This is a genomic window from Kitasatospora sp. NPDC127035 (assembly GCF_042726075.1).
Lineage (GTDB): Bacteria > Actinomycetota > Actinomycetes > Streptomycetales > Streptomycetaceae > Kitasatospora.
In genome coordinates, this window is record NZ_JBHXDN010000016.1 from 67,990 (window position 1) to 124,066 (window position 56,077).

The window sequence follows — 56,077 nt, forward strand, 5'->3', positions numbered from 1 at the left end:
CCCGACGAGGTCTGAGGTCCGCCGGCTCCCGGGGCGGCGTCCGTCCGGGGTCCGGCCCGGCCGGCCCGGTGCGGTGCGGCCCGGTGCGGTGCGGCCCGACCGGAGGAGGGCCCGCGACGGACCTCCCCCGGCGGGGGGAGACGGTCCGCCCGCCGCGACGACGCCTCCGGCCACCCCTCGCTGGAATCGTCGGAACCGGCCGGGCCGACCAGCGCCCGCCGAACCGGAGGGGTACCGATGAGCGCGCACGCCATGCTGGAGAAGCTGCACGGCCGGACGGCGCCCGGAGTACCGCGCTGGGCCGTGCGGACCGCGTACGTCACCAGCCTGACCGCGCTGCCCGCGGGTCTCTGGCGGATCGCCGCCTTCACCTTCGGCGCACCGCTGCTGGAGCCGTCCGCCGGGGCGGACCCGGACTCCGGGACCCTGTGGTGGTACGTGATCGTGCTCAGCGCGGTCAGCGAGGCGCTGGCGTTCCTCGCCCTCGGGCTGGTCAGCGAGTGGGGCGAGCGGTGGCCGCGCCGGATGCCGTTCCTCGGCGGGCGCCCCGTCCCGACCCTCGCCGCGGTGATCCCGGCCGCTCTCGGCGCCGCCGCGCTGATGGCCCTCCCGTACTCCCTGGTGATGGGCGCCTTCGGGCGGGGACTCACCGGCGAGCCCACCGGCCTCGTCACCCACGGCTACCAGACCGTCCTCTTCTGGGCCTCCTACCTCCCGCTCGGCCTCTGGGGACCGCTGCTCGCCGTACTGACCGTGCACTACTACCGGCGCCGCGCCGCCGGCCCCGCCCGGCGGCCGTCCACCGCCCTCGCCGCCTGAACCGCCTGCACCGCCCGGTCCGCCGGGACCGCCCGGGCCGCCGGAGCCACCCGGTCAGTCACCCGCTGCCGCGGCGTCCGCCGCCGCCCGGACGAACTCCCGCACCCGCGCCGTGGTGTTGCCCTCCGACCAGACCGGCCCGCGTTCGATCGGCGGCGCGTCGTGGATCGGCACGTAGGCGAGATCCGGGCGCGGGTAGTACCGTCGGGAGTGCTCGCCGACCGGCAGCACGCCCCGGCCGAGGGCGACCAGGGTGAGCATCTCGGAGAAGGTCCCGCCGGCCGGCCCCTTCGGCACCGGCCGCCCCGACGGCGTACGGTCCGGCGTGCGGTCCCGCTTGAACGCCACCGAGGTCACCGCCGGGTACTGCACCACCGGGTGGTCCGCGAGGACCTCCAGCGACACCGACTCCCGCTCCGCCAGCGGGTGGCCGGCCGCCACGGCCAGCACCCGGCGCTCGGTCATCAGCACCGGCCCGCAGGCCATCCCGTCGAACGGGTAGGACGCGATCAGGACGTCCACGGAGCCGTCCAGCAGGCTGGACCGGGTGTTCGCCAGCTGGGCCTCGCGGACGTCCACCCGGCAGTCCGGGTGCCGCTCGGCGAACAGCGCCACCGCCTTCAGCAGCACCGGCGCCGTCCCCTCCCCGAGGAAGGCGACCCGCAGCTCGCCGGTGACGCCCCGGTTCGCGTCCACCGCCCGCCGGACCGCCTCGTCCATCCCCGCCACCAGCGGCGCCAGGTCGTCCGCGAGCCGCCGCCCCACCGGCGTGATCCGCACCGTCCGGCTGGTCCGCTCGAACAGCGGCCCGCCGAGCCGCCGTTCGAGCTGCCGCACCACCTGGCTGACCCGCCCCGTGGTGAGCAGCAGCCGCTCCGCCGTCCGCCCGAAGTGCAGTTCCTCGGCGAGCGCCAGGAAGATCTCGACCTCCAACCGTTCCAGCACCGGCCCCGTCCCTCCCCGGCGTTTAGCCCGGCTCAACGATCCTTGGCCGATCCCGCCTTGATGGCGACGGCCGCCCGGCGGATCGTAGAGGACACGAACCGCCACCGCCTCTCCCCGACTGGAGCCACCGTGACCGCCCTCCGCGTCAAGGCCTTCGACCACCTCGTGCTCAACGTCCGCGACATCGAGCGCTCGCTGGAGTTCTACGGCGGGCTGCTCGGCCTGGCGCCCGTCCGCGTCGACGAGTGGCGGGCCGGCGAGGCCCCCTTCCCGTCGATCCGGATCACCCCCGAGACCATCATCGACCTGATCAGCCGCCCCCGGGGCGAGTCCAACGTCGACCACATCTGCCTGACCGTCGAACCGCTGGACTGGCAGGAGGTCATCGACGCCGGCACCTTCACCGTCCTCGAAGGCCCCGTCCCCCGCTACGGCGCACGCGGCACCGCCACGTCCGTGTACGTGCAGGACCCGGACGGCAACACCGTCGAACTCCGCTGGTACCCCGAGGACGCCGCCTGACCCCGACCTGACCCCGCCCACCGGCAGGGGCGCCCGGAACGGGCCGAGGGCGCGGCGGCGCGGGGGTCCGGCGCGCTCGACCCAGCCCCGGGGGAGCCGCACACCGGCGCCGCCCGTCCGCGGCGGGGGTCGCGCTCCGCCGCGCGGCCTCCGTCAGCCGGTGCGGCGGGGTCCGCACCGGCAGTCGACACGGAGCCCACCGACCCGGTGCGATCTCCGCATTGACAGCTCCTCTTCGATGGCTGACCGTAAAAGTCGACAACTGACTTCCCGTCAGCCCATCGGCGACGCAAGGGCCCGACCAACCCAGAACACCAGCCGCTGCGCGAGGAGTTCGACGATGACGGTACCGCCCGCCCTCCCCACCTTCACGCCCGGCAGCCGACGCGCCCCGGGGGCTCTGCCGCTCCTCGGACACGCGTGGCAACTCCAGCGCCGCCCGCTCGCGTTCCTGCGATCGCTCCCACGACACGGCGACCTCGTCGAGATCGGACTCGGGCCGCGCAGAGCCTATGCGGTGTGCCACCCGGACCTGGTGCGGCAGGTGCTCACCGACGCGAGGACCTTCGACAAGGGCGGGCCGATCTACGACAAGCTCCGGCAGCTGCTGGGGAACGGCCTGGGCACCAGCGCCCGCGAACCACACCGCAGGCAGCGCCGCATGATCCAGCCGGTCTTCCACGCGGAACGGATCCGGGAGTACGTCCCGGCCATCCGCGACGAGGTCGTCGCCGCCACCGCCGGATGGTCGGACGGCCAGGTCATCGACGTCGCCGAGCACACCTACAAGATCATCACGAGAGTCCTCACGCGCACGATGTTCGCCGCCGAAGCCCGCGCCGAGGCCGCGACCGTGATCGCCGAGGCGCTGCCGGTGTTCCACGAGGGCGTCGGCCGGCGCATGAACTCGCCCTTCGCCTTCCTGGAGAAGGTGCCGACCTCCGGCAACCGTCGCTACGAAGCGGCGAAGGCCCGACTGCACTCGTTGGTGGACCGACTGATCGCCGACCACCGCCGGGACGGCGCCGATCACGACAACCTGCTGTCCGTGCTCATGGCCGCCGGAGACGGCCGGGCGGACGGCGGGGCCTCGGCGATGACCGACGAGGAGATCCACGAGCATGTGATCACCTTCCTGGTGGCCGGGATCCCCACCTCTGCGGCGGTGCTGGCCTGGTCGCTGCACTTCCTGGGCCAGGACCCCGGGTTGGAGGCCCGCCTGCACAGCGAGGTCGACCTGGTCCTGGACGACGGGCCGCCCACCTGGGCGCACCTGGGCCGGCTCGACCTCACCACCCGCACGCTCACCGAGGTCATGCGGTACTACCCGCCCGGCTGGCTGCTGACCCGGGTCGCGATGCACGACACCGTCCTGGCCGGACGGCGCATCCCCGAGGGCACCGTGATCCTCTTCAGCCCGTACCTCCTCCACCACCGCCCGGACCTGCACCCCGCCCCCGGCCTCTTCGACCCGGACCGCTGGCTCCCGGAGCGCCGGCACGCGATGGCCCGGGACACGTTCATCCCGTACGGCATCGGCAGCCGCAAGTGCATCGGCGAGGTCTACGGCATCGTCGAACTCACCCTCGCGCTCTCCGTGATAGCGCGCCGCTGGCGGCTGACACCGGTGCCGGGCACAGGCGCACACCTCACCGACCCGAAGCCTTCCGCCGTCATCCACCCGGCGCCCCTGACGATGCGCCTCGGCGAACGCGGGGCCACCCGCCCCCGGGCCTGAGCGGTCAGGGTCCCCGGTCACAGGGGCAGATCAACCTTCGTCGAGACCGGTGTCCCGGTCCGCGAGGTCAGGCGAGGGCGGCGGCCAGCAGGGTGAAGGCGGCGACGATGACGGCGACGCGGGCGTAGTGGAAGCGGTCCCAGCGGTCGCTCTGCTCCCTCCAGTCCGCGGGCCGGTTCTCGGGGGTCCACGTCTTGCTCCGGTTGTTGATCGGGACGAGCAGCAGGACCGACATGAGCACGCTGATGACCAGCAGTGCGGCGGCGGTCACGACGAGGCCGACGCCGGGGCGGTGCCATCCGGCGACGGCCCACACGGCGCTCAGGGCGAGGGAGGTGAAGTACCAGACCGGCATCAGGGCGCCGAGCATCCGGCCACCGTGGGCGCGGCCGAGCTGGTAGCTGTCCTCGGGCAGTGCGCCGAGGATCCGGTTGACGACGAAGGCGACGGAGAACTCCACCCCCACCATCACTCCGACAACCACGATGGTGACGACCTTGAGTGCGTCGAGCATGATGACCCCTCCTGAGATCTAGCGCCGCTAGGTGATGAGAGCAACGCTAGTACTACTGCCGCTCCCTTGTCTAGCGGTGCTAGAATCAGGTCATGTCGGTTCAGGAACGCAAGGAACGCGAACGGGCGGCCCGCGAGCACCTCATCGTGGCGACGGCCCGCGAAATCGCCGAGCAACAGGGCTGGGACGCGGTCACCACCCGCCGGCTCGCCGAGCGCATCGAGTACAGCCAGCCCGTCCTCTACAGCCACTTCCGCGGCAAGCGCGAGATCATCGGGGCCGTCGCCCTGGAGGGTGCCGCCGAGATGGCCGCGGCGCTGCGGGCCGCGACCTCGGCCGCCGACGGCCCCCGCACCCGGGTCACCGCTCTCGCCCGCACCTACCTCGACTTCGCCGAACGCCACCCGGCGGTCTACGACGCCATGTTCCAGCTCGACGGCGGTCTGGCCTTCGCGGCCGAGGACACCCCGGCGCCGCTCAAGGACGCCTTCGCCGCCCTGCTGGAGAGCCTCGGCGAGGTCGCCGGGGAGGGCGTCCACCCGGGGCTGTTCACCGAGGTGTTCTGGGCGGCCCTGCACGGGCTGGCCACCCTGACCCGGGCGGGACGGCTGCCGCCGGCCGAAGCCGAGCAGAGGGTGGAGCTGCTGGTGGACCGGCTCGCCGTGATCTGACACGCCGTTCGGACGGGCGGGCAGCCGGAGACCTTCCCGGCTGCCGGCCTACGAGTCCCCGCCCCGACACGACCCCGAACCCGAACCCGAACCCGCCCGCGGTCAACGTCCGCCGCGACCCGTCAAACCCCGGCGAAGCGGGTCAGCGGCACGCGAACCACACGGCTGCCGTCCGGGCCGACGCCCCGTTGCACGGCAGTGACGGCCGTCTCTTGGTAAGCAAACGATTCTCCTGAGAAGATCCTCCCGTCGCAGCCGCCGGACCCGCAGGAGAGCGGCGGACCGACCTTCAGCGCACACCCGTATTCGGTTCTTCCCGGGGGGAATCCGCTCATGTCCGCACGCCCGCTCACCCGCCGTTCCCGCCTGCTCGCCACCGCCACGCTGGTGGTCGCCGCCGGCACCTCCGCGCTCGCACCGGCGACCGCATTCGCCGACACCCCGGCGCCCTCCGCCTCCGCCACCGCCGCCGCCTCGGACACCCCCGCCCCGAGCACCGCCCAGCCCCTGACGGCCACCCTGGAGCCGGCCGCGGGACAGGCGCCGCTGACCCGCGGCGGTGTCGGCGCGACCCTGACGATGACCGTCACCAACAACTCCGACCAGGAGCGCCCGTTCCACCCGGCGGTGACCGTCACGCCGGTGGGCGCCGCCCCGACCGGATGGAACTGGATCGACTTCAGCGCCAAGGCGATCTCCGCGCCGGCCACCTACGGCCTGACCAGCTTCAACGGGAGCAACTTCTCCGGCCACGTCGTGCCCGAGAACCGGATGTCCCACGTGCCCTTCACGGTGCCGGCCCGCACGACCTACAGCTGGGCGGTCTCCTTCACCCTGAGGGCCGCCCTCCCGGCGGACGACACCGCCGTGAAGGTCGCGCTGGTGAACGACCTCGGCAACAGCACCGCCGTCGAGCCGGTGACCCTGCCGGTCGCCTCCCCCACCGGCGCCCTCGTCCAGAAGTTCACGAACAACCTGGGCACCGTCTCGTACAAGAAGCCCTTCGAGACCGACCTCGACCTGACCAACAACGGCGCGGCCATCGGCGCCGCGATCAACCCGACGCTCCGCTTCAGTGACGGTTCCCGCCCGATCTCCGCCGTCCTCAAGCTGGAGGTGTCCCAGGGCGGTGCGTGGGTCACCGTCCCGGGCTCGGACAACGTCTGGAAGCTGCCGCCGGTGACCGGCGGCCTCGGCAAGGGCGCGAGCCACCGCTACAAGGTACGGCTGTCGCTCACCGGCTACACCGGACAGTGGTCCGGCGTCTCCGGCTCGCTCAGCCTCGACCCCGACACCGACCAGGGCCCGGTCGACACCATCCTGAAGGCGTCGGTGACGCTGGACGGCAACGGTGCCCCGTCCATCTCGCCCTCGGCCTCGCCCTCCACCGCGACGGCCAAGCCCAGCCCGACCGCGACGACCGCCGCCCCGACGACCTCCACCACCCGGCCCAGCCCGACCGCGACGACCAGGACGCCCGACGCCCAGGTCGTCCCGGCGGCCGCGAACACCCCCTCGGCCCCGGCCGCCGCCAACACCACCGCCCCGGCCGGCACCAACCTCGCCGCCACCGGGGCCGGCAACTCCGGCGCCCTGTTCGGCGCGGGCGCGGCCTTGGTGCTGCTCGGCGCCGGCGCGGTCCTCTACGCGAAGCGCCGCCGCACCGCGTCCCAGGGCTGACCCGGCCCCGGTGCCCCGGCGCCCGCCGCCGGGGCACCGGCCCGCCGGCTCGGACGCAGTGCTGGGAAGCCCCCTCCACCTCCCAGCACCGCTGCCGGTCTGCGCGCGAGCGCGACCCCACTCCCGGCCGATGCCGACGGCGGAGCCCGTCAGTCGGCCAGCGGGAGGTAGACGCGGTTGCCCTGGGCCGCGAACTCGGCGGACTTCTCGGCCATGCCGGCGACCGCGTCGGCGTCGTAGCCGGCGTTGACGGCCGTGGAGCCGTCGCCGTGCTGGTCGCGGATCTGCTGGGAGATCTTCATCGAGCAGAACTTCGGTCCGCACATGGAGCAGAAGTGGGCCGTCTTGGCGGGCTCGGCGGGGAGGGTCTCGTCGTGGAACTCGCGGGCCGTCTCCGGGTCGAGGGCCAGGTTGAACTGGTCCTCCCAGCGGAACTCGAAGCGGGCGTCGGAGAGGGCGTCGTCCCAGTCCTGGGCGCCCGGGTGGCCCTTGGCGAGGTCGGCGGCGTGGGCGGCGATCTTGTAGGTGATGACGCCGGTCTTCACGTCGTCCCGGTTCGGCAGGCCCAGGTGTTCCTTGGGCGTGACGTAGCAGAGCATCGCGGTGCCCCACCAGGCGATCATCGCCGCCCCGATGCCGGAGGTGATGTGGTCGTAGCCGGGCGCGACGTCCGTGGTGAGCGGGCCGAGGGTGTAGAACGGGGCCTCGTCGCAGATCTCCTTCTGGAGATCCATGTTCTCCTTGATCTTGTTCATCGGGACGTGGCCCGGACCCTCGATCATCACCTGGACGTCCCGCGCGCGGGCGATCCGTCCCAGCTCGCCCAGCGTCTCCAGCTCGGCGAACTGCGCCTCGTCGTTGGCGTCGGCGATCGAACCGGGGCGCAGGCCGTCACCGAGCGAGAAGGTGACGTCGTAGCGCGCGAGGATGTCGCAGAGCTCCGCGAAGTTGGTGTAGAGGAAGTTCTCCTGATGGTGCGCCAGGCACCAGGCAGCCATGATCGATCCGCCGCGCGAGACGATGCCGGTCTTGCGGCGGGCCGTCAGCGGAACGTACCGCAGCAGCACGCCCGCGTGGACGGTCATGTAGTCGACGCCCTGCTCGCACTGCTCGATGACGGTGTCGCGGTAGACGTCCCAGCTGAGCTCCTCCGCCCGGCCGTCGACCTTCTCCAGCGCCTGGTAGAGCGGCACGGTCCCGATCGGCACGGGGGAGTTGCGCAGGATCCACTCGCGGGTGGTGTGGATGTTGCGGCCGGTGGAGAGGTCCATGACGGTGTCGGCGCCCCAGCGGGTGGCCCAGGTCATCTTCTCCACCTCCTCCTCGATCGAGGAGGTGACGGCGGAGTTGCCGATGTTCGCGTTGATCTTCACCAGGAAGTTGGTGCCGATGACGGCCGGCTCCACCTCGGGGTGGTTCACGTTGACCGGGATGACGGCGCGCCCGCGGGCGACCTCGTCGCGCACGAACTCGGCCGCCAGGCCCTCGCGCAGGGCGACGAACTCCATCTCGGGCGTCACGACGCCGCGCTTGGCGTAGGCCAGCTGGGTGACGGCCTCACCGCTGCGTCCGCGCAGCGGGCGGCGCGGACGGCCGGGGAAGACCGCGTCGAGGTTGCGCAGGTTTCCGCCGCGCGGCGAGGTGTGCTTGATGCCGTCGTCCTCGGGGCGCGCCTCGCGCCCGTCGTACTCCTCGACGTCGCCGCGCTGACGGATCCAGGAGTCGCGCAGGGCCGGCAGGCCGCGCCGCACGTCGGGTTCGTAGGCCGGATCGGTGTACGGCCCGGAGGTGTCGTACAGCGGGACGGTCTTCCCGTTGGTGAGCACGACCTCGCGGTACGGAACGCGCAGGTCGGGGCGGGACCCGTCGCGGTAGGCCTTGCGCCAGGCCGGGGTCGGGTAGCCGGTACCCGCGCTGGAGACGGCGGAGTTCCGGGCAGACTGCGGCTGTGCGTCGAACGTGGTCATCAGACCTTCTACTCCCTACGCCGGCATTACCCGGTCAGGTTCCTGCGGTCGACGCAGCGGTCGGCACGTCGGACGACGTTCCGGTCAGCGCCCTCTCAGCCCGGTGCTCCGAGCTCCCGTGTCCGCAGGCCGTGTTGCCTGCGCATGACGTCCAACACCGTAGCGAGCGGAACGCCGGAGGTCCAGAGGGGGTCGGAACGGCCGGCCGACGGGTGTCGAATCCGGCAAATCGGACGGTCGCGGCCGAGCGGACCGGCAATCGGGCCCCGGCCGGGCAGACTGGCAGTCGCGGGGTCGACGGCGGGGACGACGAGAGGGAGGCCGGCGTGGTCGGAAGCACGGGGCGGGTCACCGGGACGGTCGGCACGGGGCTGGTCGGCGAGGTGATGGTGCACGTCCCGGAGCGGCAGGGCGCCGAGGCGTTCCTCGCCTACCTCGCCGTACCGGGGGACCGACTGCCGGTCGGCACACCGGTGTTGGTGATCGAGTACCAGCCGCCGCGCACCGTGTACGTAGCGCCCATAGGCCCGTGACGACCTTGCGACAGAGCGTCATGTCACTTCCCTTTCCATCGGTTTGGCTCCGGCGGAGAATCCGAGACGGCGCATCTCCTGCGCCGGAAGGGGGAGTTGAACCATGGTGTACCTCATCCCCGGAGCGGTGGTCGCGACACTGCTCCTCGGAATCACACTCTTCAAACTCATGTGGCGGGTGGCCGAGCCGAACGAGGCTCTGATCATCTCCGGCTCCCGGCACCGGACCGAGGGGGTCGGCGACGGGCTGGGATTCCGGATCGTCACCGGCCGGGGGACCCTCGTCACCCCCGGCCTGCAGGGCGTCCGGCGGCTCTCGCTGGACCTCAACGAGGCCGAACTGAACGTCGAGTGCGTCACCACGCAGGGAATCCCGGTCCGGGTGAAGGGCGTGGTGATCTTCAAGGTCGGCGACGACGACGTCTCGATCGCCAACGCCGCCCGCCGTTTCCTCGACCAGCAGAAGCTGATCAGCCAGCGCGTCCACAACGTCTTCGCCGGACACCTGCGGTCGATCGTCGGCGGGCTCACCGTCGAGGACATGATCCGCGACCGCGAGCGGCTCACCGGGGAGACCAGGGCCGCCTCGGGGCTGGAGATGGAGAAGCTCGGGCTGATCATCGACACCCTGCAGATCCAGGAGATCATCGACCCGACCGGCTACATCAAGAACCTCGCCATCCCGCACGCCGCAGCCGTCCAGCGGGACGCCCGGATCGCGCAGGCGCACGCCGACCGGCTGGCCACCGAGGCCGAGCAGGAGGCGGCCGCCCGCAAGGCCGAGGCGACCCGCAACAGCGAGATCCAGCAGGCCTCCTACCAGGCCGAACGGGACACCGCCAACGCCAGGGCCCGACAGGCCGGCCCGCTCGCCGACGCCGGCGCCCGGCAGCAGGTGGTGGTCCAGGAGACCCGGGTCGCCGAGCTGGAGGCCCAGCGGAAGGAGCAGCAGCTCCAGATCGACGTCCGCAAACCGGCCGACGCCCGGGCGTACGACACCCGGACCACGGCGGACGCCGACCGTGACGCCCGGATCTCCGCCGCCCAGGCCCAGGCCCAGGAGACCGAGCTGAAGGCGGCGGCCGAGGCCGGCCGGGTCCGCATCGCGGCCCAGGCCGAGGCGGAGGCCACCAAGCTGCGCGGCCTGGCCGCCGCCGAGGCGACCAGGGCCACCGGAGAGGCGGAGGCGGCGTCCGCCGAGGCACGCGGTCTGGCGGACGCGCAGGCCGTCCGGGCTCTCGGTCTCGCCAAGGCCGAGGGCCTCAAGGCCCGTGCCGACGCGCTGGCCGAGAACCAGGAGGCTCTGGTCGCACAGGAGTTGGCGGAGAAGTGGCCGGACATCGTGCTGGCCGCCGCCGAGTCGTTCGGCCACGTCGAGCACATGGTGCTGCTCAACGGCGCCGACGGAATGGGCGAGCTGTTCGCCAAGGCGCTCACCATGGGCGGCACCGGGCTCGGCCTGGCCCGCCAGCTGCTGACCACCATCGGGCCGGAGGCCGCACCGGCCGCGGCACCCACCGCGGCACCGGCTGCGGCCGTCCAGCAGATTCCGGTCGACCGCACGCCGGCGGACCGGGTGCCCGCGGACCGGACCACGGAGGAGTGACGTGACTGGGTAGCCGCCCGCGCCCACCTGAGTACGGGTACTCAGGTGGGCGCGGGTGCGTCCGCCGGACGATGGGGACATGCACCCTGCAGCCACCGCGCGGATCGGCATCACCGCCGTCGGAGCCCACCTGCCCGCCCGCCGTCTGACCTCCCAGCAGCTCCAGGACGAGGTCACCGCCGGCGGCCGACTCCGCCTGCCGGAGCGGACGTTCGAGAAGGCCACCGGCATCGTCACCCGGCACTTCGCGGCCGAGGGCGAGTACGCCTCCACGCTGGCCGTGGGCGCCGCCCGGCGCGCCCTCGCCGCCCGCGGACTGGACCCGCTCGACCTCGACCTGCTGCTGTACGCCTCGGCCACCCGGGACGTCTGCGAGCCCGCCACGGCCCACCTCGTCCAGGCCGAACTCGGCTCCCGCGCACACGCGCTGGACGTCAGCAACGCCTGCAACAGCTTCCTCAACGGCATCGACCTGGCCCGCGCGATGATCCTCGCCGGCCGGGCCCGGCGCGCCCTGGTGGTCACCGGCGAGACGCCGAGCCGGGCCATGCGGCGCGACCCGGACGGCCTCGCCGACTTCCGCGACGGGTTCGCCGGCTACACCTTCGGCGACGCCGGCGCCGCCGTCGTGGTCGAGGCGGTGGAACGCGGCGGCATCCTCGACATCGAGACCGAGACCGCCTCCGAACACTGGGAGGTCGGCGGGATCCCGGGCGGCGGCTCGCGGCACCCGCGCGGCGACGAGTACAGCTACTTCCGGGGCGGCGGCAAGGAGTTGCGCGGCGTCTTCGAGAAGATCGGCGGGGACATCCTGACCCGGGTGGCCGCCCGCACCGGCCTCGGCTGGGACGACTACGCCCGGGTGCTGGTGCACCAGGTGACCGTCCCCTACCTGGAGCGGTTCGTCGAGCTCACCGGGGTGCCGGCGGAGAAGCTGGTGGTCACCGTGCCCGAGCTGGGCAACGTCGCCAGCGCTACGCTCGGCATCCAACTCGACCGAATAAGACACGAGTTGAATCCCGGAGACAAGGTGCTCCTGCTCGGCCTGGGCGGCGGCGTCAGCCTGATGACGATGGTCTGGGAGGCGTCGTGAGCACCCCGGCGACCCCCCGGACGGACGGCCACCGGCTCTGGGTCGTCGTCCCCGCCTACCAGGAGGAGGCCCGGATCACCGGCGCCCTGGACGCCCTCGCCGCCCAACGGGACAGGGAGTTCACCCTGCTGGTCGCCGACAACGGCTCGACCGACGGCACGGTGGCCGCCGTCCGCGCCTTCGCCGCCCGGGCGCCCTTCCCCGTCGAGGTGCTGGTCGAGCCGGAGAAGGGCGTCGGCTCGGCGGTCGACACCGCCTTCCGGCACGCCATCGCGCACGGCGCGACGCTGCTCGCCCGCACCGACGCCGACTGCCTGCCCGAGCCCGGCTGGAGCGCCGCCGCCCGGGCCGGGATGTGCGCCGGGGGCGGCCTGGTCTGCGGCCGGGTCACCGCCCGCCGCGACGAGCACGGGCCGACCGGGCGGGCCGTCTTCCTGCTCCTGGTCGCGCTGGGCGCCTTCTTCGGCCGGATCCGGCCCGCGCACCGGCGCCGGCACGGCTACCTCACCCCGTACCGGATGCACGCCGGCAACAACATGGCGATCACCGCCGAGCTGTACCAGGCCGTCGGCGGCATGCCGCGCCGGCCCTCGCCCACCGACCGCACGTTCATCAACCGGGTCCGCCGGCACAGCACGGCGATCGTGCACCGCCGGGACATGGTGGTGCAGAACTCCACCCGGCGGATCCGCGCCTACGGGGTGGTCGGCACGGCGCGCTGGTACCTGGAGCGCGGCGCCGGACCACGCTCCGTCGACGTCCGCTGAGCACGGCGGACCCCGGCAACCGTCCCGGTCCCGGCGCCGTCCCACTCCTCGCCGCCCCACCCTCCGCGCCGACCCGGGTCCCTGCCCCGAGCCCCTGCCCTGACCCTGACCCTGACCCAGCACCCGCCAGACTCCCTCGCCGAGGACACCCGATGCTCGACCGGCTCGCCCACGCGCTGCGCACCGTCCACCCCGACCGCCCGGCCGTCCTGCGGCACACCCGGCTCGGCACCACCCGGGTCCGGATCCGTCGCGGCGAACTCGCCGACCTCGCCGACACCTACGCCACCGCCCTGCACGCCCGTGGCCTCACCGAAGGCACCACCCTCGGCGTCGCCGTCCGCCCCGGCCCCCGGGCCCTCGCCGTCATGCTCGCCGCGCACCGGCTCGGCCTGCGGATCGCCGTCCTGGACCCGGCCGCCGGCCCCGACGTGCTGGCCGCCCGGCTCGCCCTCGCCCAACCCGACCTGGTGCTCGCCGACGCCGCCGCCCAGGCGGTGGCCGGCTGGGCCGAGCCGCTGGCCCGGCGCGCCGGCCTCGCCCTGCCCCCGCTGGACGTGATCGGCCCGGTCGCCACCCTCGGCCGACGACTGCCCGGCTGCGCACCGGGGTTGCGGCTCGGCCGGTTCGGCGCCTCCGTGCCCCGCGTCCCCGGCCGCGACACCCACGAGCGGGACGCCGACGCCGTCATCGTCTTCACCTCCGGCACCACCGCCCGCCCGCGCGCCGTGGTGCACACCCGGAACGGCCTGGCCGCCGGGCTGCGCACGGTCACCGACCTGGTCGACCCGCGGCCCGGAACGACCGTCGTGGGCGGCACCTTCTTCGTCCTGGTCCCCGCCCTCACCGCCGGTGCCGCCGTCGCCCTGCCGGCCCGCACACCGACCGCGCTCGCCCGCCAACTCGCCCGGCTCGCGCCGGCCCACACCTATCTCACCCCGCCGCAGCTGCGTGCGGCCCTGGCCGTCGGAGCCCGGTTCACCGGGCGGGTCTGGACCGGCTCGGCGCCCGCCGACGCCGCCCTGCTCCGCCGGGTCAAGCAGGCCGGCGCCGACCAGGCCTGGGGCGTGTACGCGCTCACCGAGCTGTTCCCGGCGGCGGCCGTCGAGGAGGTCGAGAAGAGCGCCTTCACCGGCCCGGGCGACCTGGTCGGCGCCCCGCTGCCGGGTGTCCGCACCGACCTCGGTCCGGACGGCGAACTGCTGCTCACCGGCCCCGGCGCCCGTCACCGCTACCTGGGCGAGGAACCCGACCCGTGGGTGCGCACCGGCGACCGTGGCGCGCTCGACGGGAACGGCCGGATCGTGCTCGGCGGCCGGCTCAAGGACATGGTCCTGCGCCGCGCCGAGAACATCTATCCCGGCCTCTACGAACCGGCGCTGCACCTGCCGGGTGTCGCCCTCGCGGTGCTGGTCGGAGTCCCGTCCGGGGACGGCGACGAACGGCTGGTCGCCCTCGTCCAGCCCGTGCCCGGTACCGATCCCGACCGGCTTCGGGCCGCGCTGAACGCCCCGCTGGACCGGATGGGCACGGCCCGCCCGGACGCCGTCCTGTTCGGCGAGGTACCTCTGACCGGCCGTTCCCGCAAACCCGACCGGGCAGCCGCATCCGTCTACTGCGCAGGGGAGTTGTCCACGTGAACACCGTCGTCCCGGACGCGCCCGCCGGCCGCCGGACCGCACCCGCACCCTCGCCGGCCCCGACCGGCGCAGCAACGCCCGGCCGCACCGACCCCGAACGCACCGACCCCGACCGGACGGACCCCGACCGCAGCGCCCCCGACCGCGCCGCCCTCGACCGCGCCGCCCGCCGGCGGGACCGCCGGGTCTACCTGCACAGCCACCCGGTGCTCTTCGCCCTGCTCGCCGCCACCCGCCGACGCCCGGTGGTCCGGCTCGGCCGTACCGTCCTGGTCCACGACACCGAGGCCTACCGCGAGGCGCTCACCCGGATCCCGCTCGACCGCACCGCGCCCGGCACCACCGGCGGAGCCGCCGCCCGACTGACCGACGGCGGGCTCCTGTTCGACCAGGACGGCGCCGAACACCGTTCCGCCCGAAGGGTGTTGGCAGGAGGACTCGACTCTGCGGCGGTGCGGCGGCTGCGCCCGCACTGGCTGGCCGTGCTGGCCGGACGGGTGCCGGCGATCGCCGACGGGCCGATCGACCTGGTCCGCCTGGCCCAGGAGCTGTCCGGGGTGACGGCCGCCGCGCTGACCGGCTCCCCGGCCGCCCCGCACGCCCTGGCCGGGGCCGCCGCCCGGGCCGCCGAAGCCGCCGCCCGCGACCACCTGCCCGGACCGCGGCCCCGTCGCCGCACCGCCCGGGCGTCCGCCGCGCGCGCCGCCGACCTGGCCGCGCTGCTGCCCGACCCGCTGGACACGATGGTCGCGGTCGCCACCGTCAACACCACCGTCGCCGCCCTCCCCCGGGCCGCCGCCTGGTGCGCGGACGCCGGCCTCTGGCCGTCGGTCGACGCCGCCACCGCTCCCGCACTCGCCGCCGAGCTCCTCCGTCTCACCGCGCCCTCGCCCCTGCTCCCCCGGGTGGCCGCCGAGGACGCCGTCCTGGCCGGCCGCCGGGTCCGGGCCGGCGACCGGCTGATCCTGGTCGCCCGGCACGCCGCCCGGGCCCACCGGCCGGAGGCCGCCCCCGGTCCGGGCGCCACCCAGGCCGTCTTCGGCGCCGGACCGCACGCCTGCCCCGGCGCGGGCCTGGCCCGGGTGCTGCTCGCCGACCTCCTGCTCGCCCTCGCCCCGTACCGCCCGGTGGTCACCCGTGCCCGGGCCGACCGCCGCGCCGCGCTCCCCGGCTGGGCGGAACTCACCGTGCGCCGCACCCGCACCCCCACCGCCCGAGCCGACACCGCCCGGGCCGACGCGGTCGCGCCGACCGCCACCGTCACCCCCGCCACGACCGGGCCCGCCGTCACGGTTCCCCCCGGTCCCGCGCCCCCGGCGCCCGCACCCACCTGTCCCCACGCCGCAGCCGCCGCCCTCCACCGAGGAGACCCCCGATGCGGATAGCCGTCACCGGGGCGAGCGGTTTCTGCGGCTCCCACGTCGTCCGCGCCGCCGTCGCCCACGGTCTGGACGTGGTCGGCTACGGCCGCCGCCCCGGTCCGGCCGGCCGCCACGTCCACTGGGACGCCGCCGTCGCCGACCCGGACCTCACCGGCGTCGACGCCGTGGTGCACTGCGCCGCCGCCGTCGCCGACCTGCCCCCGGGCTCCGCCGCCGAGGCCGGGCAGTTCGCCGTCAACGTCACCGGCACCGAGCGCCTGCTGCGCGCCGCCGCCGGGCGCCCGGTCGTCTGGGTCTCCAGCGCCAGCGTCTACGACCCCCGGATCGCCCGCGAGTCCGTCCGGGAGCACCACCCCACCGAGGGCGGTCACCTCAACGCGTACGGTCGCACCAAGGCCGCCGGTGAGCGGCTCGCGCTCGCGGCGGGGGCGGTCGTCCTGCGTCCGCGCGCCGTCTACGGGCCGGGCGATCCCCACCTCGTGCCCCGGCTGCTGGAACGGGTCCGGCACGGGCGACTGCTGCTGCCCGGAGGGGACGTCCGGCTCAGCCTCACCGCCGTGCAGAACCTCGCCGACGCCTGTCTGGCCGCCGCCGGGACCGGCCGCCCCGGCAACCGCCCGTGGGCACCGGGCGCCTACAACATCGCCGACGCCCGCCACTACCGGCGCGACGAGGCGGTCCGCGCGGTGCTCGCCGCCCACGGCGTGCACGCCGGGCTCCACCACGTCCCGGCGCCGCTGGCCCGGCTGGCCGCCCGCACCGGCCGGGTCCCGGGTCTGACCCCGTACGCGGTCGACCAGCTGTCCCGCAGCGTCACCCTTGACCTGGCCCGCGCGCGCACCCAGGGCTGGCACCCGCTCTGGGATCTCGACACCGTCCTGATGCTCGACCGCGCGGCGCCTGCGGCCGCACCCCCCGGAACCGCCGGCCCGGCCTGACCGCCGACCCGGCCCCCGACGACGGACGCCCGCACCCCGGTGAGGGGTGCGGGCGTCCGCGCAAGGCCGGTGGAGACCGGTGGAGACCGGTTCCGGCCGGGTCAGTTCCTGGCGGCCTTCTTCACCAGGATCACCACCGCGGCGGCGATGCCCACCACCACCAGCAGCTTGATCGCCAGGCTCAGCAGGGCACCGACGACGCTGAACACCAGGCCGAGGATGTTCCAGGCGAGTACCAGCACCAGCACCGGCACGACGATGTTCCGCACCCACGAGGGCAGCGACTTCCAGAGCTCAGCCATGTCCGTTCCTTCTCTCCCCTTGGGGTCGGCTGCCGTCCGGTGCCGCATCCCGCTCGTTCTCGGTACTTCGATCGTACGGTGACGCAAGTGGCCGAACGAGAGCCAACGGCCCGGAGAGAACCCGGAGATCACCCCTACCCCGAACCCCGGGTGAACCCCCGGGGCCGGCCCCGGGGCCGGCCGTCCGGCCGCGCCCCGGCCAAGCACCGGACGGGCCCCGGACGACACCGGCGACCTGCGGGGACGGCCCGCACGGGGGTCAGACCGGCCAGGTCTCCCGCCGCCACGCGGCGTCCCAGAACATCCACTCGTACCGCGAGGTGGTGACGAAGTGCTCCACCACGCGTCGCCGTTCGGCCGCGGACATCTCCTCACCGAGCCGGTCGGTCAGCGCCAGCACCCGCCGCACCACCGACTGGAACGCCTCGTCGCCGTAGGTGGCGATCCACTTCGCGTAGAGCGGGTCCGGGGAGCCCTGGGCCAGCAGCCGGTCCCCGACCCGGGCGTAGATCCAGTAGCACGGCAGCACCGCACCGACCGCCTCGGCGAAGGAGCCGCCGTAGACGGTGGCGAGCAGGTAGCTGGTGTACGCGCGGGTGGTGGGGAGCACCGGCTCGGCGGCGGCCTCCTCGGCGCTGTCGCCGAAGGCCTCCAGGAAGTCGGCGTGCATCCCCTGCTCGGCCGCCAGCGCGCCGATCGCGTCGTCGGCGAAGGCCCGCACCTCCTCCTCGCCGGGGGCCTTGGCGGCGCAGACGGCGAGCGCGCGGGCGTAGTCGCGCAGGTAGTGCGAGTCCTGCACGACGAAGTGGCGGAACGCCTCGCGCGGCAGGGTGCCGTCGGTGAGGCCGGCGATGAAGGGGTGGTCGAGTATCTCGGCGTAGACCGGCTCGATCGCCGCCCAGAGTTCTTCCGTCAGGCTCAGGCTCATGCTCCGACCCTAACCGGCGGGTCCGGGCTTCCGGAGGGCCGGTCGGGGCCCGGTCCGCGGCGGCCGGACGTCCGGCCCCGTTCCTCCGGCCCCACGTTCCGGCGTCAGTCCTCCGGCGGGGAGAACACCACCAGGACCCGCAGCTCCTCGGTGATGTGGTGGAACCGGTGCGGCACCCCGGCCGGCACGTACACCACGGTGCCCCGCCCCACCGCGGTGGTCTCGTCCCCGACGGTCAGCTCGGCCCGGCCGCTGATCACCTGGTAGATCTCGTCCTGGGTGTGCGCGGTCTGCGTGTCGGTGTCGCCGGGGGAGAGCGCGTAGAGGCCGGCGGACATCCGCGGCTCGCGCAGGAACCTCAGGTACGCACCGTCGTTGGCGGCACGCTCGGCGTCCAGTCGGTCCAGCCGGAACACCTTCATCGGGGCACCCCTCCTCGTCCGGGCGTCGGTCCAGGAGGCATTCAACACCACCACGACGCCCGGGGCTCTCGCCCGTCCCTTGACCGACCTGGGACGCTGGCCCCATGAAGGGTTTCCTCATCAAGACACTGATCAACGCGGCGGCCATCTGGGTCGCCGCCTGGATCGTCTCCGGCATCACGCTGGCCGGGGACGACTGGCAGCACAAGACGCTCACGGTGGTCGCCGTGGCACTGCTCTTCGGGGTGGTGAACTGGCTGATCAAGCCGGTGGTGAAGTTCTTTTCCTTCCCCCTGTTCATCCTCACCCTGGGTCTGTTCACCTTCATCGTGAACGCGTTGATGCTCTGGCTGACCTCGTGGGCGTCGGACAAGCTCGACCTCAGCTTCCACGTCGACGGCTTCTGGGCCGCACTGTTCGGCGCGCTGATCATCAGCCTGGTCTCCTGGGGCCTCAGCCTCGCCCTCGACGACGACTGAGCGAGTCACCGTGCCGGCCCGTGCGAAGGGGCCCCGACCCGGTCGTTCACCGGGAAGGGGCCCCTTCCGTGTTCCCGCCTCCCCGGTCACCCGGCGTTCTCACGCCCTCGGAGGATGAGCGCGAGCTGGGCGTCGAGTTCGCCGGCGGTGACCTCCTGGCCCATCGGCACCAGCCGGTCGGTGCGGGTCAGGAAGGCGACCAGCGGCGGTGCCGGCGACCGCAGCACGGCGGCCCCCTCGGGGGAGTGCAGCACGATGCAGACCTCGGCGAGCTCCCCGCCGGCCGGATGGATGTGCACGTCGCCCTCGCCCGCCGGGCGGCCGATCCCGTCGAGCAGCAGCTCGCGCGCGAAAACCCAGGTCACCGGCTCGTCGCCGGGCAGGTGGAACGTGAAACGGACCGCGTACGGGTCGACGGGGTCGTAGGCGAGGTCGACCACGATGCGGAAGGAGAGCTCGTGCGAGACCACCAGGTTCATCATCAGGTGGCCCTGGACTGTGCTGTGCTGCATGGCGCCAGTACCTCTCGTTCTGCCCGGCCGTGCGGGTGTGGGTCCCGCGGGTGGCCGGACAAGGCAGTTCGCTGACAGGGGGAGGGAGTGCGTGCGGTACGTCCGTCCTCATCGTCCACGTTTGGGGACGTAGTGGACAAGACGTGCTTTTTCAAATGGTGAACGAGGGGCGCCCCCGGGGCCGGTCCGGTCGGGTCACGGCCCGTCAGAGGACGAACGACGGCGTCATCGCGCCGACGCTGCGGCGCAGGTGACCGGCGGCGGCGGTGAGCCGGTCGGCCTGCGCGACCGGCAGCGAGAGCGCCATCGTGGCGACCACCGAGCCGACCGTGATGGGAACGGCCGCACAGACGGTCCCGAGCGCGTACTCCTGGCGTTCGATCACCGGCATGGTGGGCCGGAGCCCGGCGAGCCGGCGCAGGACGGTCGACTCCTCGGCGAGGGTGGAGGGCGTGAGACCGACCGGGGGGTGGCGGGCGAGGTGGTCGCGCCGGGCCTCCTCCGGCAGCTGGCCCAGCAGGCACTGGCCGATGGCGTGGGCGTGGGCGGTGGCCCGGAAGTCGGCCCACGGTTCGACGGCGGGCTGGTGCGGGCCGGCCGCGACGTCGACGACGGAGACCTCGCCGTCGCGGTAGAGCGCGAAGTAGACGGCGGCGCCCAGGTCGTCCCGTAACCGTTCCATCCGGGCGCGCAGGTCGAACCGTTCGGACTGGCGGTCGTCGGCCCGGCCTATCCCGTCGACCGCCTCGCCGTAGTAGAAGCGGCCGTCGGCCCGCCGCAGATAGCCCTCGTGGGTCAGGGTGCGCAGCAGGTGGTAGGTGGTGCCGAGCGGGAGTCCGGCGGCGCGGGCGAGCTGTTTGGCGGTGGCCCCCTGGAGGAATCCTCCGACCGCCTCCAGCAGGCGCAGCGCCCGCTGGACCGAGGAGATCAGGGTGGGCTGCCGCTCCTTGCGCGAAGGACTGGTGGGGCCGGAAGGGCTCGACGGACCCGTGGGACCCGCGGGGCCCGTCAGACTCGTGGCCCCCGGAGGCCGCGCCGGCGGTGACGTGCGCTCTGTGATCCGATCCATGGCCACACCCAGCCCCCAGCCCGAGTCCTTGCACAGGAGGGCATGCGGAGTGAATCGCTCCGATTTGCCCGATAGTCGCTCATTGCAGCACAGCCACGACATCCCTGCAATCACTCTCGCACCGTTCGCTCGGTAAAATCCTTCGAATCAATGGCTAAATATGGATTGAATCTTTGATTCAAAGATCAGTTTAAGCTTCATCTTCGCTATCCAAGATCCATCCAGGGTCCGAACCCTCCCCGAACGGACGCACCCCGGGCGGGCCGCGTTTCGGCCCGCCCGAGCCGCGGGAGACTCCCGCACAACGCTCCAGCCCCGGAGGCCGCCATGCGCACCCCGCCTCGCCCCGTCGTCAAACGCACCGCCCGGGCGATCCTGCTGGAGGTGGACCCCGCCGACCCGTACGGTCCGGCCTCGATCGTGCTGATCAAGCGCACCCGGCCGGACTCGCCGCACCCGTACTGGATCACCCCCGGCGGCGGCGTCGAGCGCGACGACCGCACCGTGGTGGAGGCCCTGCACCGCGAGGTCGACGAGGAACTCGGCGGCAAGGTGGTCGACGTCGTGCCCGCCTTCGTCGACACCGTCAGCCACACCCTCCCCCACCTTCCGGACCCGGGGACCGCCGCCGACGACGGCACCCTCCCGCACCCGCACGGGGTCAAGGTGCAGCACTTCTTCGTCTGCCGGCTCGCCTCGATGGACCTCAGCCGCCGCCACGGGCCCGAGGTGGACGAGCCGAACGGCAAGTACGAGGTGGTCCGGGTGCCGTTCACCCGCGAGGGCGTCACCTCGGTCAACGTGGTGCCGCCGAGCCTTCGGGCGTACCTGGCCGCCAACATCGAGGGCGTCCGCGCCCTGCTCGCGCCCGACCTGGCCTGACCCCTCCGGCCGCCCTGCCCGCGCTACCGGTCCTGCCCGCGCCACCCGCGCTACCGGGCGGGCCTAACCGGCGGCCCGGTCACCGACCAGGTCGTGCCGGATCCGCTCGGTCGGCACGCCCGCGCGCAGCAGCACGCCGACCGCGCGCCGGACCATCGCCGGCGGGCCGCTGAGGTACGCCTCGCGTCCGCTCCACGGACCGAACCGGCCCACCACCTCGGGGAGTTCCCCCGTGAGCAGCCCCGCATCAGACAGGTGCCCGCCGGACCCGCCGGACCCGCCGGACCCACCGACGGGCGTCCGCGGCCCGGGGCCGGACAGCACCGGGCGGACCGAGAGCCAGCCGTGCCGCCCGGCCAGCTCGCGCAGCGCCGCCAGCTCGTACAGCTCGGCGGCCTGCCGCGCACCGTAGAAGACCTCCACCGAACGGCCCGCCGCGCCGTGTTCGGCCACCTCCTCGACCAGCGCCCGGACCGGGGCGATGCCGGTGCCGCCCCCCAGCAGCAGCAGGTCCGCGCCGGCGCCGTGGTCGAGGGTCATCCCGCCGGCCGCGGGACCGAGCCGCAGGACGTCCCCGGGCGCCGCCCGGTGCACCAGCGCGTTGCTCACCCAACCGGCCTGCACCGCCTTGACGTGGAAGGTCAGCAGGCCGTCCGGCCGGGGCGCGGAGGCGAACGAGAAGTGCCGCCAGACCCGCGGCCACCAGGGCGTCTCCAGACTGGTGTACTGCCCGGCCCGGTACGGGTACGCCTGGTCCGGGCGGACGGTGAGGACCGCCACGTCCGGGGTGCGGCGCTCGTGCGCGACCACCTCGCCCTGCCACCAGGCCGGCGAGGTACGGGCGTCCGACTCGGCGGCCTCGATCATGATCGACGAGACCAGCCGGTAGACCCGGCGCCAGGCCAGCTCGGTCTCGGCCGTCCACCGGGTGCCCGTGTACCGGGCCAGCGCCGCGACCAGACACTCGCCGACCGGGCCGTAGTGACCGGTCAGGGTGCCGTACCGGCGGTGCCCCCGGCCGAGCGCGCCCAGGTGCGTCCGCAGGCCGTCCGGGTCGTCGGCGCTGCGGGCCGCCATCAGCAGGGCACGGAAGAGCCGGTCCCGCTGGACGTCCATCGCGGCCGGGAAGAGCGCGCGGACCTCGGGGTGGTGCAGGAAGATCAGCGCGTAGAAGTGCGCGGTGGCCCGGTCGGCGACCGGCTCGACCACCGCCAGGCTGGCCCTGATCAGCTCGACGTCCCGTGCGGTGGGCGGCTGTTCGGCCGCTTCGCGCGGTCCGGGCGCCTGGTGCGGTCCGGGCACGGTCCGCGGGTCGGCCGCGGTCCGCAGGTCGGGCACGGGCGGGGGCGGGGCGCCGACGGGGCCGAACGCGGTCGCGGGCGGCCCGGCCGCGGGGGCGGTACCGGCGTCGCCCAGGGTCTGCAGCGCCCAGGCGCGGGACCACTGGTCGCCCGGGCCGGCCCAGTTGAGGCCGGGCGCGCGAGTGAACAGCGGTTCGATGACCGGCCCGAGCGCCGGTCCCGTCACCGGACCGGTCGGATCGGGCCGGGACGGCGCGGGGGCGACCGGCGGCGCCGCAGGGGGCGGCGGGACGGTGGGCGGAGCGGACGGCGGGTCCGGGATCACGGGGCGGACGGCCTGTGCCGGTTCGCCGGCCTCCGCCGCCGCGGCCGGCGCGGCGGCGGGACCGGGGAGGGGCGGGCCTGTCGGCGGTGGAGCCGACGGGAGGGCGGGCGGGAGGGCGGGCGGAGGGACCGCCGGGAGGGCCGGCGGAAGGTCCGGCGGGTCCAGCGGCGCCGGGGGCAACGCCGGCGCCGCGTCCGGCAGACCCGGGACGGCCGCGACAGCCGCCGACCCGTGTCCGGTGCGGACCAGGAGTGTTCTGCGGGACTTCACCGCAACGTTTCGAGTACCCAAGAGAATCGTTTCGCCTCCGGCCGGCCTGCGCCACCACCTGGCTTGTCTCTGCTGACGCCTAGGCAGCGTGGCACGCCCGAACTGCTCATCCGACAAGTCGCGCGAATCCCGGACACCCGCCCCCCGGACGCGCTACTCTCGCTCGATCTACGGGCACCCTGGGTGGCGCGACCACCACCCAGGGCAACCCTTCCCTGCTCAGAGCTGCCGCAGCAACACCCCCGGCTGCTCGACGCAGTCGGCGACGAACCGCAGGAATCCACCCGCCGTACCGCCGTCGCAGACCCGGTGGTCGAAGGTGAACGACAGCTGGGTCACCTCGCGCACCGCCAACTCCCCCTGGTGGACCCAGGGTTTGGCGACGATCCGGCCGACGCCGAGCATCGCCGCCTCCGGGTGGTTGAGGATCGGGGTGGAGCCGTCCACCCCGAAGACCCCGTAGTTGTTCAACGTGAACGTGCCGCCGGACAGTTCGGCCGGGGCCGCCGTCCCGGCCCGCGCCGAATCCGTCAACCTGCCCAACTCGGAGCTGAGTTGCTCGGTCGTGAGCCGCTGGGCATCCCGCACCACGGGCACGACCAGCCCGCGGTCGCCCTGCGCGGCGAAGCCCAGGTGCACGGCCTGGTGCCGGATGATGCCCGAACCGTCCTCGGTCACACTGGAGTTGAGCTCGGGGAAGCGCTCCAGCGCGACCGTGCAGATCCGGGCGAGCAGCGCCAGCACGCTCACCTTCGGCCCCGGCGTGGCGTTCAACTGCCGTCGCAGTGCCATCAGTTCGGTCGCGTCGGCATCCACCCAGCAGGTCGCCGCGGGAATCTCCCGGTGGCTGCGGCTGAGCTTCTCGGCCACCGCCTTCCGCAGACCGCGCAGCGGGACGACCCCCTCACCGGACGCCGGCGACACCACCGGAGCCGCCGCCCGGCCGGCCGCCGGGAGCACCGCCGGAGCCGCCACCTTCGCCGCGACCGCCCGTTCGACGTCCGCACGCATGATCAGACCGTCCGGCCCACTGCCGCCGACCGTCGACAGGTCGACGCCCTGCTCCCGGGCCAGCCGCCGCACCAGCGGCGAGACGACCGGCGGCACTCCGGGACCCGCCGTCACGACCGCCACCGGCGCGAGCACCGGCACCACCGCCGACGCCGCCACGGGCACCGGCCCGGCCTGAGCAACCGGGCCGGCCACGGGCCCGACCGGCAGGCCGCCCCCGCCGACCCGGCGCCGCCGGCCGGCCCGCGCCGGCTCCGCGACCCCGTACCCGACCAGCGGCCGCTCCACCTCGGCGGCGAGCTCCGCCCCGGCCGCCGCCGGTACCGCCGCGAGCGGCCGTACGCCCTCGCCCGGCGACACCGCGACCGTGACCAGCGGCGCGCCGACCGCCACCTCCTCGCCCGGCTCGCCGAACAGCGAGGTGACCACCCCGCCGTACGGGCAGGGCACCTCGACCACCGCCTTCGCGGTCTCCACCTCCACCACCGGCTGGTCGACCGCGATCACCTCTCCGACCTCGACCAGCCAGCGCACCACCTCCGCCCCGGTGAGTCCCTCACCGAGGTCGGGCAGGGTGAACTCCCGTACGACGGGCATCATCCTCAGTCCTCCCACTGCAGCCGGGCGACCGCGTCCAGGATCCGGTCCACCCCGGGCAGGTGGTGGTGCTCCAGCATCGGCGGCGGGTACGGGACGTCGAAGCCGGTGACCCGCAGCACCGGTGCGGCCAGGTGGTGGAAGCAGCGCTCGGTGACCCGGGCGGCGATCTCCGCGCCCGTCCCGCCGAAGCCGCCGGCCTCGTGCACCACCACGGCCCGGCCGATCGAGCGCACCACCCGGCAGACCGTCTCGTCGTCGAACGGCACCAGGGTGCGCAGGTCGAGCACCGCGAGGTCCCGGCCCTCGGACCTCGCCACCTCGGCCGCCTCCAGGCAGACCGGCAGCGAGGGCCCGTAGGTGATCAGCACGGCGGAGGTCCCGGTGCGCCGCAGGACGGCCCGCCCGAGCGGCTCGACCGGAGCGGCCGGGTCGAACCCGTCCTTCCCCCAGTACATCCGCTTGGGTTCCAGGAAGACCACCGGGTCGTCCGACGCGATCGACGCCCGCAGCAGCCCGTACGCGTCGGCCACGGTCGCCGGGGTGACCACGTGCAGCCCCGGGGTCGCGGCGTAGTACGCCTCGGAGGCGTCGCTGTGGTGCTCGACGCCCCCGATGCCGCCGCCGAACGGGATCCGGACGGTGATCGGCAGCGGCAGCCGGCCGGCGGTGCGGTTGCGCATCTTGGCGACGTGCGAGAACAGCTGCTCCAGCGCCGGGTAGGCGAAGGCGTCGAACTGCATCTCGACCACCGGGCGCAGCCCGTACATGGCCATGCCGACGGCGGTGCCGAGGATGCCCGCCTCGGCCAGCGGGGTGTCCAGGCACCGGTCCCGGCCGAACTCGGCGGCCAGCCCGTCGGTGATCCGGAAGACGCCGCCGAGCGCGCCGACGTCCTCGCCGAGCACGTGGACGGCCGGGTCCTCGCGCATGGCGTCGCGCAGCGCGGAGTTGAGCGCCTGCGCCATGCTCGCGGTGCGGACGCCGGTGGTGCGGTCGGGGACACCGGCGGGTCGCCGCGCCGCGGCGCCGCCCAGGGTGGGGGTGGACGACAGGTGGGAGGTCATCAGTGCTGCACCTCGGCCTCGGCGGCCAGCTCCTCGGCCAGCTGCGCCGCCTGCTCGCGCAGTTGCGGGGTCGGCTCGGCGTAGACGTGGGTGAACAGGGACATCGGGTCCAGCTCCGGGTCGGTGTGGAACTCGGCGCGCATCCGGGCCGCCAGCGTCTCCGCCTCCTCGGCCGCCTGCTGCACCAGGGCGTCGTCCAGCACCCCGAGCTCCCGCAGGGAGCGCTCCATCAGCAGGATCGGGTCGTGCTCCCGCCAGGCGGCGACCTCGGCCTCGTTCCGGTACCGGGTGGCGTCGTCGGCGTTGGTGTGCGCCTCGACCCGGTAGGTGAGCGCCTCGACCAGGGTCGGTCCGCCGCCGGTGCGGGCCCGCTCGACCGCCTCGGAGAGCACGCCGTACACGGCCGGTGCGTCGTTGCCGTCGACCAGCCGGCCGGGCATCCCGTAGCCGACGGCCTTGTGGGCCAGGCTCGGGGCGGCGGACTGGGCGCTGAGCGGCACGGAGATCGCGTAGCCGTTGTTCTGGACCAGGAAGACCACCGGGGCCTGCAGCACGGCGGCGAAGTTGAGCGCCTCGTGGAAGTCGCCCTCGCTGGTGCCGCCGTCGCCGAGCAGCGCCAGCGCGACCACCGGGTCGCCGCTCAGCCGTGCGGCGTGCGCCAGCCCGACGGCGTGCGGGGCCTGGGTGGCGAGCGGCGTGCAGAGCGGCGCGGTGCGGCCGGCCCGCGGGTCGTAGCCGGTGTGGGCGTTGCCGCGCAGCAGGGTGAGCGCCTCCAGCGGATCGATGCCGCGGGAGACCACCGCGAGGGTGTCCCGGTAGCTGGGGAACAGCCAGTCCTGCTCGCCGAGCGCCAGCGCGGCGGCGACCTGGCAGGCCTCCTGGCCGGTGGAGGCCGGGTAGACGGCCAGCCGGCCCTGTTTGGTGAGGGTGGTGGCCTGCTGGTTGTAGCGGCGGCCGACCACCAGGCGGCGGTACAGCTCGCGGAGCAGCGCGGGGTCGTGCTTCTCCAGCGCGGGCGTTCCGAGCACGCGGACGGGAGAGGGGTCCGGGAGGAGCGGGGCCGGGTCGGTGCGGGGGGCGGTGGCCCCGGGCAGCCAGCCGGGCAACGCCGTGTGGTGTCTGTGGTCGAGAACGGTCATCTCGGGGCACCTCCAGGGGTGGCGGGGGCTCCCTACCGATTGTTCGGTCGTCTGTTCATCTTGACCAGAAGCGTGACAAGGTGGTGGACAATCGGCCCGGGTGGCGGTCGACTGGTGGCAGTGCGTCCAATCATTGAGGGTGGGGGGTCATGTCGGCTGAACAGACGTCCAGACTCGACCGGGTCGACCGGGCGATCCTGCGGCTGCTGCAGCAGGACGGTCGCGCCTCGATCCGCTCGGTGGCCGAGCGGGTGCACGTGTCCCGGGCCAATGCCTACGCCCGGATCTCCAGGATGGTCGAGGACGGCGTCATTCGCGGCTTCACGGCCCGCGTCGACCACGAACGCGCAGGTCAGGGCGCGTCCGCGTACATCACCCTGAAAATCGTGCAGAACTCCTGGCGCACGGTCCGCGAGCAGTTGCTGGCGCTTCCGGGGGTCGCGCACATCGCCCTGGTCGGCGGCGACTTCGACGTGCTGCTGCTGGTCCACACCGACGACAACCACGCCCTGCGGGAGCTGGTGCTCAACCGCATCCAGTCCATCCCGCAGGTGCTCGGCACCCGCACCATGCTGGTCTTCGAGGAGACCGACCAGGTACCGCCGCTCTGACCGGCGCCCCCCGGCCACGGGCGGGGAGGTGCCCCCGGCCCCCGGACCGGAGGTGCCGTACGGCTCAGCCGCGGGCGCGCAGGCCGTCGAAGGCCAGGTGGACGACGACGTCCGCGACCCCGTCGGCCCCCTTGAGGCCGGGCCGGTACCACTCCACGATCGAGTTGATCATGCCGAACAGCAGCCGGGTGGCCAGCCGCGGCTCGACGTCCGCCCGCAGCGCGCCGTCCGCGACGGCGGCCCTCAGCAGCTCGGCCACCTGGTGGTCGAACTCCCGGCGCCGCTCCAGCGCCCACTGCTCGGTGGCCGTGTTGCCGCGCACCCGGAGCAGCAGGGTGACGTACGGCAGCTCCTCCAGCAGCACCTCGGCGGTCCGCCGCACCACGTGCTCCAGGCGCTCGACCGCCGGCCCCTCCACCGCGGCCGGCTCCGCCAGGATCGCGGACAGCCCGTCCAGCGCCCGCCCGACCGCCAGCCGGAGCAGCTCCTCCTTGCCCCGCACGTGGTGGTAGATCGACGACTTGGAGATGCCGGCCGCACGCGACAGGTCCTCCATCGACGTGCCGTCGTAGCCGCGCTCGTTGAAGACGTCGACGGTCACCGCGAGCAGGGACTCCACGGTGTAGGCGGTGCGCGTGGTGTGATCGGCCATCCCCCGAGTATCCCCGCCCGGCCCGTCCCGGGTGCGCCCGGGTGGCCTGGTCCACACCAAAGGACAGGACCACGCCCTAGACTCGGCGGACGATCCGTCCACGGCCGAGCAGGGTGGGGTCCAGTCTGATGAGCGCAATACCGGCGGTCGCCTCCGACGTGCCTGAGCAGCGCAGCGACGAGTCGGTGACCGAGCCCGGCACCGACTGGCGCGAGCGCGCCCGCGAGCTGGTCCTCCGCTTCGGCCCGGCCGTCTGGTGCTACGCCGTCCTGAAGCTGGTCGGCTTCACCGTCTTCATGAAGCTGCTCTCCTTCTCCGGGGACTACCTGGAGAAGCACGCCCGGTTCGGCGGGGGCGCCAACCCCTGGGACGTGCTGGCCAGCTGGGACGGCTGGTGGTACCAGCAGGTCGCCCAGTTCGGCTACCACCCGGCGCTGGTGGCCGTCCCGAACGGCACGCCGGGGTTCACCGTCGAGCAGAACTCGGCCGCGTTCTTCCCGCTCTACCCGGGGCTGATGCGGCTGATCTCGGACGGCACCGGCCTCGGCCTGTACGGCGCCGGGATGCTGGTCTCGGTGGTGGCGTCACTGTTCGCGGCGGCCGGCATCTACGCGGTGGTCGACAAGCTCGCCGGGCCGCGGGCCGGTGTGATCGCGGCCGGGCTCTGGGCGATCGCCCCGGGCTCGGGCGCCGAGTGGGCGCTTTACTCGGACTCCCTGTTCATCGCGCTGGCCGCCTGGTCCTGCTACTGCGTGATGACCAAGCAGTGGATCGCCGCCGGCGTGCTCACCCTGATCGCCGGCCTCAACCGGCCGACCTCGGCGGCACTGATCGGCGCGGTCGGCCTGGCCGCGCTGGTCGAGCTGTACCGGCGGGACAGCGGCGTGCTGCGCCCGCTGGCCGCGATGCTGCTGGCCCCGATCGGGCTGCTCGGCTACGTCGGCTGGGTCGGCTGGCGGATGGGCGACTGGGGCGGCTACTTCACGCTCCAGCGGGACGCCTGGCTGCACTACTTCGACTGGGGCCAGGGCACCTGGAACGCCGTCCGCGGGGTGCTGCTGGGCCGCAACGACTACCCGTTCGCCTACCACACGGCCGACATGCTGGCGACGCTGATCGTGCTCTCGCTGCCCGCGCTGATCGTGCTGCTGGTGCGGCTCCGCCCGCCGCTGGTGCTGACCGCGTACACCCTGGCCACCATCGTCTCGGTGCTCGGCAGCCTGGGCATCTTCGGCAACACCTCGCGCTACCTGCTGCCGGCCTTCCCGCTGCTCATCGCGTTCGCCGTGGCGATGCGGAAGCTGAGCTGGCCGGTGCTGGCCGGGCTGCTCGGTACCGGCGCGATCGCCTCCGGCTGGTACGGCGGGTACGTGATCTTCGAGCTGGGCATCCCGTAGGCCGGCCCGCAGCACCCGGGCGGTCCCCGACCGTCCGTCCTCCGGCCGAGAGGGCGCGTCCGCTCCGGACGCGCCCTCTCGCGTTTCCGCACCCGGTTCCGCCCACCCCCTTGAGCCGACCGATCGTTCGGTTACTCTGTGACGTGTCCCGTCCTCCCCTCTGAGGAGCGCACACGATGTCCGCAGCGGTCACCCACCCCGTCGTCACCGAGCTCGTCGAACGCCACCAGGCCACCCTGGACGCCGCACTCGCCGCCGCCGCGAAGCGCGACTACTGGTCGCCCTACCCCGAGTTCCCGAAGGCCTACGGCGAGAGCGCCGCCGCGGACGGCAAGGCCGCCTTCGAGGCGCTGCTCAACCGGCCGTTCGAGCTGCCCGGCCACCCCGCCGACGGCGACCTGGTCGGCGGCGAGGCCTCCCCGTACGGCGTCGAGCTGGGCATCGGCTACCCGCACGCCGAGCCCGACGCGCTGATCGCCGCACTGAGCGCGGCCCGCCCGGCCTGGGCCGCCGCCGGCCCGCGCGCCCGGGCCGCCGTCTGCCTGGAGATCCTGGCCCGGATCAACGCCCGCTCGCACGAGTTCGCCAACGCCGTGATGCACACCACCGGCCAGGCGTACGCCATGGCCTTCCAGGCCGGCGGCCCGCACGCCCAGGACCGCGGTCTGGAGGCGGTCGCCTACGCGTACGCCGAGCAGACCCGGCTGCCGGAGAGCGCCGGCTGGACCAAGCCGCAGGGCAAGCGCGACCCGCTGGTGATGACCAAGGAGTTCACCGTCGTCCCGCGCGGTCTGGCGCTGCTGATCGGCTGCAACACCTTCCCCACCTGGAACGGCTACCCCGGCCTCTTCGCCTCCCTCGCCACCGGCAACCCGGTGCTGGTCAAGCCGCACCCGCGCGCCGTCCTCCCGCTGGCCCTGACCGTCAGGACCGCCCGCGAGGTCCTCACCGAGGCCGGCTTCGACGCCGGTCTGGTCTGCCTGGCCGTCGAGCACGAGGGCGGCACGATCGCCCAGACGCTCGCCGTCCGCCCCGAGATCAAGCTGATCGACTACACCGGCTCCACGGCCTTCGGCGACTGGCTGGAGGAGCACGCCCGGCAGGCCGAGGTCTACACGGAGAAGGCCGGCGTGAACACCGTGGTCGTCGACTCCACCGACGACTACAAGGGGATGCTGGGCAACCTGGCGTTCTCCCTCTCGCTCTACAGCGGCCAGATGTGCACCACCCCGCAGAACCTGCTGATCCCCCGGACCGGCATCGGGACCGACCAGGGGGCCAAGTCCTACGACGAGGTGGTCGCCGACCTCGCCTCCGCCATCGAGGGCCTGCTCTCCGACGACGCCCGCGCCGCCGCCGTCCTCGGCGCCGTGGTCAACCCCGCCGTGCTCCGGCGCACGGTGGCCGCGGCCGGCGGCGAGTACGGCGAGCTCGCACTCGCCCCGCGCGTGGTCGAGTCGCCGGAGTTCCCCGGCGCCACCGTCCGCACCCCTGCGCTGGTCAAGCTCGACGCCGACAAGCCGGACGACCGGACGGTCTTCCGCACCGAGTGCTTCGGCCCGGTCTCGTTCGCCGTCGCCGTCGAGGACACCGCCGCCGCCGTCGAGTTGCTCCGCGACACGGTCCGCACCCAGGGCGCGATGACCGCGGCCGGCTACACCACCTCGCCCGAGGTCGAGGCCGCCCTGGTCGAGGCCGCGCTCGACTCCGGCGTCTCGCTCTCGCTCAACCTCACCGGCGGTGTGTACGCCAACCAGACCGCCGCCTTCTCCGACCTGCACGGCACCGGCGCCAACCCGGCCGCCAACTCCGCCTACTGCGACGGCGCGTTCGTCGCCAAGCGGTTCCGCACCGTGGAGATCCGCCGCCACGGCTGACCGCGACCTCGCCCGCCACCGGCCCGCTCCGGTCCCGACGTTCGGGGCGGAGCGGGCCGGTACCGACGTGGGCCGGGCCCGGGCACGGTGGGCGCCGCCCCCGGGCCCCTGACGTCTCCGGGGCCCGGAGAATTCACAGCTCCGCCCCGGGACCGCGATGATGGAGGTCGGAAGCGCGCCGAACGCGGCGTCCAACCTCTGTCCGATCACCGGGAGCTGACACATGACCGAGAAGCAGACCGTCACCGACGTCCTGATCGTCGGCGCCGGACCGACCGGCCTGCTGTTGGCCGGGGACCTCGCCACCGCCGGGATCAAGGTCACCGTGCTGGAGAGGCGCAGCACCGAGTCCAACCTCACCCGGGCGTTCGCCGTGCACGCCCGGACCCTCGAACTCCTCGACGCCCGCGGCCTCGCCGACGACCTCATCGCCACGGGCCGTCCGCTCACCTCGCTGAAGATCTTCAACAAGTTCCGGGTCGACCTCGGCGAACTCCCCAGCCGCTTCCCGTTCGTCCTGATCACCCCGCAGTACCGGACCGAACAGCTGCTGCACGACCGGGCGGTCAAGGCCGGCGCGACCGTCCTGCGCGGGGCCGAGGTGGTCGGCCTGCGCCAGGACGCCGAGGGCGTGACCGTCGAGACGCTGGAGAACGGCGCCGTCACCACCCACCGGGCCCGCTACGCGGTCGGCGCCGACGGCGTCCACTCCACCGTCCGCGACCTGCTCGGCATCCCCTTCCCCGGCGAGTCCGTGGTCAACTCCGTCCTGCTGGCGGACGTCCGGCTGGAACGCGAACCCGACGAGGCGGTCACCGTCGGCGCGAACGAGCACGGCTTCGCCTTCCTGGTGCCGTTCGGCGACGGCTGGTACCGGATCATCGCCTGGGACCGCACCGAGGAGCACCCCGACGGCACCCCGCCGTCACTCGACCGGATCGCCGCCGTCGCCCTCGGCGCGTTCGGCGAGGACTACGGCCTGCACGACGCCCGCTGGAGCTCCACCTTCCACAGCGACGAACGGCAGGTCCCCAACTACCGCTCCGGGCGGGTCTTCCTCGCCGGTGACGCGGCCCACTGCCACTCGCCGGCCGGCGGCCAGGGCATGAACACCGGGATCCAGGACGCCGCCAACCTCTCCTGGAAGCTCGCCGCCGCCGTCCGGGGCCAGGCCACCGACGCGCTGCTCGACACCTACCAGACCGAGCGGCACCCGGTCGGCAAGGCGGTGCTGCGCACGTCCGGTGCGCTGATCAGGCTCGCCCTCGCCCAGTCCGCGGCCACCCGGGCCCTGCGCGGCGCGCTGGCCTCGCTCGCCGACCACCTCGACGTGGTCGCGGAGCGCGGCGCCCGCACCGTCTCCGGCATCGGCATCGCCTACCCGGCGCCCAAGGACGCCCACCCGCTGGTCGGCAAGCGCGTCCCGGACCTGCGGCTGACCGGTCTCGAACCGCCGCGCGAGGGTGGTCCGGCCGCCCCGGACCGGCTCTACGAGGCGCTCCGGGCGGGGAAGTTCGTGCTGGTCAGCAACGACGAGCTGTCCGTCGCCGAGCCGTGGGCGGACCGGGTCATCACCGCCGCCCCGGCCGACCCGCACGGCAAGCTGCGCGACACCGTCCTGCTGATCCGCCCGGACGGCTACGCCGCCTGGGCCTCCGTCGACCCGGGCCTCGGCGAGCTCCGCGCCGCCCTCACCGACTGGCTCGGCACCCCGGCCGGCTGACCCGGCCCCGGAGGCGGGCGCCGGGTCGGCCGGCACCCGCCTCCGCCGTCCGGCCCCGCCCCGCCCTTGTTCCGCCCCTGTCCCGCACGGCCGCGGACGGGCACTGCCGCGGACGGACGGCACCTTCGCCTACTGGTGCACCTTCTCGTAGTGCCGCGCCGCCTTCGCCCGGTTCCCGCACACCGCCATCCGGCACCAGCGCCGCCGGCCGTTCTGCGAGGTGTCGAAGAAGTGCAGGATGCACGCCTCGTGGGCGCACTTCTTGACCCGCTGCGGCCCCTGGCCGAGCAGCACCAGGAAGTCGTCGACCGCGAGCCAGGCCGCCAGCCACTCCGGCGCGTCCACCTCGACCCGGTCCCGCGCCCCCGTCGCCGAGGCCTCCCGCCGGACCCGGCCGTGCCGCAGCACCGCGTCCAGTCCGGCCAGGGCCACCGGCCCCACGGCGCCGCCCCCGTTCAGGTCCCGGACCGCCGCCGCCAGCGCCTCCCGCGCCTCCCGGACGGCCGCCAGCCCGGCCCCGTCGGCCGCACAACGCCCGGCCAGCCCGGCCGAGGAGAGCCAGATCGCGTAGCCGTCCGGTTCGCCGAGCAGGTCGTTGACCGGGGTCCCGGCCCACCGGGTGTTCAGCAGGTCGAGCGCCAGCGGCTCACCGAGCAGCGGTCGCGGGTCCCGCGGGTCTGCTGTCCGCTCCGTCATCGGCACTCCCTCGCTCTCGCCCGGTCCACGAGTCTACGTCGGGGCGCTCCGTCGGGGCGCTCCGTCGGGGCGGTCCGTCGGGGCCCGCCCTCGCCGCTCCGCCGGGACCCGTTCCCGTGCCCCGGACCGGCCCCGACCGACCGGACCGGAAGGTCTGTTTCCGCTCCGTTCCGCGATCGTCAACCCTCCGCTCGCCCGCTCGTGACCACTGTCATACGCAGGACTGATGACGTAGCCTCTCGACCGTGCATAGGGTTCCCCACAGCTCGGCGAGGCCGTTGACGGCGCACTCCCGCGCCGATCCGGCTCTGCCGCACCCGCTCGGTGGGGAGAGTAACCGCATGGCCTCACAGAACCCCCAGGACGCACGGCTGAGACAGGTCGGGCCACGCCCCGACGTGCCCGCCGCCGTGCCCCCTCAGCCTGCCCTCCAACCGCCCGCCACCGCGTCCGCCGGACGCCCGAGCCCGACCGGCGGTTTCGCCGACACCCTGCACCTCGCGATCGAGGCCAGCGGCCTCAGCCTGGACCGGATCCGGGCGGCCCTCGCCCAACGCGGCGTCAGGGTCAGCGTCACGACGCTCAGTTACTGGCGGCGCGGTCGCAGCCAGCCCGAGCGGGCCAGTTCGCTGCGCGCGGTGCACCTGCTGGAGGAACTGCTCGGCCTCCCGCACTCCACGCTCTCCTCGCTGCTCGGCCCGCCCCGCCCGCGCGGGCGCTGGGCCGCCAACGCCAACGCCAGCCACCTGCGGCTGGAGGACGTCTGGCCGGGGGAGCAGGAGATCGCCGACGTCTTCGCCGAACTGGACGCGCCGCCGGCCGGCGAGCTGGAGCGGCTGTCGATCCACGACTCGTACTACGTGGACGCCGACCGGCGCGGCAACCTGCTGAGGATGCGGCAGGTGGTCCGGGCGACGGTGGCCGGCGTGACCCGCTGCCTGGTCGTGCACAAGGCCGACGAGGAGGCCACCGGCTGTCCGGAGATCACCGGGGTCCGGCACGGCCGGCTCGGCCGGGTCCGGCGACGCCCCGACGCCGGCCTGATCGTCGGCGAGCTGATGCTGGACCGGCCGCTGGGGCTCGGCGACAGCACCGTCTTCGAGTACGAGGTGGAGATCCCGTCCGGCGGCGCCGAGACGCTGGAGTACAGCCGCCGCTTCGCCACCCCGGTGCGCGAGTACGTGCTCCAGGTGCACTTCGACCCGACGCGGGTCCCGGCCCACTGCGAGCGGTACGACCGCGACCCCGGGGCGGACGTCGACCGCCGCCGCGAGCAGCTCTGGATCGGCGCGTCGGCCAGCGCCCACGTGCTCGCCCCCGACCAGCAGCCGGGCCACATCGGCATCCGCTGGGAGTGGGAGTAGCCCCTCCGCCGCCCGGCGCCGGCTCTCCGCTCCACCCCTCCCCACCTCTGTCATGAACGAGCCATGCCCCTCCCACCTAACCCCTTCATAGGGCAGTAGCGGTTGACGGTCCCCTACCTAACCACTAACGTCGTCAGTAACGGTTAGCCAGTCGCGCCCTCCGGGGCGCTCTGACCACGGGAGTGACCAGGCATGTCCGGCACCATCAGCAGCACCCTGCAGACCGGCCACGTGGGTCTGAACGTCACCGACCTCGACCGCTCGACCGCCTTCTACCGGCGCGTGCTCGGCCTGGAGCTGCTCAAGGAGGGCACCGGCCCCGAGCAGCGCTTCGCCTTCCTCGGCCGCGACGGCCGCCCGGTGCTCACCCTCTGGCAGCAGAGCGCGGGCACCTTCGCCCCCGCCGCCCCCGGCCTGCACCACCTCTCCTTCCAGGTCGACTCACTGGACGAGGTCCGTGCCGCCGAGGCGCTGCTGCGCGAACTGGGCGCCGCCTTCGCCTACGACGGCGTCGTCCCGCACGGCGAGGGCGCGGCCTCCGGAGGGATCTTCTTCACCGACCCGGACGGCATCCGGCTGGAGATCTACACCCCGCAGGGCGTCGACGGGACCGGCGCCGAGGCTCCCGCCGGGTCCGCCCCGACCTGCGGCTTCTTCTAGAACTCGACCGAACGGGCACCGGGAGGCACACCATGACCACGGACACGCCCTACCACCCCGGCGAACGGGCCGCCCAGGCACGGGCCGGCCGGCTGGACCGGGCCGACCACTCCGGACGCGCCGTGGGCAGCACCGTCCCGGCCGTGGCCGCCCGGTTCCTGACCGAGCGGCGGATGCTGGTGGTCGGCGCCGCCGACGCCGACGGCCGCCTCTGGGCCACCCAGCTCAGCGGCGCCCCGGGGTTCCTCCGGGCCGCCGACGAGCGGACCCTGACGGTGGCCGCCCGGCCGTCCGGAGACGACCCGCTGGCGGGTGCCCTGGCCGGCCCGGCCGAGGTCGGCACCGTCGCGCTGGACCCGGCCGCCCGGCGCCGGATGCGGCTGAACGGCCGCTCCGTGCCGGACGGCCGGGGCGGCCTGGTGATCACCGCCGACCAGGTCTACGCCAACTGCCCGAAGTACATCCAGCGCCGCAGCCCGGTGGACCGCCCGGAGGCCGGCGCCCCTCGCAGGGTGGCCGGCGGCCCCGCCCTCAGCACCGCCCAGCAGCTGCTGGCAGCCACCGCGGACACCTTCTTCGTCGCCACCGCCGGACCGGACGGCCGGGTCGACGCCTCGCACCGGGGCGGCAACCCGGGCTTCCTCAGGGTGCTCGGACCGGACCGGCTGCGCTGGCCCGACTACGCGGGCAACAGCATGTTCATGACCCTGGGCAACCTGGAGCTCGACCCGCGCGCCGGACTGCTGATCCCGGACTGGGAGACCGGCGGGGCACTGCTGGTCACCGGCGAGGCGCGGACCGACTGGTCCGACCCCGCCGGGGCCGGTCTGCCGGGTGCCGAGCGGGTGATCGACCTGACCGTCACCGACGTCCTCGAACTGGCCGACGCCACCCCGCTGACCTGGACCGATCCCGAGTACTCACCGGCGAACCCGCGATCCGCGGGCTGACCCGCCGACGGCTGACCTCCCGCCAGGTCGGCACCGTCACTACCGCCTCCCGCGCACCCGCGCCACGCCCGGGCCGCCGAACGGTCGTCACCCGACCGGCGCAGTCCACCGCGCCGACCAGGTGCCCGATTTGGGACTTTGGTCCCGATAACACGCGCTGTCGCCCTGGGAAGGACCGTCCTGTCACGCCGTCAGCGGTGACCAGTCCGACCAGGAGAAAGAGGCGGAGCATGACCCTCACCGACCGACCGATCCCGTTGCTGGAGTTCGACGAGATCGAGCCCGACGCGGACTGCATATGCGGGGGCTGCAGCGCCCGCCGCCGCGCCCGACTGCACGCCGCACCGGTGCACGAGGGCGGCCACGCCGCAGCCCGCAGCGTCCGCCGCCGGGCCGCCGTGCTGATGGCCGCCGTCGGGACGGCCCTCGGCGGCGGCGCGGCCGGCGCCGCCGCGGCACCCGCCCCGACGCCCACCCCCGGCGGCTCCGCCACCGCCCAGCCGAAGACCCCGCAGGGCGAGGTCAGCGGCCTCTACGGCGACTCCCCGTCCGCCCGCGGGCTCTCCGCCCCGCGCGCCGCCCAGCCGGTCACCCGGGCGCAGATCATCGAACGGGCGCAGCGCTGGGTCGACCAGAAGGTCCCGTACAGCATGAGCCGGTACTGGTCGGACGGCTACCGCCAGGACTGCTCCGGCTTCGTCTCGATGGCCTGGGGCCTGGGCAGCAGCCAGACCACCTGGACGCTGCCGAACGTCGCCGAGCGGATCGCCAAGGCGGACCTCCAGCCGGGCGACGTCCTGATCTACAACAACCCCGCCAATCCGCAGGCCGGCTCGCACGTGACCGTCTTCGGCGGCTGGACCGACTCCACCCGCACCCGCTACCTGGCGTACGAGCAGACCTCGCCGGGCACCACCAAGCGGTCCACGCCGTACGCCTACTGGAACAACTCCGGCTCGTACGTCCCGTACCGCTACAAGGCGCTCTCCCACGGCGGCGACGGCGGCGGAACGGACGGCGGAACGAACGGCGGAACGAACGGCGGCGGCAGCAGCGACGGCTCCTCCTCGACCGCCTTCCCGGGTGCCGACAAGTTCGGCCCCGGCGCGGACAACGCGTACGTCACCAGGCTCGGCCAGATGCTGGTGCAGCGCGGCGGCGCCCGGTTCTACGGCACGGGCCCCGGGCCGCGCTGGAGCGAGTCGGACCGGCGGGCCACCGAGGCCTTCCAGCTCGCCCAGGGCTGGCGCGGCGCCGAGGCCGACGGCATCCCCGGCAAGGACACCTGGGACTACCTGGTCAACCCCAAGGGCCGGAACATCGACGGCGGCGCCCCGCTCCCGCCGCCGCCGGTCGGCCCCGGCACCGGCGCCGGAGCGCCGCCCTTCCCCGGTCGGTCCGCTTTCGGGCCGGGCGCCGCCAACGACAACGTCCGGCGGCTCGGCGAGCAACTGGTCCGCAAGGGGTTCGGCCGCCACTACACGCAGGGTCCGGGCCCGCGCTGGACGGAGTCCGACCGGCGAAACGTCCAGGCCTTCCAGGAGTCCCTGGGCTGGCGCGGCGCCGAGGCCGACGGCTACCCCGGCCCGGACACCTGGAAGCGGCTCTTCTCCTAGGGACCGCCCGACCGGGGACCGCCCCGGGGACCGCCCCGGGAGCCGTCCGACCGGGGGCCGTCCGGCCCCCGGGGGGCCCGGCTCACACCGCGCGTCCGTCCGGCAGGGGAACACCGGGCGGGCGCCCCGACATCCAGTGGAAGAGCCCCATCGCCACGCTGGTCGCCAGGTTGAAGCTGGAGACCCCGGGCCGCATCGGCACCGCGACCAGCCGGTCGGCCCGCGCCTTCAGCCCCGCCGAGACACCGTGCCGCTCGGTGCCGAAGGCGAGCACCGCGTCGTCCGGGAAGGCCGTCTCCCGGATGTCCGCACCTTCCGGGTCCAGCACGTACAGCGGGCCCGCGGGCAGGTCCGGGAGCGTCAGCCGCTCGACGGCGGTGGCGAAGTGCAGGCCCGCGCTGCCCCGGAGCACGCCCGGGTGCCAGGGGTCGAGGTCCCCGGTGGTCACCACCCCGGCCGCGCCGAAGCCGGCCGCCAGCCGGATCACCGCGCCGACGTTGCCCAGGTTGCGCGGGTCCTCCAGCAGCACGACCGGTGCCGTCCGCGGCCGGCGGTCCAGCGCGGCGCGGTTCGCCTCGACGGTCGGCCGGGCGGCCAGCGCGATCACGCCGGTCGGGTGGAGCCGGGGCGCGAGCCCCCGCAGCGTCTTCTCCGGCAGCTCGGCGGCCAGCCCGTCCAGCGCGGGGGAGACGTCCGGGGCCAGCTCGGCGGCGAGGGCCAGCAGCGCGGCCCGGTCGGCGGTCAGCACCTGCCGGACGGCGCCGCCGAACCGCAGTGCGTGCTTCAACGGGTGGAACCCGTCCAGCAGCACCGTTCCCGGTTCCTCGGCGCCGGCCCGCCAGGCGCGCAGCAGTTCTTCGTCGTTCACGCCGCTCACTCTGCCGGACCGGGCTCGCCCGGTCGTCCCGCGGCGGCGATCACCTGGTCGAAGGTGAGCGGCCCACCGGCCTTCCCGACGGCCTCCCCACCGGACTCCTCCGCAGACTCCTCGACGCCCGCGCCCGGCCGCAGCCCGGCCAGCGCCAGGTCCAGGTGCCGGTGGACCAGCGCGCCCCCGGCGTCGAGCACGGCCAGACCGCCCGGCAGCGGCCGGGAGACCCGGACGCAGAGCAGCACCAGGTCACCCATCCCGACATCCGTGCGCAGCTGCCCCGCCTCCTGGGCCGCGCGCAGCAGCTCCTCGACCGCCGCGACCGCGCCGGTCCGGGCGGCGACCAGCTCCTCGTCCACCACCAGGCGTTCCAGCAGCACCACGATCGCCGCCCCCATCCGCAGGTCGGCGGCGGCGTGCACGAAGCGGCGCAGCGCGCGGTACGAGTCGGCCTCGGCCTCGCGGGCCCGGTCGGCCGCCTCGGCGAGCCGGGTGAGCAGATCGGCGACCAGGGCCCCGACCAGCGCCTCCCGGTCGGGGAAGCGCCGGTAGAGCGTCCCCGGGCCGACGCCGGCCCGGCGGACGACCGCGTCCAGCGGAGCGTCCGGGCCCCGTTCCAGGAAGACCTCGCAGGCGGCCTCCAGGATCCTGCGCCGACTGCGTTCCGCGTCCGCTCTCATCACCAGCCCCTTAACCGGAGAGATTCTCTCCCTCTATGCTACCGTCCTGGCAGACGGAGAAAATCTCTCCGCTTAAGCGGGGGCACCCATCCGAGGAGCGACGCCATGACGACCACCTCATCGCCGGCCATCCACACCGACATCGACGGCACCGGGCACGACCGCGCGGCCGTCCTCGCCTGGGAGCTGGACCGCGCCCGGGCCGCTCTGCGGCTGCTCAAGCAGCGCCTCGGCGACGACCGCACCCGCGAACTGCTCGCCCCCGACACCGCCGCGGCCGACGCCGCGATGGCCGGCTGGCTGCACGCCTCCGGCGGGCGGTGGCGCGCGGCCGTCACCGAACTGACCGCCACCGGCATCGACGCCGCGACCTTCCTCGCCTGGTGGCAGGGCCGGCTGCACGCCCCCGACCGGGCCGCCCTGCTGGCCGCCAACCCCGAGCACTACCTCGCCGACTCGGCCGACGGGACGGTCGAGATCATCGAGACGGTCGGCGACGGACCGCTCCGCTTCCTCCTCCGCTTCCGCCCCACCCCGGCGACCCCGGCGTACCCGGTCCGGATCGGCGGCACCGGCCACCTGGCGGACGGCTCCGAGGTGCTGCGGGTGATGCACGAGTTCGCCGACTCCCCGCAGGGCCTGCGGATCCGGCTCACCGTCGAGTTCCCGGCCGCGGCCCCGACCGGGCTGTCGACCGGCCACCAGTGGCACTTCGCCTGCGAGTTCGCCAACTGGCTGGAGGCCGCCGCGGCGGCCTGACCGGCGGGTCCGCCCCCCGGACCTCGTCGGACCAGGGCCGGGCCCGCCTAACGACCCGACGGCTCCGGTTCGCGCTGCGCGGTCGCGGTCGCCGTCCCGCCGCCGCGCAGCGCCCGCTCCAGGTCCTTCAGCGCCTGGAGCAGCAACCTGGTCCCGGTCCGCAGCACGTCCCGCTGCACCTCGCCGGGCGACCCGGCGAGCCGCTGCTCCAGCCGCTCCTGTGCCTCCCGGACGGCGTCGAACTCCACCGGCTGCCCGGTCAGCAGGGCGCCCGCCGCCAGCGCCGTGGCCAGCTGCAGCTCCTCCGCGAACTCCGCCGCCCCCGGCACCGGATCGGCGTCGGCCGCGGGCAGGTGCGCCTCCAGCAGCACCGCGACCCGCCCGAGGTGGCCGACCGCCGCCCGGGCCCGGTCCAGCTGGCGACGGCTCACCCCGGGCAGTCCGGAGGCGTGCCGCCCCGGCTCGGCGTCGGCCCGCTGCATCGCCTGGAGCAGCTCGGAGCGCGCCTCCCGGGAGTCCAGCAGTGCCGCGCGGACGGCCCGTCCGCGCGGCGCCGCCGGACGCTCGTAGACCGCGATCACCTCGGCCGCGTACCGTCCGGCGGCGGCCAGCCACTCGGCCAGCCGCTCACCGAGCCGGGCGGTCTGCCAGGTCGGGAAGAGCGCGTAGACCAGCAGGGCGACCGACCCGCCGAGCAGGGTCAGCCCGACCCGCTCGACGGCCGTCGTCAGCGGGTTCCCGGCCTGCAGCCCGAGCAGGAACACCACGTACGAGGAGATGCAGACCGTGATGACCGCGTAGCCGGTGCGCAGGGTGAGGTAGGCGCCGCCGATGCTGAGCACCGCGAGGACGGCCAGCACCCACTCGCCGGGGCGCGCCAGCTGCACCACCAGCGTGGAGACGGCCACCCCGACCATGGTCCCGGCCAGCCGGGCGACCCCCCGGCTGTAGGTCTGCGCGAAGTCCGGCCGCATCACCATCGCGGCCGTCATCGGCGCCCAGTAGCCGTGTTCGAAGCCGACCAGCCGGGCCAGCAGGTAGGCGACGGTCACCACCCCGGCCAGCCGGACGGCGTGCTGGAAGACCGCCGAGCGCGGCTGGAACTGCCGCCGCACCGCGCGCAGCGCCGTGGGCAGCATCCGGACCAGCGGCGGCTTGCGCAGCGCCCCGCCGGCCTGCACCACGGGGGTGTCGATGGTGTCCTCGGCGCCCCGGTCCAGCGTGTCGGAGGCCTTGCGGAGCAGCCCGGCCAGTCGGCGGGCGGAGCGCCGGGCGGCGCCGCGCAGTTCCGGGCCCTCGGTCCGGGCGGCGAGGGTGAGCGCGGGCGCCGAACGCGGGAGCTGGAGCGGGTCCCCGGTGCGGATCGCCCGGGCCAGCGCGTCCATCGCCTCGGCGGCGGCGGCCAGCACCTCGCGGGCCCGGTCGCGCTCCGGCCCCTCCTCGGGGGCGCCGACCTTGGGGTCGGCGATCGCCGCCAGGGTCGGCCGGACCCGTTCGGCGATCCCGCGCAGGCCGCGCAGTTCGGGCGGCCGGTTCCGGTCCTGCCAGGGGGTGAGCGCGGCGGCGTGCCGGGCGGTCATGAACGGTTCCGGGTCGACGTGCGCGGTCGGGTCCTGGCGCAGCCGGCGGGCGTAGTCGGCGAGTTCGGCGTAGGTGTCGGCGAGCGCCTCCCGCTGGACGGTCCAGCTGCCGATCGGCCAGACGGTGATGACCAGCGCCTGGGCGACGCCCCCCAGCGCGCAGACCAGCCCGTGTCCGAGCGCGGTGAGCGGGCTGACCGGCAGCTGGACCACGATCAGCATCACCGAGACGGTGTTGGCGGCGACCACCCCGGCGGTCGGCCCGATCGCCCAGGCCAGTCCGGCGCCGAAGGCCCAGACCGCCAGCAGCACCGGGAACGCCCCGGGCACCCCGGCCGCCAGGTAGCCGAGGAAGGTGCTGACGCCGAGTCCGATCCCGGCGGCGACGGCGAGCGTGGCCCGGGGCCGGAAGCTGCGCTGGAAGGTGGCGGTCCCGGCGATGAACGCGCCCATCGCGGCCGAGGTGGCCAGCTCCGGCCCGCCCAGGGCCAGGGTGGGGAAGAGCACCGCCGCCACCGCGACCGCGCCGCGCAGCGCCCGCTTGGGGTCGGTGAGCGCCCGGTCGACGGTCAGTCCGGTCCGCGCGGTGTCTCGAAGGGCGGCGAACCAGGACATAGCGGTCAGCTTAGGGGAGTGGCGCCCTTCTCCCCGCCAGGGACCCGGCCCACGCGGCGGACCGTCCGGCCCACCCGTCGACCGGCCCACCGCAACGCCGCCGTCGGCAGGAAGACCGCGTCCGCCGCGATCATCGCCAGCGAGAACACCGGGAGCCCGAGCAGCACCGCGATCCCCACGTGCTCGGCCATCATCACCACCAGCAGCGTGTTCTTGACCCGCCGGCTGACCAGCGTGAACGGGAACGCGACCTGGAGCAGGACCGTCCCGTAGGTGATCAGGAAGACCGGCAGCAACGCCGACCCGACCAGCCCGGACAGCCCCGGCCACGGCGTGAAGTAGTCCAGGTGGAGCGGGTAGTAGAGCGCGGTGCCGTCCTGCCAGCGCGAGCCCTGCACCTTGTACCAGCCCGCGGTGGCGTAGATCAGCACCACCTCGACGGCGATCACCAGCATCGCGCAGTTGTGCACCATGGTCGCCAGCGCGTCCAGCACCGCGCGCGTCTCGCCGTCCGGCGCCAGCCGCCCGGCCAGCCACCAGAGCCCGGCCACCGCCCAGAGCGCCCAGAACACCGGCCCCCATCCGACGTACGGGAACGTCGCGGTCGTCCAGGCCAGGCTCTCCCCGGAGAAGCCGCCCAGCCCGCAGACCAGCAGGACGACGCCGAGCACCGCCCAGAGCGCCACCCCGGTCCGCCCGGACCCCGCCCGCCGGGCGTCCAGCGACCAGACCTCCGCGCAGCGGGTGAAGACCAGGTAGACCGCCATCAGGTGGACGACGTTGTCGCCCCCGTCGCCGAGGAAGACGTTGCGGTTCTGCAGCGAGAGCACGGTGACCAGGAACAGCACCGTGCTCGCCCTGGTCCGCCAGCCCAGCAGCACCGCCAGCGCGGCCAGCACCGCCAGGTGGTAGACCAGCTCGAACCAGAGCCGCCCGCCGAACCAGGGCAGCACCGTCAGCGCCCCGTTGTCGGCCAGCAGCCGCTCCGCCAGCTCCGGTGACCAGGGCGAGGTGTCGCCGTACAGCAGCCGCCGGTTGGGCCACTCGCGGAGCAGGTACACCATCCAGACCAGCCCGAAGCCGATCCGCACCGTCGCCGCCTGGTACGGCCCGAGCACCCGTCCGGTGAACACCGCGAACGCCCGGGCCGCGAGCCGGACCGGCCCCGGCCGGCGCGCCGCGGGTTCGGCCTCCGGCGGCGAACCGGGCTGGCGGGGGATCCCGTCGAGCAGCCGCTCCCCGGCCTCGGCCGGAGTGACCTCGTTCACCCGAGCCCCCGGACGTCCTCGTCGCCCACCGGCCACCAGGGCAGCTCCCGGACCTTCGGCGCGGGCGGCGGCGCCTCGTCGCTCCACTCCGGCGGCGGGACGGTCGTCGTGGTCACCCGCAGTTCGACCTCCAGCACCGGCCGCCCGTCGACGCTCCGGCCGATCCGCTGCAGCACGATCCGCTTCAGGTACTCCTCGGCCAGCCGGCCGCGCGGATTGACGAGCGACTCGTCCTGGGCGTTGTGCGAGCCGTCGTAGAAGTCCCAGGCGCGGCGGAGCATGTTCTGGTCGGCGTGGCTGGGCGCCGGGTTGCCCCGGATCGCCGCGAGGTCCCGGGCGGTCAGCCCGACCCAGTCGTGGGTCCGGACGCCGCCGTCCTCCGCCGCCGTCCGCGCCCGGGCGTCCACGGTGACGTTCTGCTGCAGCGGGTTGGGGGCGAACAGCTTCCAGTTCTGCTCGAACTCCGGGTAGACCAGGCCGTCGACCTGGTCCCGGTACCGCTGGGACAGCGAGTTGGCCGGTGCCACGTGCAGGAAGACCGCGCCGAGGAAGAGCCCGGTGGCGGCGGTCAGCACCACGGCGGCCGTCCCGAGCACGGCCCGCGCGGGCGCCGACCAGGCCCGGTGGACGGGCGGCGGGTCCGTGCTCTCGGCGCTCTCGGCCATGAACTCCCCCGGGGAAGGGCGGGGCCGGCACCGCGCCGGCCCGGTCGCGCGCCCATCCTGCCCTACTCCCCCGAACGGCGGGCCCGTCCGGACCACCGGAATCCGCGGGGGACCCCCGGGTCGCCCGCTACAGGACGAAGGCCTGCTGGCCGCCGCTGCTCACCATCGGACGGCCCGCGCCGTCCCAGGCGTACATGCCGCCGTCGACGTTGACCGCGTCCCGGCCGTTCTGCACGAGGTACTGGACGACCTGCGCGGAGCGCCCGCCGACCCGGCAGAGCACGTACAGCTTCCCGTCCGGAAGCTCATCGATCCGCGCCACGACCTCGCCGATCGGGATGTGCAGCGCACCGTCCACGTGCCCGGCGTCCCACTCGTCCTGCTCACGGACATCCAGCAGGGCGGCGTCGGCGGGGACGCCGGCGGCGTCGATGGTGGGGATCTGCGCGAACATCGTCTGGTTCTCCTGGGCGTCGGGATCGGCTCCGCCATTGTCCCCCACCGTCGCCGGGGCGCCGAGCAGCCGCTCCAGCTCGGCCTGCTGGGCGGCGGCCTTGGCCAGCAGCTGCTCGGCCAGCTCCTCCAGCAGCCGGTCCGGATCCTGCGGGGCGAGCGCCAGCAGCTCTCCCATCGCGGTCCGCTCCAGCCGCACCTGCTCGGCGGCGAGCCCGCCGATCCGGCCGGTGAGCCACTCCAGGCGGAGGCGCAGCCAGCCGAGCCGGTCGGGGGAGTCGACGGCCGGAGCCGCCTCGGGGGCGGTGGACCACTCGGCGGCCAGCGTCTCCAGCGCACCGGTGTCACCGAACGCGTACGCCTCGTTGACCCGGATCAGGAAGGCGGCCCGGAGCTCCTGCTCGGCCGGGTCGGTGGTGAGGTCCGGGTGGGCCCGGCGGACCAGCTCCCGGTAGACCCGCTGGGCGTCCCGACCGGGCCGGACCCGGGCCGGTGCGGCCGGCGGCGGCGGGGCGTCCTCCTGTTCCCGCACGGTGTCGAACAGCGCGTCCAGGTCGGGGAGTTCGTCCACCCTCCGGCGTGCCTCGGCGGCCTGCCTGAGGTCCTCCGGAAGACCGGTGCGGGCGGCCAGGGCCTCGGCGACCAGCGCGTCCAGCTCGTCCAGCCGGGCGTACAGCGGACCGAGCAGCTGGTGGTGGATCAGCGCGAAGTTGTCGATCTCGACCCGCAGGGTCTGCACGTCGACGTCCATGGTCAGCCAGGCGAGTTCGGCGGCGGCGACCCGCTCCTCCAGCTCCTGCTGCTCCGGATCCGTCCAGCGGACGGGGCTCTGCGCGGTCACTTCTCGCCTCTGTCTCGTCCTGGGTGGTTCCGTCCCGTCCTGCGACCCTACCCCCCGCGTGCGGTGCACCGGCGGGGTGGACGGGGAGTGCGGACCGGCGCACGCCACGTGACACGCAACTGATACCGAGGAATCTCCCCGTTTCGCTATCGAGTCCCGGCCCGTCCGTGCTTCGCTGGTATCCGCACAGCATGCCTTCCTCCGGAGAATCGGCCGTCTCCAGGCGTGGCGGCCAGGCGGGAGCAGACCCAATCCATGGTGGACGAGCCCAACTCCACATCGCGTCCGGCGGGTACCGAAACGGGGCCCGGAACCGCACCGGGTGACCAGCCGTCAGGGGTGGTCGCCCTGGTGCGGCTCGCCCTCGTGCTGGTCGACCGGAGCGGCCGGATCACCCAGTGGAGCCGGGCGGCCGAGGAACTGTTCGGACACCGCGCGGAGGTCGTCCACGACCGCCCCGCCACCGGCCTGCTGCCCGCCGCCGAACCGCGCAGCGTCCCCGCTCCGGCCGGGGCCGGGATCCCGCCGGCCCGCCGCCGGGACGCCTTCGACACCCTCGCCGAGCTGACCGCCAACGGGACCGCCTGGGCCGGGCAGCTGCCCGTGGTCGACCGCGAGGGGCGGCTGCGCGACGTGCTCTGGTGGGCCTACCCCGTGGACGGACCCGTCGGCGGACTGCTGGCGCTGGCCGCCGACGCCCGCCCGCTGCGCTCGGCCGGCCCCCGGCTGGCGCTCGGCGAGCGGCTGCTGCCGTTCGCCGCCGCCCCCGCCGCCCGCGGCGGCTTCCACCGGATCTCCGCCGCGCTGACCGCCCCCGGCCGGCCCGTCCCCGCACCCTTCGCCGCGCTGCTGCCCGGTTCGGCCGAGCGCCGCGGGCCGCTGCTGGTCGCGCTGTCCCGGGGCGGCCTGCCGGCCCTGCGGCCCGACCCGACCAGCGTGCTGCCGGTCCGGCCCGCCGACCCGGCGGCCGGCACCGCCCACGCCGCCGCCGGGATCGGTCGGCGCTATCCGACCGCGCAACAGCGGGCCACCCGGCTCGGCCCGCCGCCGCAGCCCGAGCAGCCCGCACCCGGCCGCCGCCCGGCCGGCCCGCTGCCCGGCCAGCGCGAGGCCGCCCCGACCACCGCCGCCCCGACCACCGCCGGCGCCACCGCCGCCTCCCAGACCGGAGCGCCCCAGGCCGGCACCGCCGCGCCCGCCGCACCGGCCACCGTCCCGGCCCCGCCGAGAGGAACCACCGCCATCGAGCAGACCGCTGTCGGGTCGTCCGCCGTCGAATCGTCCGCCCCCGGGCGCCGGCTCCACCCGGGCGAGCCCACCGCACCACCCACCGCACCCGTCCCGGTCCCCGGAGCCGTACCCGTGACCACCCCCGTGGCCCCGACCGGCCGGTTCGGCGCGTTCCTCACCAACGGCCAGGCGGGCGAGCAGCTGGCCCTGCTCAACGAGGTCGGCGGCAAGGTCGGTACCACCCTCGACCTCGGCTTCACCGCCCACGAGCTCTGCCAGGTCCTCGTCCCCCGGGTCGCCGACTTCGCCTGCGTCGACCTGGTCGACGGCCTGATCTCCGACTCCGAGCTGCCGGCCGCCCGCCCCGACGACGACACGATGCTCCGCCGGGTCGCCCTGGCCTGCAACGAGTCCGTCGGCGAGTGGGACCACGTGCTCGCCGAGGGCGCGCTGGTGGCCATGCCCCGCCGCACGCCGCCCGGCATGGCCCTCCAGCTCAACCAGCCGGTCCTGGTCCCGGTGGTCACCCGGGACGTCGCGGTCGACTACGCCGCCGCGCTCGGCGGCCCCAGGCTCGCCTCCGTGGTCTCCGGCCGCTCCATGCTGGTGGTGCCGCTCTCCGCCCGGGGCACCGTGCTCGGCATCCTCAAGCTGCTCCGGCTGCCCGACCGCGACCCCTTCGACGAGGGCGACGCCGCCACCCTCAAGGAGCTGGCCGCCCGGGCCGCGCTCTCGCTGGACAACGCCCGGCTGCACCGGGCCGAGTCGCGGGTCGCCACCACCCTGCAGCGGTCGATGATCCCGACCCGCCCGCCGCAGATCCCCGGCGTCCAGATCGCCCACCGCTACCTGCCCGGCGACTCCCGCGCCGAGGTCGGCGGCGACTGGTTCGACGCGATCCAGCTGCCCGGCAGCCGGGTCGCCCTGGTGGTCGGCGACGTGATGGGCCACGGCCTGCACTCGGCCGCCGCGATGGGCCGCTTCCGCACCGCGATGCAGACCCTGGCCGCCCTCGACCTGCCGCCCGGGCAGCTCCTGCGCCACCTGGACAACCTGGCCCACAAGCTCGGCGACGACCATCTCGCCACCTGCCTGTACGCGGTCTACGACCCCATCAACCGGACCTGCGAGCTGGCCAGCGCCGGCCACGTCCCGCCGGTCCTGGTCCACCCGGACGGCACCGGCGAGCTGCTGGAGATCCCGGCCGGCGCCCCGATCGGCGTCGGCGGCGTGCCGTTCGTCGCCAAGACCATCGACGTCTCGGACGGGTCGATGCTGGTGCTGTGCACCGACGGCCTGGTCGAGGTCCGGGGCGGCGACATAGGGGCCGGGCTGGCCGCGCTCTGCGGCAACCTGATCGACCCCCGGCAGAGCCCCGAGCAGGCGTGCGACGTGGTGCTGGACCGGCTCCACTCGGACGACCGGAAGGACGACGTCGCCCTGTTGGTCGCCCGGTTCGACGGGGTGGCCCCGAGCGAGGTCGCCACCTGGGACCTCACCGTCGACCAGCGCGAGGTCCGCCGGGCCCGCGCCCTGGTCCGCGAGCAGCTGGCCGGCTGGCACCTGGGGGCGCTCAGCGACACCACCGAACTCCTGGTCAGCGAGCTGGTGACCAACGCCGTCCGGGTGGCCCGGGACCGCGTCCAGCTCCAGCTGATCCGGGTGGACAAGCTGCTGGTCGAGGTCAGCGACGACAACCACAACCTGCCCTCGCTGGAGCCCGCCGAACAGCTCGGCGAGACCGGCCGCGGACTGACCCTGGTCACCAAGCTCGCCGAACGCTGGGGCACCGCCCGCAAGGCGGTCGGCAAGGTCGTCTGGTTCGAGCTGCCCCTGCCCCCGCCGCCGCACTAGCGTCGCCCGGACCGCTCGGCGCAGTGCCCCCCGGTCGCGGGCACCGTGCCCGTCCGTCCGCCGGCTCGTGCCCGTCCGGACCCGGTGCCCGGGTCCGGGCTACGGCACGGCCCGGACCGGCGCCCGGCGCCTGGCCTCGTTGGCGACCTCGATCGAGGCCGCCGCGGCCACCACGGCCGCCGCCCCGACCCCGGCCAGCACCCGCGGCCAGAAGTCCCCGAACACCTCCACCGAGACGGCGATCAGCAGTGCCGCTATCACCGCGACCACGTGCTCCAGGCCGGCCAGGTTCGGCAGCACGACCGCCTCCCCGACCATCAGTGCCACCACCAGACCGGCGGTGAACCAGGCCCGGCTGCGGAAGGCGATGCAGATCGCCAGCGCCACCACGGCCGCCGACGGACCGGTGTCCCGCACGTGCGCGACCCACTTCGGGAAGCCGAAGACGTGCTCCGGTCCGATCGCCACCCCGACCCGGGCGAACAGCGTCCCGGCCAGGGTGCAGGTGTAGGCCACCACCAGGGTCAGCCGCCGGCCGAGCACGATCTCGGCGATGCCGAAGACGAGGAAGACCTGGGCCAGCGCCCCCCAGACCGGCAGGTCCAGGGCCGGCACGTACAGCGACAGCGGAGTGCGCAGCAGCGAGACCTCCAGCGGCAGCGCGGCCTTCACCACCCCGATCTGGGTGACGAACCGCTCCCCGCCCGGCAGGTGCTGGACGATGCTGAACAGCAGGATCAGGCAGGTCGCCGCGGTGGCCAGCGGGACGGCTGCGAACTTCTTCCGCACCACCCCTTCCCGGACGATCCCGAACAGCGTTCCCCACTCGGCGACAGCGGCCTCTCTGGCAATTGCCACCGGCCCCTTTCGCACGCCCCCCGCGTGGGCCCTCTGATTCACTACCGTCTCCATATCCCCGAAGCCGGGAACGTTTCCCCGGCTACCCCCACATTAGAAGCCGGTTAAGGAATCCACATCGGCATCAATGTGGACCGAGGTCATCCTCAGGGGGGAGGGCTCACCCCGAAATCCCCCCATCCGGACGTCCGGCTCCCTCCGCCCCCCGGCGGAGGGACTACCCCTTCCCGTCCTTCGCCGCCACCGGCACCCGGGGCTCCGCGACGGCGGTTCCCGTGTGTCGACGACGGAACAGGGCGGGCAGACTCGGCGCGGTGATGAAGCCCTCGGCCCGGGCACTGGCGATGCCGATCCGCGGAATCTCGCTGCTCTTCTCGAACAGCAGATAACGCGGCTCCCAGATCGGCCGGTACTTGGCGTTCGCGCGGTACAGGGATTCGATCTGCCACCAGCGCGAGAAGAAGCCCAGAACGGAGCGCCAGAGCCGCAGCACCGGACCGGCGCCGAGCTTCGAACCGCGCTCGAAAACGGAACGGAACATCGCGAAGTTCAGCGAGACCCGGGCCAGATTCACCTCGCCCGCGCGCTGCAGGAGTTCGATCACCATGAACTCCATCAGGCCGTTCTCGGTGTCCCGGGCCCGCCGCATCAGGTCCAGCGAGAGCCCGTCCGCGCCCCACGGCACGAAGCTCAGCAGCGCCTTCAGTTCACCGTCGCCGTCGTGGCACTCCAGCATCACGCAGCGGCCGTCGCCCGGGTCGCCCAGCCGGCCCAGCGCCATCGAGAAACCGCGCTCGGTCGCGCCGTCCCGCCACTGGTCGGCCTTGGCCACCAGCTCGGCCATCTCCGACTCGGGGATCTCCTCGTGCCGGCGGATCCGCACCGTGTACCCGGCCCGCTTGACCCGGTTGTAGGCCTGCCGCACCACCCGCATCGCCCGGCCGTCGAGCGAGAACTCGTCCAGCTCGACGATCGCCTCGTCGCCCAGCTCCAGCGCGTCGAGGCCGTGCCGGGCGTAGATCACGCCGGCCTCCTCGGAGGCGCCCATCACGGCGGGCGCCCAGGCGTGCTCACGGGCCTCGGACAGCCAGGCGTCGATCGCCCCCGGCCAGGCCTCGGGGTCGCCGATCGGGTCGCCGGAGGCCAGCGAGACACCACCGATCACCCGGTAGGTGACCGCCGCCTTGCCGCTCGGCGAGAACACCACGGCCTTGTCCCGGCGGAGTGCGAAGTAGCCCAGCGAGTCCCGGTCGCCCTGCCGGTCCAGCAGCCCGCGCAGGCGCTCCTCGTCCTCGGCGGTCAGCAGTTCCTTGTTGCGGGGGCTGCGGAAGGCGACGTAGAGCACCAGCAGGAAGAGCAGCGCGCCCATCGCGTTGATGACCGCGTTCACCCAGGTCGGGGCGTCGATCACGGAACGCAGGTGCTCGGACGGCGTGACGGTGACCATCCGGCCGACCGAGTAGCGGAACGTGTCCCAGAAGCCGGCGCCGTCGAGGTCGTTGGTCAGGGCGACCAGCGCGGCCCCGACCACCCCGCCGAAGCCCAGGCCGGCCACGAAGGTGGCCGCCGCCGTCTTCGGGTTGGAGCGGTCCCCCTTGGAGGTGAACTCCTTCCGGCCGATCACCAGGGCCAGCACGAACAGGCAGGTCAGCACGGTGGAGACGTAGTTCAGCGGGTGCTCGTTGAAGCCCTCGCCGGGCAGCGACATGGCAGCCAGGTAGAGCAGGGCGAACACGCCGGCGAGCGCGATGTTGAAGATCCACGCGGCCCGCTTGCGCCGCCGCATCGCGATCGCGAGGAAGGCCGACAGCACCGCACTGCTCAGGCCCGCCGTCATCAGGTACGGGGTGAAGTACTCGCCCTCGTTGTGCGTCTCGACCTGGTCCCGGAACGGCACCAGCAGCACGGTGACCAGGTTCAGCAGGGCGAGCAGCCGCAGGTACCAGACGGTCGCCGCGGCGGCCCGAGGGCGCCAGCGCTCCAGGAGGCCGGGCGGGGACCCGGCGGAGGACGTGGACGGCTCCGGCTTCAGAGTGGACGACACAGCTCAATTCCAAACGATCAGATGGTGGGGCGCATCCGCACACGGCCCGAGGTCGGGCACTCCGTACAGGCCCGACGACCCGACCGACCGCTCGCCTCGGCCGGCAGACCGATGGAGCGGCAGCCAACTCCATGGTTCCCCACCCCGGGAGAGAATCGCGTGAACCAGGTAGGCGATTCACACCCCCGCCGAACGGCGGGGGTTCACGACCGGCCGAACCGCGGTCCCGGCCGCTCAGGCCCTACCCTCGAATCCAGTCATGCGGACCGGCCCGGCCCCGTCCGCCGAACCGAGGAGGGACCCATCACCACCACCCGCGTGCTGATCGTGGACGACGAGATCCTGGTGAGGTCCGGACTCGGGCTGATCGTCGGGTCCGCCGCCGACCTGGAGGTGGTCGGCGACTGCTCCGGCGGACAGGCCGAGGAGTACGTCCGCCGGCTGCGCCCGCACGTGGTGCTGCTCGACATCCGGATGCCCGACATGGACGGCATCTCGGTGCTCCGCCGGGTGCGCGCGCTGCCCGACCCGCCGGCCGTGGCGATGCTCACCACCTTCGACACCGACGAGTACATCGGCACCGCGCTGCGGGCCGGCGCGTCCGGCTTCCTGCTCAAGGACACCGCCCCGGAGCAGCTGGTGCACGCCGTCCGGGTGCTCGCGGCCGGTGGCAACATCCTCTCCCCGACCGTGACCCGGACGGTGATCGGCGGCTACGTCGACGGCGGCGGCCCGGACGCCGAGGCGGCGACCCTGGCCCGCACCCTGACCGGCCGCGAGCTGGACGTGCTGGCGCTCCTCGGCGAGGGCCTGTCCAACGCCGAGATCGCCGACCGGCTCTTCCTCGGTACCGGCACCGTGAAGGACCACATCAGCGCGATCCTCGGCAAGCTCAGCGCCGCCAACCGGGTCCAGGCCGCCGTCATCGCCCACCGGGCCGGGCTGGTGCGGCCCAGGCCGAGCGACGGGGCATGAGCGACCTCTCCCCCGGCAGACGGCTCCCGGCGGGGTTCACCGCCCCCTGGCTGATGCTCCTGCTGCCGGCGCTCTACTCCCTGGTCGACGCCGCCCTGGTGGCCCGGGGCGCCCCGCTCTGGCAGACCCTGCTCTCCGTGCTGGCCGCCGTCGCGCTGCTCTGGCGGCGGCGCTTCCCGGTCACCGTCCTGCTGCTGGTCATGCCCGGCAGCTACCTCGACGACATCTGGCTCGCCCCGATCACGGCCGTCTACACGGTGGCGGCCGAGCGCCCCAGCCCCCGGGTGGTGGTGCCCTGCGCCACCCTGTTCGCCCTGGTCGAGTTCTTCCACTGGCCGGTCTACGAGCAGACCTTCGCCCTCAGCCGGGACACCGCGCTGTACGCGATCCAGTCCGTGATGCTGGCGGCCGGTCCGGCCGCCACCGGCCTGCTCTCCCGGACCAGGCGCGAGCTCGCGGCCCGGCTGGACGAGCTGACCCGGGGCCAGGCGCGGGAGAGCCGGCTGCTCGCCGAGCGGGTGCTGAGCGACGAGCGCGGCCGGCTGGCCCGGGAGATGCACGACGTCGTCTCGCACCAGGTCAGCCTGATCAGCATCCAGGCCGGCGCGCTCCAGGTCTCGACCCCCGACCCGGCCGCGGTGACCACGGCCCGCACCATCCGGGAGCTCTCCGTCCGGACCCTGGAGGAACTGCGCCAGATGGTCGGGGTGCTGCGGGCCGGCGGCCCGCGGATGGACACCCCGCTGGCTCCGCAGCCCCGCCTGGCCGACCTCCCCCGGCTGATCGAGGAGAGCGGGCTCGCCGCCGACGCCGAGCTGACCCCCGGCGACCGCCCCTGGCCCGAGGCGGTCGAGCGGGCCGCCTACCGCACCGTCCAGGAGGCGCTCACCAACATCACCAAGTACGCCCCGGAGGCCGCGGTGCACGTACGGGTCAAGGCCCGGGGCCGCAGGCTGCGGGTGGAGGTCCGCAACGAGGCCCCGCCGGTCCCGCCCGTCCAGACGCTGCCGGGCGGCGGCCACGGCTTGGTCGGCCTGCGCGAGCGCGCCCAGCTGCTCGGCGGATCGCTCGCCGCCGGACCCACCACGGACGGCGGTTTCGAGGTCCGGGCCGAGCTCCCGGCCAGCCGGAACTGACCCCCGGAACTGGCCCCGGGACGCCCCCCGGAACTGGCCCCGGGACGCCCCTCGGGACGCGCCTCGGAACGCCCCGCCTCCGGCTCCCTCCGGAGGCGGGGGCGCCCCGGAGAACGAGAAAACCCCGCAGGTCCGAAGACCTGCGGGGTTTCACTGTGCGCGAGGGGGGAGTTGAACCCCCACGCCCTTTCGGGCACTGGAACCTGAATCCAGCGCGTCTGCCTATTCCGCCACCCGCGCATGGGTGTCTGTCGTGGTTGCCGGCCGATCAGCCGAGCTGCTCGGTACCATGTGGCCCTTGCGTCTCTTCGATCCGGCCCCCTTGCGGGTGCCCCTTCCGACGTGGAAAACAGTAGCACGACCAGCGGGTCACCTCCGAATCCGTTCCCCGCAGAGGCCGGGCGCATCCGAACGGATGCCCGGCGAACAGGCGGACGAGGGATGGCGGGCCCGTCGAACGGGTAGCCCTGGCATGCTGCCGCCCGAATGCGTCACCCTGTGTGTCCGAGCCCACCCCCGGGCACCACGTGGTCCGGGAACCGTACGGATGGCCCCGGCGTGGATACGATCAGTACGGAAGTACCGCAAGTAGGCGCGACCGGCTCCCCGGAATCCGGTCGGCAGGCAGGCGAACGAACCCTGGAAGGGGGTGCCCCATGGGAGTGCTGAAGAAGTTCGAGCAGCGACTCGAGGGTCTCGTCAACGGCACCTTCGCCAAGGTGTTCAAGTCCGAGGTCCAGCCCGTGGAGATCGCCGGAGCGCTGCAGCGCGAGTGCGACAACAACGCGAGCATCTGGAACCGCGAGCGCACCGTCGTGCCCAACGACTTCATCGTCGAGCTGAGCCCGCACGACTTCGAGCGGCTGAGCCCCTACTCCGGGCAGCTGGGCACCGAGCTGTCCGGCATGGTCCGCGAGTACGCCGAGGCCCAGCGGTACAGCTTCATGGGCCCGCTCCAGGTGAACCTGGAGAAGGCCGACGACCTCGACACCGGCCTGTACCGGGTGCGCAGCCGCACCCTGGCGGCCGAGGAGTCCCCGCCCCCGCCGCAACAGCAGCAGCAGGCGCCCGCGCAGCCCACCCAGCCCGGCTACGGGCGGCCGCCGGCCGCCCCGGCTCCCGGCGCACCGTGGCAGCAGCAGGGCACCGCCCCGTACAGCCCGCCCCCGCCGCCCGCCGCGCCCCCCGGTGCCCCCGGCGGCGGCAACGTCCGCCCGTTCCCGGGCGCCGGCCACGGCACGTCGGTGCGCCGCTGGATCGAGGTGAACGGCGCCCGGCACCAGATCACCGGGAACGCGTGCGTGCTCGGCCGCTCGACCGAGGCCGACGTGCGCATCGACGACCCCGGAGTCTCCCGCAAGCACGCCGAGATCCGGCCCGGTACCCCCTCGATGGTGCTCGACCTGGGTTCCACCAACGGCATCGTGGTGGACGGACAGCACACCCAGCGCGCTACGCTCCGCGACGGCTCTCGAATCGTCGTGGGCTCCACCACCATCGTCTACCGACAGGTCGAAGGGTAGTGTCCGATTTGTTCGCGCGCTTCGCTCACTCACGGGCGGGCCGGCCATGTCAGAACTGAC

At 74.3% G+C, this 56,077-nt stretch carries 51 protein-coding genes, 1 tRNA gene and 1 riboswitch (2 of these 53 running past the window's edge); of the genes, 29 read left to right on the forward strand and 23 right to left on the reverse strand.

Translation table 11 applies throughout. From position 1 onward, the window contains the following. Together ACFWIC_RS14040 and ACFWIC_RS14045 are read left to right on the forward strand one after the other, a co-directional pair. Window positions 1–15: the 3' portion of a hypothetical protein gene (locus ACFWIC_RS14040; RefSeq protein ID WP_380518432.1), read on the forward strand. Its footprint begins 726 nt before the window's first position; only the last 15 of its 741 coding nucleotides appear in the window; its start codon lies off the left edge, out of view; the stop codon is at window positions 13–15. A gap of 222 nt (window positions 16–237) precedes the next feature. Then, entirely contained in the window at window positions 238–819 is a 582-nt protein-coding gene (locus ACFWIC_RS14045) for a hypothetical protein (protein WP_329949648.1), read from the forward strand. A 54-nt stretch (window positions 820–873) separates the two neighbouring features. Here the strand turns inward: ACFWIC_RS14045 and ACFWIC_RS14050 are convergent, their stop codons facing one another. Further along, window positions 874–1,764 (reverse strand): LysR family transcriptional regulator, encoded by an 891-nt coding sequence (locus ACFWIC_RS14050; protein ID WP_329949647.1) that lies wholly within the window; start codon window positions 1,762–1,764, stop codon window positions 874–876. Window positions 1,765–1,893: 129 nt separating this feature from the next. Between ACFWIC_RS14050 and ACFWIC_RS14055 the strand changes: the two genes are divergently transcribed. Continuing rightward, on the forward strand, window positions 1,894–2,286 hold the full coding sequence (locus ACFWIC_RS14055) for a VOC family protein (protein WP_329884739.1): 393 nt from the start codon (window positions 1,894–1,896) through the stop codon (window positions 2,284–2,286). 340 nt (window positions 2,287–2,626) lie between these two features. Continuing rightward, the gene (locus ACFWIC_RS14060) at window positions 2,627–4,024 is read left to right on the forward strand and encodes a cytochrome P450 (RefSeq protein ID WP_380361067.1); all 1,398 of its coding nucleotides are present in this window, start codon (window positions 2,627–2,629) and stop codon (window positions 4,022–4,024) included. A gap of 67 nt (window positions 4,025–4,091) precedes the next feature. Here the strand turns inward: ACFWIC_RS14060 and ACFWIC_RS14065 are convergent, their stop codons facing one another. Then, a complete protein-coding gene (locus ACFWIC_RS14065; RefSeq protein WP_329949645.1) occupies window positions 4,092–4,538 on the reverse strand; it encodes a DUF1772 domain-containing protein in 447 nt (148 codons plus the stop codon). A 92-nt stretch (window positions 4,539–4,630) separates the two neighbouring features. Here ACFWIC_RS14065 and ACFWIC_RS14070 point away from each other — a divergent pair, with 92 nt between their 5' ends. Together ACFWIC_RS14070 and ACFWIC_RS14075 are read left to right on the forward strand one after the other, a co-directional pair. Next, window positions 4,631–5,209, forward strand: a complete 579-nt coding sequence (locus ACFWIC_RS14070) for a TetR/AcrR family transcriptional regulator (protein WP_329949644.1) — start codon at window positions 4,631–4,633, stop codon at window positions 5,207–5,209. Between the two features lie 333 nt (window positions 5,210–5,542). After that, entirely contained in the window at window positions 5,543–6,889 is a 1,347-nt protein-coding gene (locus ACFWIC_RS14075) for an LPXTG cell wall anchor domain-containing protein (protein ID WP_380518435.1), read from the forward strand. A 149-nt stretch (window positions 6,890–7,038) separates the two neighbouring features. On the opposite strand, the gene thiC is transcribed toward ACFWIC_RS14075, so the two are convergent. Further along, a complete protein-coding gene (gene thiC / locus ACFWIC_RS14080) occupies window positions 7,039–8,856 on the reverse strand; it encodes a phosphomethylpyrimidine synthase ThiC (protein WP_380518438.1) in 1,818 nt (605 codons plus the stop codon). After that, window positions 8,852–8,986: riboswitch (TPP riboswitch) on the reverse strand. (Overlaps the previous gene by 5 nt.) Before the next feature lie 196 nt (window positions 8,987–9,182). On the opposite strand from thiC, the gene ACFWIC_RS14085 reads away from it, so the two are divergent. The 7 genes from ACFWIC_RS14085 (at window position 9,183) to ACFWIC_RS14115 (ending at window position 16,815) form a co-directional block, all read left to right on the forward strand. Then, window positions 9,183–9,389, forward strand: coding sequence for a hypothetical protein (locus ACFWIC_RS14085; protein ID WP_329949642.1), 207 nt, complete (start codon window positions 9,183–9,185; stop codon window positions 9,387–9,389). Between the two features lie 103 nt (window positions 9,390–9,492). Next, entirely contained in the window at window positions 9,493–10,995 is a 1,503-nt protein-coding gene (locus tag ACFWIC_RS14090; protein ID WP_329949641.1) for an SPFH domain-containing protein, read from the forward strand. 79 nt (window positions 10,996–11,074) lie between these two features. Beyond that, entirely contained in the window at window positions 11,075–12,088 is a 1,014-nt protein-coding gene (locus tag ACFWIC_RS14095; RefSeq protein WP_380518441.1) for a 3-oxoacyl-ACP synthase III family protein, read from the forward strand. Continuing rightward, window positions 12,085–12,855, forward strand: coding sequence for a glycosyltransferase family 2 protein (locus tag ACFWIC_RS14100; RefSeq protein ID WP_380361072.1), 771 nt, complete (start codon window positions 12,085–12,087; stop codon window positions 12,853–12,855). The genes ACFWIC_RS14095 and ACFWIC_RS14100 overlap by 4 nt, the downstream gene beginning before the upstream one ends. Window positions 12,856–13,007: 152 nt before the next feature. Beyond that, window positions 13,008–14,495 (forward strand): class I adenylate-forming enzyme family protein, encoded by a 1,488-nt coding sequence (locus ACFWIC_RS14105; protein ID WP_380518444.1) that lies wholly within the window; start codon window positions 13,008–13,010, stop codon window positions 14,493–14,495. Further along, a complete protein-coding gene (locus ACFWIC_RS14110; protein ID WP_380518446.1) occupies window positions 14,492–15,880 on the forward strand; it encodes a cytochrome P450 in 1,389 nt (462 codons plus the stop codon). The genes ACFWIC_RS14105 and ACFWIC_RS14110 overlap by 4 nt, the downstream gene beginning before the upstream one ends. Further along, window positions 15,871–16,815, forward strand: a complete 945-nt coding sequence (locus ACFWIC_RS14115; protein ID WP_380518449.1) for an NAD-dependent epimerase/dehydratase family protein — start codon at window positions 15,871–15,873, stop codon at window positions 16,813–16,815. The genes ACFWIC_RS14110 and ACFWIC_RS14115 overlap by 10 nt, the downstream gene beginning before the upstream one ends. Window positions 16,816–16,916: 101 nt before the next feature. On the opposite strand, the gene ACFWIC_RS14120 is transcribed toward ACFWIC_RS14115, so the two are convergent. The 3 genes from ACFWIC_RS14120 to ACFWIC_RS14130 form a co-directional block, all read right to left on the reverse strand. Then, on the reverse strand, window positions 16,917–17,117 hold the full coding sequence (locus ACFWIC_RS14120; protein WP_329884753.1) for a DUF5326 family protein: 201 nt from the start codon (window positions 17,115–17,117) through the stop codon (window positions 16,917–16,919). A 259-nt stretch (window positions 17,118–17,376) separates the two neighbouring features. Next, window positions 17,377–18,045: a thiaminase II gene (tenA, locus tag ACFWIC_RS14125; RefSeq protein ID WP_329884754.1), complete on the reverse strand. Its 669-nt coding sequence runs from the start codon at window positions 18,043–18,045 to the stop codon at window positions 17,377–17,379. A 104-nt stretch (window positions 18,046–18,149) separates the two neighbouring features. Then, on the reverse strand, window positions 18,150–18,467 hold the full coding sequence (locus ACFWIC_RS14130) for a cupin domain-containing protein (protein WP_329884755.1): 318 nt from the start codon (window positions 18,465–18,467) through the stop codon (window positions 18,150–18,152). Window positions 18,468–18,571: 104 nt separating this feature from the next. Here ACFWIC_RS14130 and ACFWIC_RS14135 point away from each other — a divergent pair, with 104 nt between their 5' ends. Then, window positions 18,572–18,946: a phage holin family protein gene (locus ACFWIC_RS14135; protein ID WP_329949636.1), complete on the forward strand. Its 375-nt coding sequence runs from the start codon at window positions 18,572–18,574 to the stop codon at window positions 18,944–18,946. 86 nt (window positions 18,947–19,032) lie between these two features. Here the strand turns inward: ACFWIC_RS14135 and ACFWIC_RS14140 are convergent, their stop codons facing one another. Then, window positions 19,033–19,458: an SsgA family sporulation/cell division regulator gene (locus ACFWIC_RS14140; protein WP_355398920.1), complete on the reverse strand. Its 426-nt coding sequence runs from the start codon at window positions 19,456–19,458 to the stop codon at window positions 19,033–19,035. Between the two features lie 205 nt (window positions 19,459–19,663). Continuing rightward, on the reverse strand, window positions 19,664–20,527 hold the full coding sequence (locus ACFWIC_RS14145) for an IclR family transcriptional regulator (RefSeq protein ID WP_380518454.1): 864 nt from the start codon (window positions 20,525–20,527) through the stop codon (window positions 19,664–19,666). 327 nt (window positions 20,528–20,854) lie between these two features. Between ACFWIC_RS14145 and ACFWIC_RS14150 the strand changes: the two genes are divergently transcribed. Then, window positions 20,855–21,409: an NUDIX domain-containing protein gene (locus ACFWIC_RS14150; RefSeq protein WP_329949633.1), complete on the forward strand. Its 555-nt coding sequence runs from the start codon at window positions 20,855–20,857 to the stop codon at window positions 21,407–21,409. A 63-nt stretch (window positions 21,410–21,472) separates the two neighbouring features. Here the strand turns inward: ACFWIC_RS14150 and ACFWIC_RS14155 are convergent, their stop codons facing one another. The 4 genes from ACFWIC_RS14155 to pdhA all read right to left on the reverse strand — a co-directional run bounded on the left by ACFWIC_RS14155 (window position 21,473) and on the right by pdhA (window position 27,119). Then, window positions 21,473–22,936: a globin domain-containing protein gene (locus ACFWIC_RS14155; protein WP_380518457.1), complete on the reverse strand. Its 1,464-nt coding sequence runs from the start codon at window positions 22,934–22,936 to the stop codon at window positions 21,473–21,475. A gap of 588 nt (window positions 22,937–23,524) precedes the next feature. Beyond that, complete coding sequence (locus ACFWIC_RS14160) at window positions 23,525–24,913, reverse strand: dihydrolipoamide acetyltransferase family protein (RefSeq protein ID WP_380518526.1); 1,389 nt, start codon at window positions 24,911–24,913, stop codon at window positions 23,525–23,527. Between the two features lie 5 nt (window positions 24,914–24,918). After that, window positions 24,919–25,881, reverse strand: coding sequence for an alpha-ketoacid dehydrogenase subunit beta (locus ACFWIC_RS14165; RefSeq protein WP_329884996.1), 963 nt, complete (start codon window positions 25,879–25,881; stop codon window positions 24,919–24,921). Window positions 25,882–25,979: 98 nt separating this feature from the next. Beyond that, window positions 25,980–27,119 carry a pyruvate dehydrogenase (acetyl-transferring) E1 component subunit alpha gene (pdhA, locus tag ACFWIC_RS14170; RefSeq protein WP_329884761.1) on the reverse strand — a complete coding sequence of 380 codons (1,140 nt, stop codon included), beginning with the start codon at window positions 27,117–27,119 and terminating at the stop codon, window positions 25,980–25,982. Window positions 27,120–27,268: 149 nt separating this feature from the next. Between pdhA and ACFWIC_RS14175 the strand changes: the two genes are divergently transcribed. After that, window positions 27,269–27,730 (forward strand): Lrp/AsnC family transcriptional regulator, encoded by a 462-nt coding sequence (locus tag ACFWIC_RS14175; RefSeq protein ID WP_329884762.1) that lies wholly within the window; start codon window positions 27,269–27,271, stop codon window positions 27,728–27,730. Between the two features lie 64 nt (window positions 27,731–27,794). Here the strand turns inward: ACFWIC_RS14175 and ACFWIC_RS14180 are convergent, their stop codons facing one another. Further along, window positions 27,795–28,382, reverse strand: coding sequence for a TetR/AcrR family transcriptional regulator (locus ACFWIC_RS14180; RefSeq protein WP_329884763.1), 588 nt, complete (start codon window positions 28,380–28,382; stop codon window positions 27,795–27,797). Between the two features lie 128 nt (window positions 28,383–28,510). On the opposite strand from ACFWIC_RS14180, the gene ACFWIC_RS14185 reads away from it, so the two are divergent. The 3 genes from ACFWIC_RS14185 (at window position 28,511) to ACFWIC_RS14195 (ending at window position 33,379) form a co-directional block, all read left to right on the forward strand. Next, window positions 28,511–29,779: a hypothetical protein gene (locus ACFWIC_RS14185; protein WP_355398928.1), complete on the forward strand. Its 1,269-nt coding sequence runs from the start codon at window positions 28,511–28,513 to the stop codon at window positions 29,777–29,779. A 176-nt stretch (window positions 29,780–29,955) separates the two neighbouring features. Then, window positions 29,956–31,656 carry a phenylacetic acid degradation protein PaaN gene (paaN, locus tag ACFWIC_RS14190; protein WP_329949629.1) on the forward strand — a complete coding sequence of 567 codons (1,701 nt, stop codon included), beginning with the start codon at window positions 29,956–29,958 and terminating at the stop codon, window positions 31,654–31,656. 223 nt (window positions 31,657–31,879) lie between these two features. Then, complete coding sequence (locus ACFWIC_RS14195; protein WP_329884766.1) at window positions 31,880–33,379, forward strand: FAD-dependent monooxygenase; 1,500 nt, start codon at window positions 31,880–31,882, stop codon at window positions 33,377–33,379. A 129-nt stretch (window positions 33,380–33,508) separates the two neighbouring features. Here ACFWIC_RS14195 and ACFWIC_RS14200 read toward each other — a convergent pair whose 3' ends face one another. Next, window positions 33,509–34,075, reverse strand: a complete 567-nt coding sequence (locus tag ACFWIC_RS14200; protein ID WP_380518463.1) for a CGNR zinc finger domain-containing protein — start codon at window positions 34,073–34,075, stop codon at window positions 33,509–33,511. 341 nt (window positions 34,076–34,416) lie between these two features. On the opposite strand from ACFWIC_RS14200, the gene ACFWIC_RS14205 reads away from it, so the two are divergent. The 4 genes from ACFWIC_RS14205 (at window position 34,417) to ACFWIC_RS14220 (ending at window position 38,665) form a co-directional block, all read left to right on the forward strand. Then, on the forward strand, window positions 34,417–35,439 hold the full coding sequence (locus tag ACFWIC_RS14205; protein ID WP_329884768.1) for a hypothetical protein: 1,023 nt from the start codon (window positions 34,417–34,419) through the stop codon (window positions 35,437–35,439). Window positions 35,440–35,631: 192 nt separating this feature from the next. Then, entirely contained in the window at window positions 35,632–36,099 is a 468-nt protein-coding gene (locus ACFWIC_RS14210) for a VOC family protein (RefSeq protein WP_380518466.1), read from the forward strand. A gap of 32 nt (window positions 36,100–36,131) precedes the next feature. After that, window positions 36,132–37,049, forward strand: a complete 918-nt coding sequence (locus ACFWIC_RS14215) for a pyridoxamine 5'-phosphate oxidase family protein (RefSeq protein ID WP_380518469.1) — start codon at window positions 36,132–36,134, stop codon at window positions 37,047–37,049. Window positions 37,050–37,279: 230 nt separating this feature from the next. Then, window positions 37,280–38,665: a peptidoglycan-binding protein gene (locus tag ACFWIC_RS14220; protein WP_380518472.1), complete on the forward strand. Its 1,386-nt coding sequence runs from the start codon at window positions 37,280–37,282 to the stop codon at window positions 38,663–38,665. 82 nt (window positions 38,666–38,747) lie between these two features. On the opposite strand, the gene ACFWIC_RS14225 is transcribed toward ACFWIC_RS14220, so the two are convergent. Then, window positions 38,748–39,533 carry a TrmH family RNA methyltransferase gene (locus ACFWIC_RS14225; RefSeq protein ID WP_329884772.1) on the reverse strand — a complete coding sequence of 262 codons (786 nt, stop codon included), beginning with the start codon at window positions 39,531–39,533 and terminating at the stop codon, window positions 38,748–38,750. A 5-nt stretch (window positions 39,534–39,538) separates the two neighbouring features. Continuing rightward, a complete protein-coding gene (locus tag ACFWIC_RS14230) occupies window positions 39,539–40,216 on the reverse strand; it encodes a TetR family transcriptional regulator (RefSeq protein ID WP_380518475.1) in 678 nt (225 codons plus the stop codon). A gap of 105 nt (window positions 40,217–40,321) precedes the next feature. Here ACFWIC_RS14230 and ACFWIC_RS14235 point away from each other — a divergent pair, with 105 nt between their 5' ends. Then, window positions 40,322–40,975 (forward strand): hypothetical protein, encoded by a 654-nt coding sequence (locus ACFWIC_RS14235; protein WP_329884774.1) that lies wholly within the window; start codon window positions 40,322–40,324, stop codon window positions 40,973–40,975. A 47-nt stretch (window positions 40,976–41,022) separates the two neighbouring features. On the opposite strand, the gene ACFWIC_RS14240 is transcribed toward ACFWIC_RS14235, so the two are convergent. From ACFWIC_RS14240 to ACFWIC_RS14255, 4 genes are all read right to left on the reverse strand, one after another. Then, complete coding sequence (locus ACFWIC_RS14240; RefSeq protein WP_329949622.1) at window positions 41,023–43,170, reverse strand: FUSC family protein; 2,148 nt, start codon at window positions 43,168–43,170, stop codon at window positions 41,023–41,025. Between the two features lie 5 nt (window positions 43,171–43,175). Next, entirely contained in the window at window positions 43,176–44,438 is a 1,263-nt protein-coding gene (locus tag ACFWIC_RS14245) for an HTTM domain-containing protein (RefSeq protein ID WP_380360671.1), read from the reverse strand. Continuing rightward, window positions 44,435–45,103 carry a DUF5819 family protein gene (locus ACFWIC_RS14250; RefSeq protein WP_329884777.1) on the reverse strand — a complete coding sequence of 223 codons (669 nt, stop codon included), beginning with the start codon at window positions 45,101–45,103 and terminating at the stop codon, window positions 44,435–44,437. The genes ACFWIC_RS14245 and ACFWIC_RS14250 overlap by 4 nt, the downstream gene beginning before the upstream one ends. A gap of 127 nt (window positions 45,104–45,230) precedes the next feature. Beyond that, the gene (locus tag ACFWIC_RS14255; RefSeq protein WP_380360669.1) at window positions 45,231–46,397 is read right to left on the reverse strand and encodes a rhodanese-like domain-containing protein; all 1,167 of its coding nucleotides are present in this window, start codon (window positions 46,395–46,397) and stop codon (window positions 45,231–45,233) included. 255 nt (window positions 46,398–46,652) lie between these two features. On the opposite strand from ACFWIC_RS14255, the gene ACFWIC_RS14260 reads away from it, so the two are divergent. After that, on the forward strand, window positions 46,653–49,481 hold the full coding sequence (locus ACFWIC_RS14260) for a SpoIIE family protein phosphatase (protein WP_380518480.1): 2,829 nt from the start codon (window positions 46,653–46,655) through the stop codon (window positions 49,479–49,481). 99 nt (window positions 49,482–49,580) lie between these two features. Here ACFWIC_RS14260 and ACFWIC_RS14265 read toward each other — a convergent pair whose 3' ends face one another. Then, a complete protein-coding gene (locus ACFWIC_RS14265; RefSeq protein WP_329949617.1) occupies window positions 49,581–50,339 on the reverse strand; it encodes a hypothetical protein in 759 nt (252 codons plus the stop codon). Between the two features lie 217 nt (window positions 50,340–50,556). After that, on the reverse strand, window positions 50,557–52,383 hold the full coding sequence (locus ACFWIC_RS14270) for a phosphatidylglycerol lysyltransferase domain-containing protein (RefSeq protein ID WP_380518483.1): 1,827 nt from the start codon (window positions 52,381–52,383) through the stop codon (window positions 50,557–50,559). Window positions 52,384–52,704: 321 nt separating this feature from the next. On the opposite strand from ACFWIC_RS14270, the gene ACFWIC_RS14275 reads away from it, so the two are divergent. Together ACFWIC_RS14275 and ACFWIC_RS14280 are read left to right on the forward strand one after the other, a co-directional pair. Further along, entirely contained in the window at window positions 52,705–53,358 is a 654-nt protein-coding gene (locus tag ACFWIC_RS14275; RefSeq protein WP_329884998.1) for a response regulator transcription factor, read from the forward strand. After that, complete coding sequence (locus ACFWIC_RS14280) at window positions 53,355–54,494, forward strand: histidine kinase (RefSeq protein ID WP_355398950.1); 1,140 nt, start codon at window positions 53,355–53,357, stop codon at window positions 54,492–54,494. Before ACFWIC_RS14275 ends, ACFWIC_RS14280 begins: the two co-directional genes overlap by 4 nt. 156 nt (window positions 54,495–54,650) lie before the next feature. Here the strand turns inward: ACFWIC_RS14280 and ACFWIC_RS14285 are convergent. Further along, window positions 54,651–54,734, reverse strand: a tRNA-Leu gene (locus ACFWIC_RS14285). A 416-nt stretch (window positions 54,735–55,150) separates the two neighbouring features. Here ACFWIC_RS14285 and ACFWIC_RS14290 point away from each other — a divergent pair. Next, window positions 55,151–56,017: an FhaA domain-containing protein gene (locus ACFWIC_RS14290; RefSeq protein ID WP_380518487.1), complete on the forward strand. Its 867-nt coding sequence runs from the start codon at window positions 55,151–55,153 to the stop codon at window positions 56,015–56,017. 46 nt (window positions 56,018–56,063) lie between these two features. Next, window positions 56,064–56,077: the beginning of an FHA domain-containing protein gene (locus tag ACFWIC_RS14295; protein ID WP_329884783.1), read on the forward strand. It continues 520 nt past the right edge of the window; only the first 14 of its 534 coding nucleotides appear in the window; it begins with the start codon at window positions 56,064–56,066; its stop codon lies beyond the right edge, outside the window.

Coding starts and splice junctions, on each gene's coding strand:
- ACFWIC_RS14045 (WP_329949648.1), top strand. CDS start 238: ATGAGCGCGCACGCCATGCTGGAGAAGCTGCACGGCCGGACGGCGCCC.
- ACFWIC_RS14185 (WP_355398928.1), top strand. CDS start 28,511: ATGAGCGCAATACCGGCGGTCGCCTCCGACGTGCCTGAGCAGCGCAGC.
- ACFWIC_RS14230 (WP_380518475.1), bottom strand. CDS start 40,216: ATGAGAGCGGACGCGGAACGCAGTCGGCGCAGGATCCTGGAGGCCGCC.
- ACFWIC_RS14070 (WP_329949644.1), top strand. CDS start 4,631: ATGTCGGTTCAGGAACGCAAGGAACGCGAACGGGCGGCCCGCGAGCAC.
- ACFWIC_RS14145 (WP_380518454.1), bottom strand. CDS start 20,527: ATGGATCGGATCACAGAGCGCACGTCACCGCCGGCGCGGCCTCCGGGG.
- ACFWIC_RS14105 (WP_380518444.1), top strand. CDS start 13,008: ATGCTCGACCGGCTCGCCCACGCGCTGCGCACCGTCCACCCCGACCGC.
- ACFWIC_RS14195 (WP_329884766.1), top strand. CDS start 31,880: ATGACCGAGAAGCAGACCGTCACCGACGTCCTGATCGTCGGCGCCGGA.
- ACFWIC_RS14280 (WP_355398950.1), top strand. CDS start 53,355: ATGAGCGACCTCTCCCCCGGCAGACGGCTCCCGGCGGGGTTCACCGCC.
- ACFWIC_RS14115 (WP_380518449.1), top strand. CDS start 15,871: ATGCGGATAGCCGTCACCGGGGCGAGCGGTTTCTGCGGCTCCCACGTC.
- pdhA (WP_329884761.1), bottom strand. CDS start 27,119: ATGACCGTTCTCGACCACAGACACCACACGGCGTTGCCCGGCTGGCTG.
- ACFWIC_RS14200 (WP_380518463.1), bottom strand. CDS start 34,075: ATGACGGAGCGGACAGCAGACCCGCGGGACCCGCGACCGCTGCTCGGT.
- ACFWIC_RS14290 (WP_380518487.1), top strand. CDS start 55,151: ATGGGAGTGCTGAAGAAGTTCGAGCAGCGACTCGAGGGTCTCGTCAAC.
- ACFWIC_RS14130 (WP_329884755.1), bottom strand. CDS start 18,467: ATGAAGGTGTTCCGGCTGGACCGACTGGACGCCGAGCGTGCCGCCAAC.
- ACFWIC_RS14140 (WP_355398920.1), bottom strand. CDS start 19,458: ATGCAGCACAGCACAGTCCAGGGCCACCTGATGATGAACCTGGTGGTC.
- ACFWIC_RS14090 (WP_329949641.1), top strand. CDS start 9,493: ATGGTGTACCTCATCCCCGGAGCGGTGGTCGCGACACTGCTCCTCGGA.
- ACFWIC_RS14260 (WP_380518480.1), top strand. CDS start 46,653: ATGGTGGACGAGCCCAACTCCACATCGCGTCCGGCGGGTACCGAAACG.
- ACFWIC_RS14095 (WP_380518441.1), top strand. CDS start 11,075: ATGCACCCTGCAGCCACCGCGCGGATCGGCATCACCGCCGTCGGAGCC.
- ACFWIC_RS14210 (WP_380518466.1), top strand. CDS start 35,632: ATGTCCGGCACCATCAGCAGCACCCTGCAGACCGGCCACGTGGGTCTG.
- thiC (WP_380518438.1), bottom strand. CDS start 8,856: ATGACCACGTTCGACGCACAGCCGCAGTCTGCCCGGAACTCCGCCGTC.
- ACFWIC_RS14065 (WP_329949645.1), bottom strand. CDS start 4,538: ATGCTCGACGCACTCAAGGTCGTCACCATCGTGGTTGTCGGAGTGATG.
- ACFWIC_RS14135 (WP_329949636.1), top strand. CDS start 18,572: ATGAAGGGTTTCCTCATCAAGACACTGATCAACGCGGCGGCCATCTGG.
- ACFWIC_RS14075 (WP_380518435.1), top strand. CDS start 5,543: ATGTCCGCACGCCCGCTCACCCGCCGTTCCCGCCTGCTCGCCACCGCC.
- paaN (WP_329949629.1), top strand. CDS start 29,956: ATGTCCGCAGCGGTCACCCACCCCGTCGTCACCGAGCTCGTCGAACGC.
- ACFWIC_RS14060 (WP_380361067.1), top strand. CDS start 2,627: ATGACGGTACCGCCCGCCCTCCCCACCTTCACGCCCGGCAGCCGACGC.
- ACFWIC_RS14150 (WP_329949633.1), top strand. CDS start 20,855: ATGCGCACCCCGCCTCGCCCCGTCGTCAAACGCACCGCCCGGGCGATC.
- ACFWIC_RS14165 (WP_329884996.1), bottom strand. CDS start 25,881: ATGGCGCAGGCGCTCAACTCCGCGCTGCGCGACGCCATGCGCGAGGAC.
- ACFWIC_RS14250 (WP_329884777.1), bottom strand. CDS start 45,103: ATGGCCGAGAGCGCCGAGAGCACGGACCCGCCGCCCGTCCACCGGGCC.
- ACFWIC_RS14180 (WP_329884763.1), bottom strand. CDS start 28,382: ATGGCCGATCACACCACGCGCACCGCCTACACCGTGGAGTCCCTGCTC.
- ACFWIC_RS14220 (WP_380518472.1), top strand. CDS start 37,280: ATGACCCTCACCGACCGACCGATCCCGTTGCTGGAGTTCGACGAGATC.
- ACFWIC_RS14215 (WP_380518469.1), top strand. CDS start 36,132: ATGACCACGGACACGCCCTACCACCCCGGCGAACGGGCCGCCCAGGCA.
- ACFWIC_RS14120 (WP_329884753.1), bottom strand. CDS start 17,117: ATGGCTGAGCTCTGGAAGTCGCTGCCCTCGTGGGTGCGGAACATCGTC.
- ACFWIC_RS14235 (WP_329884774.1), top strand. CDS start 40,322: ATGACGACCACCTCATCGCCGGCCATCCACACCGACATCGACGGCACC.
- ACFWIC_RS14240 (WP_329949622.1), bottom strand. CDS start 43,170: ATGTCCTGGTTCGCCGCCCTTCGAGACACCGCGCGGACCGGACTGACC.
- ACFWIC_RS14175 (WP_329884762.1), top strand. CDS start 27,269: ATGTCGGCTGAACAGACGTCCAGACTCGACCGGGTCGACCGGGCGATC.
- tenA (WP_329884754.1), bottom strand. CDS start 18,045: ATGAGCCTGAGCCTGACGGAAGAACTCTGGGCGGCGATCGAGCCGGTC.
- ACFWIC_RS14160 (WP_380518526.1), bottom strand. CDS start 24,913: ATGCCCGTCGTACGGGAGTTCACCCTGCCCGACCTCGGTGAGGGACTC.
- ACFWIC_RS14205 (WP_329884768.1), top strand. CDS start 34,417: ATGGCCTCACAGAACCCCCAGGACGCACGGCTGAGACAGGTCGGGCCA.